The following is a 55,551-nucleotide window of genomic DNA, read 5'->3' as shown; positions in this document are numbered from 1 at the left end:
CGGCGCACGTGTCGAATCGTTTGAGCGGGTGTAATCAATGTCCAGTCAAGTAATCCACGGCGCTGCTCATGGTCACGACCATGGGCACGACGATCACCACCACGACTCGGGCCAGATGACCGTACTCGGTTTCTGGCTGTACCTGATGACCGACTGCATCCTGTTTGCGTCGCTCTTCGCTACCTACGCGGTGCTGTCCGGCAGTTTTGCCGGCGGCCCGTCGGGTCATGACATTTTCCAGCTCGACTTCGTAGCTGTTGAAACTGCCTTCCTGCTGCTGTCCTCGATCACCTTCGGCTTCGCCATGCTGAAGCTGTTCGATGGCAAGAAAGCAGGTGTACTGGGCTGGTTGGCCGTGACCTTCCTGTTCGGTGCCGGCTTCATCGCGATGGAAATCTACGAGTTCCATCACCTGATCGCTGAGGGCTTCGGCCCGCAGCGCAGTGGCTTCCTGTCGGCGTTCTTCGCGCTGGTCGGTACCCACGGTCTGCACGTGACTGCAGGTCTGATCTGGATGGCAATCCTGATGTATCAGATCAGCACCAAGGGCATTACCCCGACTGCCAAGACCCGCATGAGCTGCCTGAGCCTGTTCTGGCACTTCCTGGACGTGGTCTGGATCTGCGTATTCACCGTCGTCTACCTGCTGGGGGTTCTGTAATGGCTAACGCACACGACACTCATCACGAAGGTAATCACGGCAGCGTGAAGTCCTACATGATCGGCTTTGTACTGTCGATCATCCTGACCGCTATCCCGTTCGGCCTGGTGATGTACCCAAGCCTGCCGAAGAACCTGACCGTTCTGATCGTGGTCGCCATGGCTGTCATTCAGGTTGTAGTGCACCTCGTGTACTTCCTGCACATGGACCGCTCGAAAGAGCAGCGTTCCAACGTGTCGACGTTCCTGTTTACCACCATGGTAATTGCACTGCTGGTCGGCCTGTCGCTGTGGATCATGTTCAACATCCACATCGAAATGATGGCCAAGTGAGGTAAGACTGCATGTCCGTTAAGCACTTTATCCAAATCACCAAACCGGGGATCATTTTCGGTAACGTGCTTTCCGTGGCAGGCGGATTCTTCCTTGCCGCGAAGGGCCATGTAGACTTCGCCCTGTTCCTGGCGGTGGTGGTAGGTACTTCCCTGGTGGTGGCGTCCGGTTGCGTGTTCAACAACTGCATCGACCGCGACATCGACATCAAGATGGAACGTACCAAGAACCGCGTCATGGTCCAGGGCGGCATGTCGCTGCCCCTCGCGCTGATTTACGCCACCCTGCTTGGGGTGGCGGGTTTCAGCCTGCTGTATGTCCAGGCCAACCCACTGTCGGCGTTCTGTGCGCTGATCGGCTTCGTCGTCTACGTCGGTTTCTACAGCCTCTGGCTGAAGCGTAAATCGGTGCACGGCACCTTGGTCGGCAGCCTTTCGGGTGCCATGCCTCCGGTGATCGGCTACTGCGCCGTCAGCAACAGCTTCGACCTGGCTGCAGTGACCCTGCTGGTGATGTTCAGCCTGTGGCAGATGCCGCACAGCTTCGCGATCGCCATCTTCCGCTTCAAGGACTACAGCGCTGCCAACATTCCGGTTCTGCCGGTGGCTCGCGGTATTCTTGCTGCCAAGAAGCAGATCGTGCTGTACGTGCTGGCCTTTGTGCTCGCCACCCTGATGCTCACCCTCGGCGGTTACGCCGGCCTCAGCTACCTGGCCGTGGCAGCTGCCATGGGCCTGTATTGGCTGTACATGGCCTGGGGTGGCTACAAGGCCGAGGACGACAGCAAGTGGGCTCGCAAGGTGTTTGGCTTCTCTATCCTCACTGTCACTGCCCTGAGCGTGATGATGTCGGTGGACAGCCAGACCGCTGCGGACGTGCTGATGACCTACGCACGCTGATACCGCTGCCTGTTACACGAAAACCCCGGCCATGTGCCGGGGTTTTTTTATGGGTGTTCTGGGCAAGTCCCTATGCCCGTGTATAACCCTGTGGGAGCGGGCTTGCCCCGCGAAGAGGCCGGCCCTGAAAACACAAAATTCTAATTTTCAAAAAATACATCTGAAAAATTCTAATAAAACAGGAAATTGTCCTTTACAGATATCCTGTTTCGGCACTATCTTCTGATCCAGGCCGCCACATCGGCCAACGTCGCTCGGACGGTTCCGGGCGCTTACGTACTCAGAGGAAGCCATGGCCAACCCAGGTTCGCCGCGCCGCTTTGCGCGCATCGATCGTCTCCCCCCTTACGTCTTCAACATCACCGCCGAGCTCAAGATGGCCGCCCGCCGTCGTGGCGAAGACATCATCGACCTGAGCATGGGCAACCCCGATGGCGCGACCCCGCCGCACATCGTCGAGAAGCTGGTGCAGGTCGCCCAGCGTGAAGACACGCACGGCTACTCCACCTCCCGCGGCATCCCACGCCTGCGCCGGGCCATTTCCAACTGGTACAAGGAACGCTACGAGGTCGACATCGACCCGGAGAGCGAAGCCATCGTCACCATCGGTTCCAAGGAAGGCCTGGCCCACCTGATGCTCGCCACCCTCGACCAGGGCGACACGGTGCTGGTGCCCAACCCCAGCTACCCGATCCACATCTACGGTGCGGTGATCGCCGGCGCCCAGGTGCGTTCGGTGCCGCTGGTGCCGGGTGTGGACTTCTTCAATGAGCTTGAGCGGGCGATACGCGAATCGATCCCCAAGCCGAAGATGATGATTCTCGGCTTCCCGTCCAACCCTACCGCGCAGTGCGTGGAGCTGGACTTCTTCGAGCGCGTGGTGGCCCTGGCCAAGCAGTATGACGTGCTGGTGGTGCATGACCTGGCGTACGCCGACATCGTCTACGACGGTTGGAAAGCCCCGTCGATCATGCAGGTGCCGGGGGCCAAGGACATCGCGGTGGAGTTCTTCACGCTGTCCAAGAGCTACAACATGGCCGGCTGGCGTATCGGCTTCATGGTCGGTAACCCAGAGCTGGTCAACGCCCTGGCGCGCATCAAGAGCTACCACGACTACGGCACCTTCACGCCTTTGCAGGTGGCAGCCATTGCCGCGCTGGAAGGCGACCAACAGTGCGTGCGCGATATCGCCGAGCAGTACCGCCAGCGCCGCAACCTGTTGGTAAAGGGGTTGCACGAGCTGGGCTGGATGGTCGAGAACCCCAAGGCTTCGATGTACGTGTGGGCGAAGATTCCGCCGGAGTATGCGCACCTCGTCTCGCTGGAGTTTTCCAAGAAGCTGCTGGCTGAGGCCAAGGTGTGTGTATCGCCGGGCATCGGCTTTGGTGACTACGGTGACGATCACGTGCGCTTTGCCCTGATTGAGAACCAGGACCGTATTCGCCAGGCGATTCGCGGCATCCGCCAGATGTTCAGGGCGGATGGTTTGACCCGCAAGTAAACAGCGAGGGGCCGCGTGGCGGCCCCCGTTGTACCGTAGGGCGGCCTTCCGACTGCCTGCCGAATATTCACACCACTACCTTCAGCACTCATTTTCCTGTTCGGGTATTCAAATGAGTGTATTTACAGCGTATTTCTGCGGCACCGGTTCCCATCGCTTCGATGCTGCCAACCCCAATTTCTGGAACGGCGAGCTGGTCTCGACATTGGCCAGCAACGATCAGGGGCGCGAATTCGCCCACTGGATTGCGGTTGACGGGCCGGGTAGCGGCAACCTTCAGGATGACGAATTATTCGTTGAGCCAGGTGGCTACTTTAACTGGAGTGGTCAGTTGTTTGGCCGTGGTTGGGAAGAAAACGTGAGCCATGTGCTGAACGTGATCAAGGGTGAGAGCAGTTGGCAGCGCACCAAGCTCACTGAGGAAGCGTACACAAGTCTGAAAGACGCAGGCGTGCCGATCCCGGATGCGTCCGCCACGGCTTCCTGGTTCTGGCGCACTTATGACTACGGCGATCGCCACCCGACCCCGCAGGCGCTGCAGGAACAGATCATCAAGATATTCCGCGAACCGTGCTTGCCCACCCAGGTCAACCTGGTGGGCTGGAGCCGCGGCGGTATCAGTTGCCATATGCTGGCCAATGCGATGGCTGAAGATCCGGACTTGAAGGACATTCCGGTCAATATCTTTGCCATTGACCCCGTGCCCGGTGTCGGCAACGTGCAAGCCGAGCGGGTGAGCCTGGCGGGCAATGTCCGCGAATATGTCGGTTTCTATTCGCGTGACGAACGCTCCAGGGGCTTCGCCTGCGTGATCCCCGCCGTCGACCCCGGCACGCGCATGTGCATCTACCCGATGCCTGGCCGCCATGCCACCTTGGTGGGTAATGCATCGGCTGACGGGGCTGGCAGCGGCAAGGTGCTGGTCGAACCCGGCTTGATCGTGCGGCATTTCGCCGAAGTCTGTCTGACCCGTTGGGGTGTCGAACTGGACAAGCGCCTGGGGCTGGATGACAACCAACTGATGCAGCATCACTTGGCCATGGCGGCCGCCGATGAGCACTACCAGGCCATGCGCAGCCAGTCGTATACCGTCATCACCGAAGGCCAAAAAGACGACCGACTGGTGCACTGCGGCGAAACCCGCACACGCTTCAGCCAGGTGCGCAGCGACCGTTATGACCCTCGCGAAGGCCTTGGCCTGCAGCACTGGGATGCCAACACTTACAAGGCCCTGCGTTAGGCCGGGCAGGCGGGCAGCCGCTGTGCTGTTCGCCCGTTATTCGGGGGCGTGGGGTTAGCCGGATCAGCGGCAATTTTTTTTGCATTCCCCCTCTATCCAGCCGGCCCCGGTTGGAATGAAAATGGCGCCGCGGGCCCAGCCCCGATAACAACAACCTTCCCTCCGTGGCCTCATGTCCGAATATAACCCTTGCCTTGACTGCGGCGCCTGCTGCGGGTACTTCCGTGTGTCCTTCTTCTGGGGCGAATGCCAGTCTGCCGGGGGCGTTGTGCCTGACGACCTGGTGGTGCAGATCAACCCTACACGGGTCGCGATGATCGGCACCGATGCCAAGCCTTGCCGCTGCGTCAGCCTTGCCGGCGAGATCGGCAAAGAGGTGGCGTGCACCATCTACGCCAACCGCTCGAGCCCTTGCCGGGAGTTCGATGCGTCGTGGGAGGGCGGGGTGCACAACCCGAGCTGCGACGATGCACGCGCGGCCTATGGCTTGCCGCCTTTGACCCCGCCTGGGGCCAACGAGCCGCATTGGCCGGATGATGATGGGGCTGAGGTGGCCTGACCTTTTTGGGTCGCCTGTGCCGGCCCTTTCGCGGGGCAAGCCCGCTCCCACAGGACCGTTGCAAGACCTGTGGGCGAAGCAAGTCATCGATCCTGTGGGAGCGGGCTTGCCCCGCGAAAGGGCCATCAGCTGTAAGAAGATTCTGAACTTGAAACCAAATGCTTCAGGTTGGCGGGTCTTGGGAATTATCCTACGACCTCTGTCGGATGCCGTCTGATATGCGGGGGAATACCACAGCGGTAACGTCACGGTTCGCCTGAAATGGCGAGCGGCCGTGAGAAGCTGCAGTTACCCCTCAGTAATGGCTTTCTGTCATGGCGGCCGTGCGCGTGCAGACTTAGGTCTGGCCGCGGGAGCCTGAGGACGCGGTCTTCTCACCTCGCGTACGGCTGCCACCCAATCTGTGAGAAGGACGAGGTGGTTGCTAATCCGATAGCTTCCTCAGGAATATCTTTATGAAGAAGATCGTCCCAGACCCACCCACTTTCCCAATCCCTTACATCTCGATAATCGCCGACCTCTCCCATGCAGAGGCAAGGTCCCAGGCAGCCAAGCTCATGGGCAGCCTTTCCCAAACCATCGAGCTTTACCTCAAAGCCGAAGACAGCCTGCAACGCAGCGCCCTCCTCGAAAACATGTCCGCCCTGACCGAATTGCTTCATGCGCTGTTCGCCCACATAAAGGCGCAGGAGGCAGTGGAATGAGCAATCACCTGAAAACCCATACCACCGCTGGCGTGGAGACGTTTCTCGAATTGTTCCGCATCGAACCGGGCATCCCCCTTGATCACGCGTTCGACGAATTGTCTGTATTGCTGGGGTGCATACGCCACCTCAGCGAAGAGGCCGAGATGGAGGGCAACAAGGTTGCAGGCAGCGCTGCACGGATTCTCAGTGCCATGGCCAAGGCGCTGATCAACGACATGGAAATGGGGTTAAACCGGGGCGGTTGAGCCATTTTCAAACGCCTTACGCGGTGGCGAGTAACGGCTGATAGGCGCATGGCGAAAGGGCTGCAGCGTCCTTGAGATCGAGCGCCGCCCGCGCGGCGCTCGATTTGCGCCCCACCGCAAAACCCGAGCCATGCACCCAGTAGCCCTGACACAAGCCCAGCCCTAACCCCCAAAAAATCCCAAACACACGATAAAACCCAACGCATCCCCCAGCCGCCTCGCTTGACGTTAAACTGTCATCTCCCCAGCAATGGACAGGAGATCCGGCGTGACCCCACCCCGCAGTTTCCCCAGTGACCTCTGCCTCGACAGCCCCCGCCTACAATTGCGCCCGATGCGCCATGGCGATGCCGCGCAATGGCTGGCGATCATGGCCGACCCCGAGGTCATGCGTTATTGGCACCATGCACCCTGGCAAGACCTCGCCGAGGCCGAAAGCGCCCTGGCCGCCGACCGTGAAGCCTATGCCAGTGGCGACCAACTCAAGCTCGGCATGTACCGCCGTGACAACGGCGAACTCATCGGCATGGTCCAACTGTTCAACATCGATGACGTATCCCGCCGTGGCGAGATCGGCTATTGCCTGGCCAGCGCCGTACAGGGCAGGGGGTACATGGATGAGGCATTGACCTGCTTCATCGACTACCTCGCTCACACCCTGCACATGCGCCGCCTGGAGGGGGAGATCGACCCGCGCAACCAAGGCTCGGCACGCACGCTCGAACGCCAGGGCTTCGTGCTCGAAGGCACCCTGCGGGCACGCTGGTGCGTGGCCGGTGAGCTGTCCGACTCGGGCATCTATGGCCTGCTGCTGGAACCACCGGTTGCATAGTGTTATGGCTAACCTCGACTTTCATCGTCTGTTGTACATCACGCTACCGGTGGTGACCCTGCGCGGCACTTACTAAACGCCTGGAAGCGGGGCAGGGCCTGGGTTATGGTCGCAGCCTGTCCCGTTTCCCCAGGTGTGCCCCTTTGCCCGTTTTCTACCTGAGCATCAGCCTGTTCCTGTACCTGCTCGCGCTGTTTTTCGATGGCGTGCTGATGAGTGGCGACCGCCACATGCCCGCCCTGCAAATGTTGCTGTACGGGCCATGGGGCATGCCCTTCGGGTTGTATCAATGGTTTGCCAATCCGCTGCTGGCCGTGGCGATTCTTGCCCATCGACGTTTCCGTCGGTTGGCCTTGGCGTGCGGTGTGGCGGCGTTGTATCTGGCGGCCAGCAGTTTCGGAATCGACCGCCTGCCAGACAGCCAAAGCTACGCGTTTCATGACCGCACCGGTTTTGGTGCAGGCTTTTATCTATGGCTCATTGCGATGGTGGTGTTTTGCGCGGGCCAGGCCTGGCATTGCTGGAAGGCCCGCAGCGCCGACGACATGCCCGGATGGCGCTGGCTCGATGTGGCCTTGATAGCGGCGTTGGGTGTCGCGTTGTATGCCGCGACGCAGATGCCGTCGTTGCGTTTCGAGCCGAACAAGGTGCTGATGCCGCCGGAACAGCCACAGACATTTTGATATCCACAGGGGGAATATTCATGAACAGGTATCACCTGACGGGCCTGGCGCTGGCGTGTGTGCTGCCGCTGGCCATGGCCGAAGAAAATTCGCCGAGCTATGGCCAATGCATGGACAAGGCGTCCAGCACAGTGGCCATGAGCAGTTGCATCCAGGCCGAGACCCAGTTGCAGGACCAGCGCCTGAACCGGGTGTACAAACAGTTGATGGGCAAACTGGAGGCAGGGCAGCAGAAACGCCTGCGCGAGGTACAGCGCAAGTGGATCGCCTACCGTGATGACAACTGCACGTTCCACGTACAGGCCAGTGGCGGGACCCTGGCGCAGCTGGAAGGCGGCGTGTGCGTGATGGACATGACCCGGGACCGGGCGGCCGAGCTTGAGCGAGTACTCAGCCCGGGGCAGTGAGGTTGCCTGTTCCGGCCCAATCGCCGGCAAGCCGGCTCCCACAGATGCGGCGCTAGCCTTGGAGGCTACATAGTTCGGGTGGGAGCTGGCTTGCCGGCGATGGGGCGCGAAGCGGCCCCGGTTTTATTTGCGCGGTTCGCGCCGCGCGCGGGCCTTGAGGTATTCGCGCACCTCCACGGCATCCCCTGCAAACTCGATACGCTCAGCCTTGGCATCGCGCTGATAGGCATACATCGGGTCGTAATACTCCCTCAGCAACCCTTCGATCCAGCCCCGGTGCAGCTCCACCGCGCCGCTGCGCTGTTGCTCATCCAGGGCTTGTTGCAGGATGGCGGACAAGCGTTGGCAGCGTTCACCACCCAGGCGCTTGTGGATATTGGCCATGCTCGACAGCATGCGTTCGGCAAACAGTCGGCGGCCCTCTTCGTCGCCGTGCACATCGACGAACTCTGCGCTCAGGTTGACCACGTAATCGCGCAGGATACGTTCAACACGCTGCTCGAAACTGTCCTCCAGCCATACCAACGGGTACTGCTGCATGCCTTGGTACAACGCCAGCGGCACGGTGCAGCTGCCGACGATACGGCCTTCATCTTCGAGCACGAACTGCTCGATGCCACGCGCGCGCTTTTTCAGCACATCGATGGCCAGCTTGTTTTCGAAGCCGATTTGCGCGGGTTGCGCGGTGGCACGCTTGCCGAAGCTGGAGCCACGGTGGTTGGCATGGCCTTCAAGGTCCAGCCCATTGCTCAACTGGTGCAATACCTCCGTCTTGCCGGTGCCGGTGAGGCCGCCAATCAAAACGAAATCGCACTGCGCCACGGCCTGCTCAGTGGTGTCCAGCAGGAAGGTGCGCATCGCTTTGTAGCCGCCTTTGACCCGCGGGTAGTCGATGCCTGCTTCCTCGCGCAGCCACTGTTGAACGATCAACGAACGCAGGCCACCGCGGAAACAATACAGGTAGCCCTCAGGATGCGCCTTGGCGAAGCTGGCCCAGGCATGCAGGCGGTCGCGCTTGATCGCGCCACTGACCAGTTGGTGGCCAAGCGTGATGGCGGCGGCCTGGCCTTGCTGTTTGTAGCAGGTGCCGACCTTCTGCCGCTCCTGGTCGTTCATCAGCGGCAGGTTGACGACGCCCGGGAAGGCGCCTTTGGCGAATTCGATGGGCGCGCGCATGTCCATCATCGGCACGTCGTTCAAAAATAGCGGGCGAAAATCAGTACAGTCGGGACGCATCAGATCACCTCGACCGCGTTGCTCTGTCGCTCACCCAGCGTGCCGATGGGCGACAGTTGCAGGCCCAGTTCGGCCGCCACGGCCAGAAACTGCGCTTCACCCTCAGGGCTGACCGCCACCAGCAGGCCGCCGCTGGTCTGCGGGTCGCACAGCAGGTGCTTCTGCTCATCGCTCAGGGCGCCGATCTTGTGGCCGTAGCTTTCGTAATTGCGCAAGGTGCCGCCCGGGATGCAGCCCTCGGCCAGGTAGTGCTCGACACTTGGCAGGCGCGGTACTGCGGCGTAGTCCAGGTGCGCGGTGAGGCCGCTGCCTTCGGCCAGCTCCACCAGGTGGCCCAACAGGCCGAAGCCGGTGACGTCGGTCATCGCCCTCACACCTTCGAGCTTGCCGAAGCGGCTGCCGGGGGTGTTGAGGGTGCACATCCAGTCGCGCGCCAGGCCTTGGTCCTGCGCGCGCAGCTTGGCCTTTTTCTCGGCGGTGGTGAGGATGCCGATGCCCAGCGGTTTGGTCAGGTACAGGCGGCAACCGGCGGTGGCGGTGTCGTTGCGCTTGAGATGGCGCTTGCTGACCACGCCAGTGACGGCCAGGCCGAAGATCGGCTCCGGGGCGTCGATGGAGTGGCCGCCGGCCAGCGGGATGCCAGCTTCGGCGCAGACCGCACGCCCGCCGCGGATCACTTCGCGGGCGACTTCCGGCGGCAGCACGTTGACCGGCCAGCCGAGGATGGCGATGGCCATCAACGGGTCGCCGCCCATGGCGTAGATGTCACTGATGGCGTTGGTGGCGGCGATGCGGCCGAAGTCATACGGGTCATCGACGATCGGCATGAAGAAGTCGGTGGTCGAGACCACGCCGCGCTCTTCGTCCAGGGCGTACACGGCAGCGTCGTCGCGCGAAGCATTGCCGACCCAGAGGTTCGGGTCCAGGGCCTGGACGCCGCTTTCGGCAAGGATTACGTCCAGTACCTTGGGGGAGATCTTGCAGCCACAACCGGCACCATGGCTGTACTGGGTCAGGCGGATTGGCTCGCTCATACATACCTCAGCAGATCAAATTGTTGCGCGATTGTAGCAAAGCTGGCCATTGCGCCATGGGCACTTATACTTTTCACGGTCGGCACGGCTGCCGACCCTTTAGCTGCCAATGACCCGGAGATTGCCCATGCTCAAACGCCCTCTGGCGCTCGCCGCCGGCCTCGTGCTGTCCTGCTGTGCCGTTGTCGCCCAAGCTGCTGAAACCCTTCGGGTCAGTGCTATCCCCGACGAAGCGCCCACGGAACTACAGCGTAAATTCAAGCCGTTGGGGGAGTACCTGGCCAAGCAGCTGGGCATGGAGGTGAAGTTCGTGCCGGTCGCCGACTACCCGGCGGTGGTCGAGTCGCTGGCCTCCGACCGCCTCGACCTGGCGTGGCTGGGGGGGTTCACCTTTGTTCAGGTGCACTTGAAAGACCCGAACGCCACGCCGCTGGTGCAGCGTGAGCAGGACGCGCAATTCACGTCCAAGTTCATCACCGCCAACCCCAATGTGAAAAGCCTGGCCGACCTCAAGGGCAAGTCGTTCGCCTTCGGCTCCATCTCGTCCACCTCGGGCAGCCTGATGCCGCGTTACTTCATGCTCAAAGAAAACAACATCAAGCCTGAGGACTACTTCAGCCGTGTGGCCTACTCCGGCGCCCACGACGCCACCGCAGCCTGGGTGCAGGCCGGCAAGGTCGATGGCGGGGTGCTCAATGCCAGCGTCTGGCAAAAGTTGGTGGACGCCGGCAAGGTCGATACCAGCAAGGTGAAGGTGTTCGCCACTACCCCGACCTACTACGACTACAACTGGACCGTGCGCGGCAACATGGCGCCGGCACTCAAGGCGAAGATCAAACAGGCGTTCCTCGACTTGGACCCGGCCAACCCCGAGCACAAGGCGATCCTCGACCTGCAGGCTGCCAGCCGCTTTATCGAGACCAAGCCTGAGAACTACCAGGGCACCGAACAAGCCGCGCGTGAGGCCGGCCTGCTCAAGTGACGTCCGCTCCGGTGGCAATTCATCTGCACGATGCCAGCCTGCAGCATGGCCAGGTCCGCGCGCTCGACGCGATAAACCTGCGCGTGGAGCAGGGCGAGCGGGTCGCGATCATCGGCCCCTCTGGCGCTGGCAAGTCCAGCCTGCTGCACCTGATGGCCACTGCTATCCAGCCCAGTGCCGGGCGCCTGGCGCTGTTCGGTGAACAGCCCTGGCAGTTGTCTGGCAGGGCGCGTCAGCGCTTGCGGGCACGGGTGGGCTTGGTGCATCAGGCGCCGCCCTTGCCGCCGCGCCAGCGGGTTGTGACCGCAGTGCTGGCGGGGCGATTGGGGCAGTGGGGTATCGTGCGTGGCTTGTTCAATCTGCTGTACCCGACCGATGTGCCAGGCGTGCGCCAGGCATTGGCCGAGCTGGGGCTGGCTGACAAACTGTTCGTCCAGTGCGGGCAACTGTCTGGCGGCCAACTGCAACGGGTGGGCATTGCACGGGTGCTGTATCAACGCCCGGACTTGCTGCTGACCGATGAGCCCGTTTCGGCGATGGACCCGGTGCTGGCCGACCACAGCCTGGCATTGCTCAACCGCCACGCCCAGGCCAACGGTGTAACGCTGGTGGCCAGCCTGCATGCGGTCGAACTGGCGCTGGCGCACTTTCCACGGGTGATTGGCATTCGTGAAGGGCAGGTGGTGTTCGACAGCCCGGCCGAGGCGGTCAGCCCGCAAATGCTCGATGCACTCTATGCCAACGAACACTTGGCTTCGCCTCCCTTGCAGGGCCCTGCAGCAGTGCTGACGGTACAGATCCCGCGATGCTGAAGGCCCATGCCCGCGACCCGGCTGCCCTGCCACGGTTGCTGCTGACCCTGCTTGCTGTGGCGGTGTTATGGCCAGGCCTGCAGTTGAGCGAGCTGAACCCCGGCGTGCTGTGGCAGGCCGAGAACCGTCAGCAGATCGCCAGCTTCACCCAGGCATTCTGGCCGCCGGCGCACGATGCCGCCTTTTTGCAGTTGCTGTACGAAGCCACCTTGCAGACCCTCGCCGTGGCCACGGCCGGCATGACCCTGGCGCTGGTGCTGGCGGTACCTGCCAGCCTGCTGGCCAGCCGAGCCTTGTCGTTGCGCGCGGCCTCCCGAGGCGGGCGGGCCGGGTGGTGGTCGCGGGTGCTGCGGCTGCCGGTACGCGGGCTGCTGATCTTTCTGCGCAGCGTGCCAGAAATCGTCTGGGCCTTGCTGTTCGTGCGTGCCGTGGGGCTTGGGCCAACGGCGGGGGTGCTGGCCATCGCCATTACCTACAGCGGCATGCTCGGCAAGGTCTACGCCGAAATCTTCGAGTCGGTCGACCAACGCCCGGCCCATGCCCTATTGCAGGCCGGCAGTGGTCGGCTGATGGCCTTTTTCTACGGCATCCTGCCCAATGCGGTGTCGGAAGTGGTGTCGTACACGGTGTACCGCTGGGAATGCGCGGTGCGTGCTTCGGTAGTGATGGGGTTTGTCGGCGCTGGCGGGTTGGGGCAGCAGATCGACCTGTCGATGCGCATGTTTGCCGGCGCGGAGGTGGCGAGCATGCTACTGACGTTTCTGTTGCTGGTATCGCTGGCTGACCTGCTCAGCCGCTTTCTGCGAGGAAGGCTGGCATGAACCGGGCGATCAACCTGCTGGTGCTCGGCGTGATCATCGCAGCGGTGGTGGCCTCGTTCGCCTACCTGGAGCTGGGCCTGCACGCGCTGGTCGGTGATGGCGGGCTAGGGCAGATGGGCGAGTACGCGGGGCGATTCCTGCACCCGGACGTGACCGTCGAGCATTTGCGCGCGGTCTGGCATGGCGCCTTGGAGACCTTGGCGATGTCGGGCCTGGGGACTTTGCTGGCGGTGGTGCTGGGGATGCTGCTGGCGTTACCGGCGGCGGGCCGCTTCGGCTGGCCGCTACAGGCTGCGGCGCGTGTACTGCTCAATGCCTTGCGGGCCATCCCGGAATTAGTCTGGGCGGCGCTCACTGTGCTGGCCGCAGGGCTTGGCCCGAATGCTGGGACCCTGGCCTTGGCGTTACACACCGCCGGCGTGCTCGGCCGCTTGTTTGCCGAGGCACTGGAAAACGCGCCGGCAGAGCCTGCAGCAGCCATTCGCTTGCAGGGTGGCAGCCAGGTGGCGGCATTCTGCTTTGGTACCTTGCCTAACCTGTGGCCGCAGTTGCTGGCTTACAGCCTGTACCGCTGGGAGAACAACATCCGCATGGCCAGCGTGTTGGGGTTTGTTGGGGCAGGTGGGTTGGGGCAGATGCTCTACACCACCTTGAGCCTGTTCCAGGAGGCGCAAGCCAGCACAGTGATCATCGCCATGCTGGTGCTGGTGTTGCTGGTGGATGCCTTGAGTGATGTGCTGCGCCAGCGCTACGTGCGCGCCTGACTGGGGCTGCAGGGCAGCCCGCGCAAACATCAGGTGGTCAGTTCGCCATGCTGCGCTTCCCGTTGCATCGACTCCAGGTTGCGCTCGATCGTCTCGCAGATGGTGTCCATCTGGATCTGGTGCTCGCTGAAGCGGAAGGGGCTTTGCAGGTCGGTGCCGATCCGCTCGATGGCCAGCAACATGAACCCCACCACTGTCGACGCCAGCGGTGTGAACCACTCCAGCGACTCGACCAGCCCCACCGGCACGATCAGGCAGAACAGCGTGATGAACAGCCGCGGAAAATACACATAAGGGTAGGGCAGCGGCGTATTGGCGATCCGCTCCATGCCGCCCTGGGCATTGGACAGGTCCACCAAGGTCGACTCCAGCCGCGCCAGGCGAATGCTGTCCAGGCGCCCGGCTTGGTATTCCCGCGCCAGCAGGGCTGCCGAGCCACTGAGGATGTCGTTGGCGAAGTTGTTCGAGCGGTTGCGCCGCTCGAACTCCGCCTGCGGGATGAACGCTATCAGTTCATCCGGGCAGCGCTCGCCCTTGAGGTGCGCAGCCAGGCAGTTCACATAGGCGATATGCCGGCGCAGCAAGGTGGCCTTGATAGGGTTCAGCCCGTCATCCGGGTCATCGATCAGCGTCAGCGTCTGCCGGGCAAAACTGCGCGAACTGTTGACCAGCGCACCCCACAACGTGCGCGCCTCCCACCAGCGGTTGTAGGCGCTGCTGTTGCGAAAGCTCACCAGCACCACCAGCGCCGAACCCAGCAAGGTCAATGGAATCAACGGCAGGGTGAACTTGCTGTTGAAGAACAGCATGAAATCGATGGTGACCAGCACATCCCAGATCAGCAGCCAGAACAGCGACCAGCCGATGTAACCGATGGTCTTCACCACCAAGCGGTACTTGCGGGCGATGATCTCTTTCACACGGGGTACCTCGAAACGCGGGGGATGCAGGATCGGACGTCGAGGGATGGGTATGGTTCGGCAGCTGATGTTGCAAGACATTTTTTTGGACGTGTTTGAAAGAAAAAACTGACTGAGGTATCAGACGCTCCTGAGTTCTCTTCGCAAAGGTGAAACGGCAAGGTAGACCGCTTCCCTATCTCGCATGAATGTATCCAAAAGGATACTATTGGTGGCGCCTTGATGTATGCTGTTGAACAAACGGAGAGCTTTGCCCTTTGGCTAGCCACCTTGAAAGACTTGAGAGCCAAGCTTGCAGTCGGTCGTAGATTGGAGCGCGCAGAAAGTGGAAACCTTGGCGACTACAAAAGCGTTGGGGGCGGTGTAAGTGAGCTTCGCATCGACGTTTCTGCAGGTTATCGAGTCTATTTCACGCGTAAGGGAGCCAAAGTGATTTTTCTGCTGGTGGGCGGAGACAAATCTTCCCAGACCGCCGATATCCTCAAAGCGAGAAAGCTGGTGGAGGAAATGAAATGAGCGAAAAATTGATCCCTTTTGATATCGCCGACTTGCTTGACAGTGATGCAGCAATCAGCGAATACCTCAGCCAGGTGCTATCCGATGGCGATACAGATGAGATTATCCGGGCCATCGGTCATATCGCTCGGGCACGGGGAATGACACAAATCGCTGCACAGAGTGGGTTAGGTCGAGAAAGTCTCTATAAAGCACTTAGCCCAGGCGCTAAGCCCCGCTTTGATACAGTGCTTAAAGTCATACGTGCCCTAGGCGTGGAGCTTTTTGTTCAGCCCCATACGTCGTCGCATTAGATTTCGCAGGCTAGGCCAGTACCTGCCTCATTTGTACCAACGCCACTCGCTTCCCATCCGGCGCTTGGCGTTCTTCGATGCCGAACGGCACGAAACCGAGCTGTGGATAAAGCAGCAACCCCGCCGTGTTGTGATTGAAGCACGACACCCAAATCTCTCGCGCCGCAAACTGTTCGCGGGCCAGCTCGATCATGGCGGTTACCAGGTAGCTCGCCACCCCATGGCCGCGGGCAGCTGGCGCCACCACCACGTTGCCCAGGGCGCACACGCCGCCGTGCTCGGCTTTGTAGAAGTTGGCAAAGCCCAGCACCATGCCGCCGCCTTCCACCACCGTAGAGCCGTTGCGCTGGGCGATGGCGTCGGTCAATTGCGCGGGTGTCAGGGGGTAGGTGGCTTTGGGGAACATGTAGAACAGTTCGTCCGGGCCCTGGGGGAAGCAGCAGATGGCGGGGATGTCGCTGGGCTGAACAGGGCGGTGGCTGAGGTGCATGGCAGGTCCTTTTGCAGTGCGTTGGCTGGCCGTTTGCGGCCAAGCCACGCTCACAGGCTAGCACTGCCTCAGTGGCAGATCACCGCCGAGTGCTCACGGCTTGGCCACCACCGCCACAATCCCCTTGATCGCCGCAGGCGCATGAGGCTTGGCCTTGCGTGCCAGCAAGTACTGGAAGCGCCGCCATTCCTTGTCTATCTCGCTGTACGACATGAACACGCTGACACGCTCTTTATCGGCGAGGTCCGGGCGAGTGCGCGCATCGATCTCGTTCTTAGGGATGAACGCAATGTTGATACCCACCACCTGCCCATCATCGGCGAACACTGGCCCGCCCGACATGCCCTTGACCATCGGGCCGTCGTGCAGCGAGTAGAAGACACTGCCCGGCGTACCTTCAAGGCGCACCAGCGACGGCAACGCATGGCCCTTGCCCTGCACGGGAATCATCAGGCTGTTGAAGCCGACCGCCGTCACCGACTCACCCGGTACGTATTGCCGCCAATGCGGCACCTCGCTGGCCTTGTGCTTGAAGAACACCACATCGCCGAGGCCCTCATGGACCACGTTACGCAGGAAGGGGGTGTGTTTGGCGGTCACTGCGTAGTCTTCGTTCCACTGGATGGCGCTGGCCATCAGCAACAGCGGTAGCGGCGCACCTGAGGTGACCACGAAAGCCTGGTTGTAGACGGGATCGGAGACGTAGGACGTTGGCACTCCATTGCACCCACTCAGCAGCATCATTGCTGCCAGACAGGGCACGGTTGTTTTCATGTGTCACACAGTCGTGAAGAAATGGGGGGCGCAAATATGGCCAAGAGCCATCATGCTGGCAATACTTTGTGCATATATCCGACGAGTGACATCTTAAGTAGGGGGGAGGGTAATGGCCAATAGATTCCCGGCATGGCTGCAGGGCTGACAGTCAGGCGTGCGGCGTCAATTTGGTGGGTGGGCTGGAGGCTGTAGTTTTGGCGCGCTTTTCAGCTGGGGTGAGCTGCGATGAGCTCAATTGAGCTGTATTTGAGCTGTATTTGAGCTGCATTGAGCTATATTGAGCTCTATTGAGCTGTATTCGGAGTTCCGATGACTGTGCCAAACAAAATTCTGAGTGCGCTGGAAGGCGAGCAAGCCCTGAGTTCCCGTGAGATTGCCGAGCTTCTGGGGCTCAGCTGGTCAACCGTCAAACGCCACCTTGATGTATTGATGGAGGCGGGGAAGATTCAGCGTGAGAGAGAAGGACGTACCGCCCGATATCGGCTCATACGCGCATCTGCGCCCCGTCTCCAAAGCATGCCCGCACAAGCTATCGCTTCAGATCTGCCGTGGTCTTCCGAAAGCATTAACCTACGCAAATCCTTGCTTCTTCCACTGGCTATGCGTGAAGTCGTCACGTATCAGCGAGATCTGGTCGATAGCTATCAGCCTAATCAAACCACCTGGCTATCTCCTGATCTAGCGGAAACTCTGGAGGTTGAAGGCAGAATGAAGGGGCAGCAGCCTGCCGGCACCTATGCCCGGAAAGTGCTGGAGCCCCTGCTGATCGATCTCTCCTGGTCTTCATCGCGTCTTGAAGGCAACCGCTACTCGCTGCTCGACACTGAGCGGTTGTTCAAAAGCGGTATAACCGATGGCGATCTGGATGCGGTGATGCTGCTCAATCATAAGGCTGCCATCGAGTTCATGATCGATGCGGTACCGGAGTATGGCCTCAACTCAGCGGTGATTCGCAACTTGCATGCCTTACTGATGCAGGATCTGCTCGCCGATAGCACTGCGTTGGGCAGTATTCGCCAGACCGTGGTGAACATCAGCGGCACCACCTATTTCCCCACCCAGGTTCCCACATTGCTGGAGGAGATGTTCGAGCAGATTCTCGACAAGGCCAGGCAAATCAAGAGCCCTATTGAGGCAGCGTTTTTCTTGTGGGTGAACCTGGCTTATCTGCAACCGTTCGAGGATGGCAACAAACGCACCAGTCGACTGGCGGCGAATATCCCGTTGATGCTCTACAACTGCTCGCCATTATCGTTCCTGGATGTGACACCCCACGACTATGCACTCGCCATGATGGGGGTTTATGAACAGCGCGACATGGCTATGGCAGTTGATCTGTTCGTCTGGGTTTATCGTAGGTCCATCAAAAAGTATGGCGTCATGCTGGAAGCCATGGGTGTACCCGACCCCGTGCGTCTGCACTTTCGAGAGGTGCTGAACGAGGCAATCAATGCTGTGGTGCGCGACAGGCAGGCAGTAGGCGAAGTGGTTGCCGGGCTGTTGTTGTCGGAACACGAGAAGTTGCAGTTCGAACCGTTGTTGCAGGCTGAACTGGATAGTCTGGCGTTGCATAACTGCGCCCGGTACCGGCTGGGCATGAGGCAGGTGCAAGCTTGGATCGAGGCGGGGCGGCCACGTTGAGCGGGCATTGCCACCCATTGCTCGAGTCTGTTTTCAGATCAAAATTGAAAGGAGTCAATAAATGCTGAAACTAAATTCCCTTGTGCCCGAGCTTATCGTTTCCGACCTTACGCGAAGCCTTGCCTTCTACTGCGACATCCTTGGCTTCAGGGTCGAGTATGAGCGTCCAGAAGACCATTTCGCCTTCCTGTCCTTCGGCGGCAGTCAGCTGATGCTGGAGCAGGACTGGCACAGTGAATCGCCGTGGCGGGTAGGCCCACTTGAGCCGCCCTATGGGCGAGGAATTAACCTGTCTATCGAATGCCCAGACGCTTCAGCGCTGGTTACGGCACTGGAGGCGGGCGGGTATCCGCTTAGAAACCCAGTTGAAGAGCGTTGGTACCGCAGCGGTGAGTTTCTGTTCGGGCAGCGCAATTTTCTGGTGCTTGATCCTGATGGCTACTTGCTGCGGTTTGCAGAAGCTATTGGCAGCAAACCCTGCTGATTATTCTAGGCACTGTACAGTTGGCCCGATACACCTGTGAGCGAGACGTGGAGAACGGCGCGTGCTTGCCGCGACCTTGAGTAGTGGATTTGAGATCGAGCGCCGCCCGCGCGGCGCTCGTTCTTGAGAGCGCTGCAGATCTGAAGGCATGCACCTGTTAGCCACAGTGCAATACCATGGCGCGTACCTGATGCCGCCCCCAGCCAAAATCCAGGCGAAAAAAAACCGACCATAAGGTCGGTTTTTTCCGGATTTTGGTGCCCCGAGGGAGACTCGAACTCCCACTCCTTTCGAAAACGGATTTTGAATCCGCCGCGTCTACCAATTCCGCCATCAGGGCAGTGGCGCGCAGTATAGAGAGGTGCTTCTGGTCGGTCAATCGGGTTTCATGGTCAATTTTCACACATTGGGCTAAACTTCCCGGCCCTGCCGAACCGAACATCATCATGCGCGTCGCCGATTTTTCCTTCGAACTCCCCGATTCCCTGATCGCCCGCCACCCTTTGGCCGAGCGCCATGGCAGCCGTCTGCTGGTCCTCGATGGGCCGAGCGGCGCCTTGGTACATCAGCAATTCACCGACCTGCTCGACTATCTGCGCCCCGGCGACCTGATGGTGTTCAACAACACCCGGGTGATCCCGGCGCGGTTGTTCGGGCAGAAAGCCTCCGGCGGCAAGCTGGAAGTGCTGGTCGAACGTGTGCTCGACAGCCATCGGGTGCTGGCGCACGTACGCTCCAGCAAGGCACCCAAGGTCGGTGCGCAGATTCTCATCGATGGCGGTGGCGAGGCCGAAATGGCCGCGCGCCACGACACGCTGTTCGAGCTGCGCTTCACCGAAGAGGTGCTGCCACTGCTTGAACGCGTCGGGCACATGCCCCTGCCACCCTACATCGACCGCCCCGACGAAGGCGCTGACCGTGAGCGTTACCAGACCGTCTACGCCGAGCGTGCCGGTGCTGTAGCCGCACCCACGGCCGGCCTGCACTTCGACGAAGCGCTGCTGGAAAAGATCGCCGCCAAGGGCGTGGAGCGGGCCTTCGTGACCCTGCACGTCGGCGCGGGCACCTTCCAGCCGGTGCGGGTCGACAAGATCGAAGACCACCACATGCATAAAGAGTGGCTCGAAGTGAGCCAGGATGTGGTGGATGCTGTCCAAGCCTGCCGTGCCCGTGGCGGGCGCGTGGTTGCCGTGGGCACCACCAGCGTGCGTTCGCTGGAGAGCGCTGCGCGCGATGGCGTGCTCAAGGCCTTCAGCGGCGATACCGATATTTTCATCTACCCAGGCCGCCCGTTCCATGTGGTCGACGCCCTGGTCACCAATTTCCACCTGCCGGAGTCCACGCTGCTGATGCTGGTCTCGGCCTTCGCCGGCTACCCCGAAACCATGGCCGCCTATGCGGCGGCGGTTCAAGAAGGGTACCGCTTCTTCAGTTACGGTGATGCCATGTTCATCACCCGCAATCCGGCGCCACGCGGGCCCGAGGATCAAGCATGAGTCGCATCTGTCGAATGTCCTTCGAACTGCTGGCCACCGACGGCAAGGCCCGTCGTGGTCGCATCACCTTCCCCCGTGGCACCGTGGAAACCCCGGCGTTCATGCCGGTCGGCACCTATGGCACGGTCAAAGGCATGCTGCCGCGTGACATCGAGGCCATCGGCGCCGAGATGATCCTTGGCAACACCTTCCACCTGTGGCTGCGCCCGGGTACCGAGGTGATCAAGAAGCACAACGGCCTGCACGACTTCATGCAATGGAAAGGCCCGATTCTCACTGACTCCGGTGGCTTCCAGGTATTCAGCCTGGGCGCGATGCGCAAGATCAAAGAGGAAGGCGTGACCTTCGCCTCGCCTGTCGACGGCTCCAAGGTGTTCATGGGCCCTGAAGAGTCCATGCAGGTTCAGCGTGACCTGGGCTCGGACGTGGTGATGATTTTCGACGAGTGCACGCCATACCCGGCCGAGCACGATGTAGCGCGCACCTCCATGGAGCTGTCGCTGCGTTGGGCCCAGCGTTCGAAAAACGCCCATGCCGACAACACCGCGGCGCTGTTCGGCATCGTCCAGGGCGGCATGTACCAGGACCTGCGCATGCGCTCGCTGGAAGGCCTGGAAAACATCGGTTTCGACGGCCTGGCCATCGGCGGCCTGTCGGTGGGTGAGCCCAAGCACGAAATGATCAAGGTGCTGGATTACCTGCCAGATCAGATGCCCGCTGACAAACCTCGTTACCTTATGGGGGTAGGCAAACCGGAAGATCTCGTTGAGGGTGTGCGCCGCGGCGTCGACATGTTCGACTGCGTGATGCCGACGCGTAACGCGCGCAACGGCCATCTGTTCGTCGATACAGGGGTGATCAAGATCCGCAACGCGTTCCATCGCCACGATGAATCGCCGCTGGATCCGACCTGTGATTGCTACACCTGCACCAACTTCTCCCGCGCGTATCTCCACCACTTGGACAAATGCGGCGAAATGTTGAGCAGCATGCTGAATACCATCCACAACTTGCGCCATTACCAGCGCTTGATGGCCGGTTTACGCGAGGCTATTCAACAGGGTAAATTGGCCGCCTTTGTCGACGCCTTCTACGCCAAACGCGGGCTGCCTGTGCCGCCTTTGGGCTGACTGTCAGCACTAAAATATTAAAATTCAGTAATGGAGTGCCTCATGAGCTTTCTGATTCCCGCCGCTTACGCGGACGCAGCTGCACCAGCCGCCGGCCCAGCCGGTACCGGTTTTGAATGGATCTTCCTGGTCGGCTTCCTGGTCATCTTCTACCTGATGATCTGGCGTCCACAGGCCAAGCGCGCCAAAGAGCAGAAGAACCTGCTGGGCAACTTGCAGAAAGGTGACGAAGTTGTCACCAACGGCGGCATCGCCGGCAAAATCGTCAAAGTTACCGATGACTTCGTGGTGCTGGAAGTGTCCGACACCGTCGAGCTGAAGTTCCAGAAGGGCGCCATCGCCGCGACCCTGCCAAAAGGTACGCTCAAGGCTATCTGAGTTACCGGTTTTATTTTTCCAGTCGGGGCGCGCAACGCGCCCCGCGTCTTGAACGGGCGGCGTGATGCTGAACAAATACCCTCTGTGGAAATACGCACTGATCTTGCTGGTACTGGCGATCGGTTTTATTTATTCCGCTCCCAACCTCTACCCGGATGACCCGGCGGTGCAAGTCAGTGGTGCCAGTTCGGCGCTGCAGGTAAGCCAGGCCGACCTCGATCGCGTCACCAAGGCGCTGACCGATGCCGGTATCACCGTCAAGGGTGGTAGCCTGGGTGAGAAGGGCAGCGCGCTGATTCGCCTGACCAACCAGGAAGACCAGCTTCCAGCCAAGGATGTAGTGCGCAAGGCACTGGGCGATGATTACGTCGTGGCCCTGAACCTGGCACAGACCACTCCGCAATGGCTGCGCAACCTGGGTGCAAGCCCGATGAAACTGGGCCTGGACCTGTCCGGTGGTGTGCACTTCCTGTTGGAAGTGGACATGGACAAGGCCATGAGCGCCCGCATGAAGGTCTATGAAGGCGAGGTCAAAACCCTCCTGCGCAAAGAGCGCATCCGCTACCGCAGCCTGCCTCAGCAGGATGGCGGCATCATGCTGGGCTTCTCTGACGATGCAACCCGCGAGCAGGCACGTGCCCTGATCCGCAAGAATTTCAGTGATTTCGACCTGACCGCCACCGAGCGTAATGACCTCGCTGTGCTGCGTCTGGCGCTGACTCAGGCGAAAGTCGCCGAGATCCGCGAATACTCGATCAAGCAGAACCTGACCACCGTCCGCAACCGTGTCAACGAGCTGGGCGTGGCCGAGCCGCTGGTTCAGCGCCAAGGCGCCAACCGTATCGTGGTCGAGCTGCCAGGCGTGCAGGACACTGCCGAAGCCAAGCGTATCCTCGGCAAGACGGCCAACCTGGAGTTCCGCTTCGGTGCCGAGCCGGGTGCATCCAAGGCGACCACCGAGGTCTTCGAGTTCCGTGAGGGCGGCCGTTCCGCCCCGGTCGAGCGTGGCCTGATCATCACCGGTGACCAGGTCACCGACGCCCAGGCCAGCTTCGACGAGCATGGCCGTCCGCAAGTGAACATCCGCCTGGATGGCCACGGCGGCGAGCTGATGAGCCGCGCCACGCGCAGCAACGTCGGCCGCAGCATGGCGGTGATCTTCATCGAGCAGAAGCCCGTCACTCGCTACGTCAAGCAGACGGTCGACGGCGTCGAGAAGGAAGTGCCGGTACAGAGCTTCCAGGAAGAGAAAAAGATCATCAGCCTGGCGACCATCCAGTCGCCACTGGGCAGCCAGTTCCGTATCACCGGCCTGAACGGCCAGGGCGAATCGTCCGAGCTGGCGCTGCTGCTGCGTGCCGGTGGTCTGGCCGCGCCGATGTACTTCGCTGAAGAACGTACCATTGGCCCAAGCCTGGGTGCGGACAACATCACCAAGGGTATCGATGCGTCGTTGTGGGGCATGCTGTTCGTCTCGCTGTTCATCATCGCCATCTACCGCGGCTTCGGCGTGATCGCCACCGTCGCCCTGGCGGGTAACATGGTGCTGCTGCTGGCGCTGATGTCGCTGCTGGGTGCAACCCTGACCCTGCCGGGTATTGCCGGTATCGTGTTGACCATGGGTATGGCGGTAGACGCCAACGTGCTGATCTTCTCGCGCATCCGTGAGGAGCTCAAAGCCGGCATGTCGGTGCAGCGCGCCATTCACGAAGGTTTCAACCGCGCCTATACCGCGATCATCGACGCCAACCTGACCAGCCTGCTGGTCGGCGGCATCCTGTTCGCCATGGGTACTGGCCCGGTCAAGGGCTTTGCGGTCACCATGTCCCTCGGGATTTTCACCTCGATGTTCACCGCCGTCATGGTGACCCGCGCTATGGTCAACCTGACCTGTGGCGGGCGTGACATCAAGAAGCTGTGGGTTTGAGGGAGCTGCGATGAAAACCATCAACTTCATGGGCGTGCGCAATGTCGCGTTCGCCATCACTGTGCTCCTTACCGTCCTGGCGTTGTTCAGCTGGTGGCAGAAGGGCCTGAACTTCGGCTTGGACTTCACCGGCGGTACGCTGATCGAGCTGACCTACGAGCGCCCGGCCGACCTCAAGGCGGTACGTGCCGAGCTGGTCGAGTCCGGTTTCCACGAGGCTGTGGTGCAGAGCTTCGGCGCTACCACCGACCTGCTGGTGCGTATGCCGGGCGATGACCCGCAGCTGGGCAGCAAGGTTGCCGAGGCGCTGCAGAAGGCCGGCGGCGACAACCCAGCTACGCTCAAGCGCGTCGAGTTCGTTGGCCCGCAGGTGGGTGAAGAGCTGCGAGACCAGGGTGGCATGGGCATGCTCCTGGCCCTGGGCGGCATCCTTATCTACCTGGCCTTCCGCTTCCAGTGGAAATTCGCCGTGGGTGCGATTGTCTCGCTGATCCACGACGTGGTGGTGACGCTGGGTATTCTGTCGTTCTTCCAGATTACCTTCGACCTGACGGTATTGGCGGCGGTGCTGGCGATCATCGGTTACTCGCTCAACGACACCATCGTCGTATTCGACCGGGTGCGTGAGAACTTCCGCGTGATGCGCAAGGCGTCGCTGATCGAGAACATCAACGTCTCGACCACCCAGACCCTGCTGCGTACCATCGCCACCTCGGTGTCGACTTTGCTGGCCATCGCTGCGCTGCTGTTCTTTGGCGGTGACAACCTGTTCGGCTTCTCGCTGGCGCTGTTCATCGGTGTCTTGGCCGGTACCTACTCGTCGATCTACATCGCCAACGTGGTATTGATCTGGCTGAACCTGAACAGTGAAGACCTGATTCCGCCAGCCAAGGCTGAGGGTGTGGACGAGCGTCCGTAAGGGCTTTCCTACGCCGTTTGGCGAATCAAGAGGCGCGAGTATTGAACTCGCGCCTTTTTTTTTGCTCCAAGGCAGGGAGAAGGCGGGCCAAGTCCCGCGGGTATGATCAGGAGGTTCACGTGAATAAATCAATGCTGGTGGGTGCGGTGCTGGGTGCTGTCGGTGTAACTGCCGGAGGTGCTGTGGCGACCTACAGCTTGGTGAACAAAGGGCCTGAGTACGCCCAGGTCACCGACGTGCAGCCAATCAAGCAGCAGGTGAAAACGCCGCGTGAAGTCTGCAAGGACGTCACCGTGACGCGTCAGGCGCCGGTCAAAGACCAGCATCAGATCGCAGGTACGGTGGTGGGTGCGTTGGCCGGCGGCCTGCTGGGTAACCAGATCGGCGGCGGTACCGGCAAGAAGATCGCCACCGTAGCCGGTGCGGTCGGTGGTGGTTATGCCGGTAACAAGGTGCAGGAAGGCATGCAAGAGCGTGATACCTACACCACGACGCAAACCCGCTGCAACACAGTCCACGACATCAGCGACAAGGTCGTTGGGTACAACGTGAAGTACACCATTGGTGATCAGGTGGGGCAGGTGAAGATGGACCACGAGCCTGGCTCGACCATTCCCGTGGACAAGAATGGCAAGTTGATCCTCAGCGAGAATCAGGCCGGGCAGTGATCGCCATCTGCTGAAATCCGTTGTATCTGAAATCCCTTGTAGGAGCAGCCTTGTGCTGCGAAGAGGCCGGTGAAAACACCCTAGACCTACTGTGCTTTCACCGGCCTCTTCGCAGCACAAGGCTGCTCCTACAGTTGGTTTCTTCTTCGCAGCACAAGGCTGCTTCTACATCACTGGGTGAGCGGCTAGCAGCTTGCGAAGCCTGACGCGGTCCGGCTTGCCGGTGGGGGTCAAGGGTATTCGCTCGAGTACTGTGACGTTGGCATTGATCCCCAGTCGGTCCAGCCCCCCGCTCAGCTCATTCAACCGCTCCTGGGCGTCAGCGATGTTGGCTTGCACCACCACCTTGGCGCGTCGACGATCCTGCTCGTCGACCAGTATCACCACCCGTTCGAATTTCATGGCCTGTGCAATCTGCGCTTCGAGGGCCGGTGCGAATTGGGTACCTTGTTTCGTCAGCAGGGCATCGGTTGCACGCCCCATGGGCATCAGGCTGCCGTCGGCCAGGCGCCGGGCGATATCGCCGGTGGCGTAGGCTTGGTCCTCGCAGGGAATGGGGGGAGGTGGGAAGTACCCCGAGCCGCGGTGTGCGGAGCGCGCGATGATTTCGCCGACCTCCGGTTGCGCAGGATCCAACGCTTTCAATGTGACCTCGACATCACCCACCGGGCGCATGCCGCAACCCACTTGCAGCCCAGGCGCGAAGTTGGCCAGGACCATGCCAAATTCCGTCGAACCATAGATCCGCTTCAGGTGCACACCTAAGTGGCGTTCGCACTCCAGCACCACATGGTCATCCAGGTAGGCCCCACCACAGAACGGTTTGCTCAGTGCTGGCAGGCGAATGCCGCGGCTTTGCGCGGCCTGGGCCAACGCCAGGTACTGTGACGGCAACGCGCTCATCACGCTGATGCGTTGTTCGTGCAGGGTTTGCAGGGTGTTCTCGACCTGGGTGGCATCACCCAGGTACAGCGTGGCGCCGGTCAGCAAGGCCGGGAACACATGCAGGTCCACCGCATGCCCGCCATCGAGGGTGTGGATGCTCAGGTAACGGGCGCTGGCATCGAGGCCGGCGCTATCGACCCAGTGCATGATTTCCCGGTACAGCCTGTCCTGGCGCCACAGTGCAAGTTTGGGAGCACCGGTGCTGCCGGATGTTTCCTGCATGCGCATCAAACCGGCGCAGTCACGCCAGGCGGGTGTCTTGAGGTTGACGGGTGTCGGCGAGTGCAGGGTAAAGCCAGGGATGCCCAGGCCCGCCGGCACGATGCCGGCTTCGGTCACCAGCAGGGCGGCACCGACCTGGCCCAGGCGCATGGCGCGCTGGTGGATGCTGCTGGCCACGCTTACAGGGCAATGAATCAGCCCCAGGCTGGCCATGGCGAACAACAGAGCGACATAACCGCTACTGTTGCCCAGTTGGGTGGCAACCACGTCGCCTTCGCGCAGGCCTGCGGCGTGCAGCCTGGCGCGCAATTGATCGATGTCATGCAGCAGTTCGCCGTAGCTGCGGGTCTTGCCATGGCTGTCGACGATCGCCGGGTGGTCGCGATGGCGTGCAACCATGCTGAAGAACTGTTGCTGGAACATGCAGGGGTCTCCTTGAGGGGCAGCCGAACTACAGCTTCAGGTGTCTTCCCTTGCCGTCCATGTGCAAAGCGGTGCAGCCTGCCGGATGCAGGCTGGTGCCACGCTAGTTAATAGGCTGCGCGCGCCGCCTGGTACCTCCCAGAACAGGGAGGTTGTGGTGCGCCTGGCAGTTTTATTACTGTCTTCGACCGCCTGCGTCGGGTGGGTAACTCGTCGGCGGGCACAATTCGCACGTTGATTTCAAAGTGCCACGTAACTATCTTATCGACCCACCTGAATGAGGGAGTCGATATTCCCTCGCGTGTCGTCTCGCCATGAGACCACCGTCAAACGGTGCCTACGAGGAAGGGAATGGCCCTACTGGTAATGGATGAGCTGCTGAAACTCGGCGAAATGGAGCGCTTTGAGGACTGGCTGGCTCACCTGAAACTCCTGACCCGCAAGCTGGGTTACTCGAACTTTCTGATCGGCCTCAAACCTGCCCCCACGGACGCTTGTCAGCAGGTGCTGATCTACAGTGATTACCCCGATGCCTGGCGTACGCGTTACGACGCCGAGTCTTACGCGGCAGTCGACCCGGTCGTTCAGCATTGCCTGAACGCCAATCGGCCACTGCTGTGGAACCGCGAAAACTATCGGGGGCCCTCAGAGTCGGAGTTCTTCGAAGAAGCCGCTGCGCATGGGTTGCAGCAAGGGCTGGCGCTGCCCCTGCACGGCCCGCGGGGCGAGGCGGGCATGCTGTGCCTCAAGCCGGATGAGAGCGGCGAGCAGGCGACTGCTGCAATGATCCAGTCCTTGCCCATGGCAACCCTGCTGCGCGATTACGCGATGGAAGGGATGCTCAGGGCGCGCATTGAATGCTCGGAACCTGTGCACCTGACCAGCCGGGAGAAAGAGGTGCTGCAGTGGAGCGCGGCGGGCAAGACTACCTGGGAAATCTCGATGATCTTGTCGTGCACGACCTCGGCCATCGACTTCCACTTCAAGAACATCCGCCGCAAGTTCCAGGTCAGCTCACGCCAGATGGCGGTGCTCAAGGCCATCCAGCAGAAGTCGATCACGCCCTGAGTATCACTGTGGGCGTTGGGCCAGGTCGCTCTCCTCGAGCCGGCCGCTAAGGTACAGGCGCAGCAGAATGTACACCGGCGCAGGCACTTGGCTGGTGCATTCGATGCGGCTGGCACAGGCCTGGCTGATGCCAAAGCGCGACCAGAACTCGGTCTGGCTCTGTTTGAGGCCCAGGCGCAGGCTGATGGCTTGATGGGCGACCTCGCGTACGGCGGAGGTATTGAGTAGCTTCATCCGGAATCCATCCTGCAAAAGCCGAAAAATTAACAAGCCCGAGTAACGTCGGCCACCTCCCAAATTAGGTAGGATTTTATTTATTCAGTGTGAATATACCGTGGGCGGCAACTCCAACCCCTGCCGGTATTTGCCCCTATGCTTATCTCCATTGATCGCCGCACTAACATCGACCCACAAGCGCTGAATGCGATGCACAAACTTCGGGCGCGTATTTTCAAGGTTAAAAAGATGTGGGACATCCCACTGATCAATGACATGGAAATCGACGGGTATGATGCGCTCGACCCCTATTACATGATCATCAACCGCGATGACGAGGCGGGTTATGTGTGTGGCTGCTGGCGCATACTGCCGACGACCGGCCCTAACATGCTGGCGCACACTTTCCCAGAGCTGCTGCATGGGCACCCGGCGCCGTGCTCCGACGCGATCTGGGAGCTGAGCCGCTTCGCCATCGAGCTGCCGGACGGCAACCGGTTCGGCTTCTCCCAAGGCACCACGCAAGCGATTCATGCCATCGTCAACTACGCCATCAGTTGTGAGGTGAAGCAGTTCGTCACGGTGACCACGGTGGGCGTCGAGAAAATGTTGATTCGCCTGGGCCTGGATATCAGTCGTTTCGGGCCGGCATTGCAAATTGGCGTTGAACGCGCGGTGGCACTGCGCATTGAATTGAATGATAAAACCACGGCGGCCTTGGAAGCGGCAATCAATAGCAACTGCCATTGAATAGGCGCCGGGTGTATTCACGCTGACTTGCCATCAAGTTGTATGACCCTCGCCATGCACAGCACACTTATAGCGCCCATAAAAAAAGCACCCCGAGGGGTGCTTTTCTAATACAGCCAGCGCTTAGCGCTTCATGCTCTCTGGCAGGTGCGGCTGAATAGCCGTCAATACTGCTTTGAAGCACTTGATGTTGCCGGCGACGATGTGGCCCTTGTCGAGGAAGTCGTGGCCACCGTTGAAGTCGCTTACCAGGCCGCCTGCTTCTTGAATCAGCAGTACGCCTGCAGCCATGTCCCACTCGGCCAGGCCCGACTCCCAGAAGGCATCGAAGCGGCCGGCGGCGACGTAGGCCAGGTCCAGGCTGGCGGAACCTGCGCGGCGGATGCCGGCGGTCTGGCCAGTCAGGGCGCGGAACATGCCCAGGTAGTTGTCCAGGTCGGCCATTTGGTTGTCACGGAACGGGAAGCCGGTACCCAGCAGGGCGCCTTCCAGGCTGGTGCGCGAGCTGACGCGCAGGCGACGGCCATTGAGCTGGGCGCCACGGCCACGGCTGGCGGTGAATTCTTCCTGGCGAACCGGGTCGAGTACCACGGCGTGCTCGAGGCGACCACGGTATTTGCAGGCGATGCTGACGGCGAAGTGAGGGATGCCGCGCAGGAAGTTGGTGGTGCCGTCCAGCGGATCGATGATCCACAGGTAGTCCTTGCCTTCTTCGCCGGTGCCCGCGTGCATGCCGGTCTCTTCACCCTGGATGGAGTGGTTCGGGTAGGCTTTGCGCAGGGCGTCGACGATTTTCTGCTCGGCGGCGCGATCGACTTCGGAAACGTAGTCCTTGGCCTCTTTCTCATCGACCTTGATGCTATCCAGGCGTTCGATGGAGCGGAAAATCAGTTCACTGGCGCTGCGAGCGGCGCGCAGGGCGATATTCAGCATAGGCTGCATGGGCGGGTCACCTGGAGATGTTAAAGAAGAAAGCCGATCATTCTAGCAGAAATCTTTGACGGCAGAAGTGTCACATTTGCTTTCATGGCGTTACGTCCGTCGGTTCTGTAAGATCGAAGGCCCTGATATCAGCCTCTGAGAGCACAACACCGTGCTGCAAAATATTCGTGTTGTTCTGGTCAATACCAGCCACCCCGGCAACATCGGCGGCGCTGCACGTGCCATGAAAAACATGGGCTTGTCGCGCCTGGTGCTGGTGCAGCCGAAAGAGTTCCCTGCGGCCGAAGCCAGTGCACGTGCCTCCGGTGCCGACGATGTGCTGAGCAATGCCCAGGTCGTCGACAGCCTTGAGCAGGCGTTGGTCGGCTGTAACCTGGTCATGGGCACCAGTGCCCGCGAGCGCAGTATCCCTTGGCCGCTGATCGGCCCTCGCGAATGCGGGGCCAAGGCCGTGGAGCATGCGCTGGGCGGCGAGGAAATCGCCTTGGTGTTCGGGCGTGAACACGCCGGCCTGACCAACGAAGAACTGCAGCGATGTCACTTCCACGTGCACATTCCCTCGAACCCCGACTTCAGCTCGCTGAATCTGGCCGCCGCTGTCCAGGTGCTCTCTTATGAGGTGCGCATGGCTTGGCTGGCGGCTGAGGATGCACCGGCCAAAGTCGAGAAGGTCGACGCCAGCGAGCTGGCGACCATGGACGAGATGGAGCTGTTCTATGACCACCTGGAAAAGACCCTGGTGGACATCGGCTTCCTTGACCCCGAGAAACCCAAGCACCTGATGGCGCGCCTGCGCCGGTTGTATGGGCGAAGCTCGGTCGAGCGTCCGGAAATGAGCATTTTGCGCGGCATCCTCACCGAGACCCAGAAAGTGGCTCGGGGCGAACCGCATAAAAGGAAGGGCTGACAGATGTTCGAACGTCTGCGTGAAGATATTCAAAGCGTATTCCACCGTGACCCCGCCGCGCGCAATGCCTTCGAGGTACTGACCTGCTACCCAGGCATGCACGCCATCTGGCTGCACCGGTTGGGTAATGCCTTGTGGAAACGTGATTTCAAATGGCTGGCCCGGCTGGTGTCGAACTTCGGCCGGTGGATGACCGGGATCGAGATCCACCCCGGCGCCACCATCGGCCGCCGCTTCTTCATTGACCACGGCATGGGCATTGTCATCGGCGAGACCGCTGAGATTGGCGACGATGTCACCCTCTACCAGGGCGTCACTCTGGGCGGCACCAGCTGGAACAAAGGCAAGCGCCACCCAACCCTGGAAAACGGCGTGGTGGTAGGGGCGGGGGCCAAGGTACTGGGGCCGTTCACTGTCGGCGCCGGGGCCAAGATCGGCTCCAATGCGGTGGTGACCAAGGCTGTGCCGGCAGGGGCGACTGCCGTCGGTATCCCGGGGCGTATTATCGTCAAGAGCGAAGAGACCGAAGTCGAAGCCCGGCGCAAAGCCATGGCCGAGAAGATCGGCTTCGATGCCTACGGCGTCAGTGGCGACATGCCTGACCCGGTCGCGCGTGCCATCGGCCAGATGCTCGACCACCTGCAGGCGGTCGATGAGCGCCTGGAGGGCATGTGCGGTGCGCTGACCAAGATGGGTAGCGACTACTGCGCCAAGGAGTTGCCGGCGCTGCCGGAAGATGACTTCACCGAAGTTGCCCAGGTCGCCCAGCGCGACACTCAGTCGCATTGATCGCGCCGTGCTGAAATCATAGTGACATACGGGGCGTGTGCGCACGCCCCTCGTCTGCTACAATCGCGGCCGCCTCCCGATGCAAAACCCGACTAAAGCAGTAGGTCTTATAGTTGACTTAAATGCTCGGGAATCGCATACTCGCTCACATCCTGTAACTCCCGTGGTACCCAATAGCCATGCGACTGACTACCAAAGGCCGATACGCCGTGACAGCCATGCTTGACCTGGCGTTGCACGCGCAGCATGGGCCGGTGTCTTTGGCCGACATTTCCGAGCGCCAGGGCATTTCCCTCTCTTATCTGGAGCAGCTGTTCGCCAAGCTGCGCCGCAGCAGCCTGGTATCCAGTGTGCGCGGTCCAGGCGGTGGCTATCAGCTGTCGCGGGGCATGGAAACCATCCAGGTGGCCCAGGTCATCGACGCGGTCAACGAATCGGTCGATGCCACCCGTTGCCAAGGCCTTGGGGATTGCCATGCCGGTGACACCTGCCTGACCCACCACTTGTGGTGCGATCTCAGCCAGCAGATCCATGAATTCCTCAGCGGCATCAGCCTGGCCGACCTCGTCAAGCGCCGTGAGGTGCAGGAAGTCGCCCAGCGCCAGGACCTGCGTCGTGTCGCAGGCCGATCCGCCCAGTTGGACAAGATTGAGACGTCCGCCGTCGACTGACCGTTATGACAGCGACGAGCGACGCCACCGCCTGATAGGAGATATCCATGAAGTTGCCGATCTACCTCGATTACTCCGCGACCACCCCGGTCGATCCCCGCGTCGCCCAGAAGATGGCTGACTGCCTGCTGGTCGACGGGAACTTCGGTAACCCGGCTTCGCGCTCCCACGTATTCGGCTGGAAAGCCGAAGAAGCGGTCGAGAACGGTCGTCGCCAGGTCGCCGAGCTGATCAACGCCGATCCGCGCGAAATCGTCTGGACCAGCGGTGCCACCGAGTCCGACAACCTCGCACTCAAAGGTGTCGCGCACTTCTATCAGACCAAGGGCAAGCACATCATCACCTCCAAGATCGAGCACAAGGCGGTCCTGGATACCGCTCGCCAGCTCGAGCGTGAAGGTTTCGAAGTCACCTACCTCGAGCCAGGCGAAGACGGCATTGTCACCCCGGCCATGGTCGAAGCCGTGCTGCGCGACGACACCATTCTGGTCTCGCTGATGCACGTCAACAACGAAGTCGGCTCGATCAACGACATCGCCGCCATCGGTGAGCTGACCCGCGCCCGCGGCGTGCTGTTCCACGTCGATGCCGCCCAGTCGGCCGGCAAGGTCGAAATCGACCTGCAAAAGCTGAAGGTTGACCTGATGTCGTTCTCGGCGCACAAGGTCTACGGCCCTAAAGGTATCGGCGCGCTGTACGTCAGCCGCAAGCCGCGTGTGCGTCTGGAAGCGATCATCCACGGTGGCGGCCATGAGCGCGGCATGCGTTCGGGCACCTTGCCGACTCACCAGATCGTCGGCATGGGCGAAGCCTTCGCCATTGCCAAGCAGGAAATGGCCAGCGAGAACGCTCGCATCAAGGCCCTGAGCGACCGCTTCTTCAAGCAGGTCTCGGACCTTGAAGAGCTGTACGTCAACGGCAGCCAGACTGCCCGCGTACCGCACAACCTGAACCTGAGCTTCAACTACGTCGAAGGCGAGTCGCTGCTGATGTCCCTGAAAGACATCGCCGTATCGTCCGGTTCGGCCTGTACCTCCGCTTCGCTCGAGCCGTCGTATGTACTGCGCGCTCTGGGCCGTAACGACGAGCTGGCGCACAGCTCGATCCGCTTCTCCTTCGGCCGCTTCACCACCGAAGAAGAAGTCGACTACGCCGCGCAGAAAGTCTGCGAGGCCGTTAACAAACTGCGTGAGCTGTCGCCGCTGTGGGACATGTACAAAGACGGCGTTGACATCTCCAAGATCGAGTGGGCCGCCCACTAAGCAGTCGCCGGCAAGAGCGGCTCCCTGATGAGGAAGGAATTGCACCATGGCATACAGTGAAAAGGTCATCGACCACTACGAAAACCCGCGCAACGTCGGCAAGATGAATGCCGAAGACCCGGACGTCGGTACCGGCATGGTCGGCGCGCCGGCCTGCGGTGACGTGATGCGTCTGCAGATTAAGGTCAACGAGCAGGGCGTCATCGAAGACGCCAAGTTCAAGACCTACGGCTGCGGTTCGGCTATCGCTTCCAGCTCCCTCGCCACCGAGTGGATGAAGGGCAAGACCCTGGACGAAGCCGAAACCATCAAGAACACCCAGCTGGCTGAAGAACTGGCGTTGCCGCCGGTCAAGATCCACTGCTCGGTACTCGCCGAGGATGCCATCAAGGCAGCCGTTCGCGATTACAAGCAGAAGAAAGGCTTGATCTAAGTCGCCTGTTGCGAGGTAAGGAGTTCTGATGGCTATCAGCATGACAGAAGCCGCCGCCAACCACGTGCGGCGTTCCCTGGAAGGGCGCGGCAAGGGTGAAGGCATTCGCCTGGCCGTACGTACCACCGGCTGCTCGGGCCTGGCCTATGTGCTGGAGTTCGTCGACGAAGTGGCGGGCGAAGACCAGGTATTCGAGAACCATGGCGTGAAGGTCATCATCGACCCGAAAAGCCTGGTGTACCTCGATGGCACCGAGCTCGACTTCGTCAAGGAAGGGTTGAACGAAGGCTTCAAGTTCAACAACCCCAACGTGCGCGGTGAGTGTGGCTGCGGCGAAAGCTTCAACGTCTGAGGCTGGCTGTGGGTACTCCTTGTCATTACGCTCTGTTTGATCTCCAGCCGTGCTTCCGGCTGGACCTCGACAAGCTGGCCACTCGCTACCGCGAGCTGGCCCGCGAGGTCCATCCTGACCGTTTTGCCGACGCTTCCGAGCGCGAGCAGCGGGTAGCCCTGGAGAAGTCCGCGGCTCTCAACGACGCCTACCAGACGCTGCGCAGTGCGCCGCGCCGAGCCCGCTACTTGCTGGCAATCGGTGGCCACGAAGTGCCCCAGGAAGTCACGGTCCATGACCCCGACTTCCTGCTGCAGCAGATGCAGTGGCGCGAAGAGCTCGAAGAGCTGCAGGACGAAGCCGACCTCGATGGTGTTGCCGTGTTCAAGAAGCGCCTCAAGGGTGCGCAGGACACGCTGAACGAGGATTTCGCCGCCTGCTGGGATGTGCCTGCCGAGCGCGAGAAGGCCGAACGCCTGATGCGCCGCATGCAGTTCCTCGACAAGCTCGCCCAAGAAGTGCGCCAACTGGAAGAGCGCCTCGACGATTAACCCGGCGTTGCCCGTGATGACGCCTAAGGTATTCAGATAAGCATGGCCCTACTGCAGATCGCCGAACCCGGTCAAAGCCCTCAACCGCACCAGCGCCGCCTGGCGGTGGGTATCGACCTGGGTACCACCAATTCACTGGTCGCTGCCGTTCGCAGCGGTCGCAGCGAGCCCCTGCCTGATGTGCAGGGTAATGTCATTTTGCCGTCTGCGGTGCGCTACCTCGAAGGGCGCAGCGAAGTCGGGCAGGCTGCGCGCGATGCCGCTTCCAGCGACCCTTTGAACACCGTGCTGTCGGTAAAGCGCCTGATGGGGCGCGGCCTGGCCGACGTCAAGCAGTTGGGCGAGCAGCTGCCGTACCGCTTCATTGGCGGTGAGTCGCACATGCCGTTCATCGACACCGTCCAAGGGCCGAAAAGCCCGGTGGAGGTGTCGGCCGACATCCTCAAGGTGCTGCGCGAACGCGCCGAGCAAACCCTCGGTGGCGACTTGGTGGGGGCGGTGATTACCGTGCCAGCCTATTTCGACGACGCCCAGCGCCAAGCGACCAAGGATGCCGCGCGCCTGGCCGGCCTCAATGTGTTGCGCCTGCTCAACGAGCCGACCGCAGCGGCCGTGGCCTATGGCCTGGACCAGAACGCCGAAGGCGTGGTGGCCATCTATGACCTGGGTGGCGGCACGTTCGATATTTCCATCCTGCGCCTGACGGCCGGCGTCTTCGAAGTCCTGGCCACCGGTGGCGACACCGCCCTGGGCGGCGATGATTTCGACCACGCGATTGCCGGTTGGATCATTGAACAGGCTGGGCTGTCTTCCGACCTCGACCCGGGTACCCAGCGCCAGCTGCTGCAGGCCGCCTGCGCCGCCAAGGAAGCCCTGACCGACGCCGACGAGGTCAGCGTCAGCCACGGTGCCTGGCAGGGTGAGCTCAGCCGGGCCGCCTTCGATGCCATGATCGAGCCGCTGATCGCTCGCAGCCTCAAAGCCTGCCGCCGCGCCGTGCGCGACAGCGGTGTCGAGCTGGAAGAGGTGGGTGCAGTGGTCATGGTCGGTGGTTCGACCCGCGTTCCACGTGTGCGTGACGCTGTTGGCACACTGTTCGGCCGTACCCCGTTGACCTCGATCGACCCTGATCAGGTGGTGGCCATCGGTGCTGCCATTCAGGCCGACACCCTGGCTGGCAACCGCCGCGAAGGTGGCGAGTTGCTGCTGCTCGACGTCATCCCGCTGTCCCTGGGCCTTGAGACCATGGGCGGATTGATGGAGAAGGTGATCCCGCGCAACACCACCATTCCGGTGGCGCGTGCGCAAGAGTTCACCACCTATAAAGATGGCCAGTCGGCCATGATGATTCACGTCCTGCAAGGCGAGCGCGAGCTGATCAGCGACTGCCGCTCGCTGGCGCGCTTCGAGCTGCGCGGCATCCCGGCCATGGTCGCCGGTGCGGCGAAAATCCGCGTGACCTTCCAGGTCGATGCCGATGGCCTGCTCAGCGTCGCTGCCCGCGAACTGGGCTCGGGCGTCGAAGCCAGCATTCAGGTCAAGCCGTCCTACGGCCTGACCGACGGCGAGATCGCCCGCATGCTCAAAGATTCGTTCGAGCACGCAGGCAGCGACAAGCAGGCCCGTCAGTTGCGTGAACACCAGGTTGACGGTGAGCGCCTGCTCGAAGCGGTACAGGGCGCCCTGGACGCCGATGGCGAGCGCCTGCTCAGCAGCGAAGAACGCGAAGCCATCGAATTCCAGATGCAAGAACTACGTGATTTGCTGACCGGCACCGATGGCCCCGCCATCGAGCAACAGACCAAGCGTCTGTCGCAGGTGACCGATGCATTTGCCGCCCGTCGCCTTGATTCGACGGTCAAAGCCGCACTGGCCGGGCGCAACCTGAATGAGATCGAGGAGTAACCGATGCCGCTGGTGACATTCCTGCCGCACGAGAAGTTTTGCCCGGAAGGGCTGACCGTGGAGGTCGAGCCTGGGACCAACATCCTGGAGCTGGCCCACGAGCATCACATCGAAATGGAAAGCGCTTGCGGTGGGGTCAAGGCCTGCACCACCTGTCACTGTATTGTTCGCAAAGGTTTCGACTCGCTGGAAGAAGCGGACGAGCTGGAAGAGGACATGCTGGACAAGGCCTGGGGCCTGGAAGCCCAGTCGCGCCTCGGCTGCCAGGTGGTCGTCGCCGACCAGGACCTGACCATCGAGATCCCCAAGTATTCGCTCAACCACGCTGCCGAAGCGCCCCACTGAGGATTTTTGCATGAGTCTGAAATGGGTTGATGTACTTGAGATCGCCATCCAGCTTGCAGAAAGCAAGCCGGACGTCGATCCTCGTTATGTGAATTTCGTCGATCTGCACCGCTGGGTGCTGGCATTGCCAGAGTTCAGCGACGATCCGTCACGCGGCGGTGAGAAAGTGCTCGAGGCCATCCAGGCGGCCTGGATTGATGAAGCCGACTAAGCGCGTCGCTGCAGGTTAGGCAATCCCCTGAAACCCGCGTATAATTCGCGGGTTTAATTTTTCGCAACACTCATATTTCTGGAGTTTTCCATGGCTGTTCAACGTACTTTCTCGATCATCAAGCCTGACGCAGTTGCCAAAAACGTCATCGGCAAGATCACCACTCGCTTCGAAGAAGCTGGCCTGAAAATCGTTGCCTCGAAAATCAAGCAACTGTCCAAAGCCGAAGCCGAAGGCTTCTACGCTGAGCACAGCGAGCGCGGCTTCTTCGGCGACCTGGTTGCCTTCATGACTTCCGGCCCGGTTGTTGTTCAGGTTCTGGAAGGCGAAAACGCCATCGCTCTGAACCGTGAGCTGATGGGCGCTACCAACCCTAAAGAAGCTGCTGCCGGCACCATCCGTGCTGACTTCGCCGAGTCGATCGACGCCAACGCCGTTCACGGTTCGGACTCCGAAGCTGCTGCTGCTCGCGAAATCGCTTACTTCTTCGCTGCTACCGAGGTAACCACTCGCTAAGCGAAAGCTTACGGGTGAGGGTGAATCCATGACGACATCTACTGGCAAAATCAACCTGTTGGGCCTGACCCAGCCGGAAATGGAACAATTCTTCGACTCTATAGGGGAGAAGCGCTTCCGTGCCGGCCAGGTGATGAAATGGATTCACCATTTTGGCGTCGATGATTTCGCCGCCATGACGAACGTCGGCAAGGCCTTGCGCGAAAAGCTCGAGGCTGTTGCCGAAATTCGCCCACCGGAAGTGGTCAGTGAAGACATTTCCGCCGACGGCACCCGTAAATGGGTGATCCGCGTTGCCTCTGGCAGCTGCGTCGAGACCGTCTACATTCCTACCGACGACCGCGGCACGCTGTGCGTATCGTCGCAAGCCGGCTGCGCCCTGGACTGCAGTTTCTGCTCCACCGGCAAGCAAGGCTTCAACAGCAACCTCACCGCCGCCGAAGTGATTGGCCAGGTGTGGCTTGCCAACAAATCTTTCGGGACCGTCCCGGCTAAAGTCGACCGCGCGATTACCAACGTGGTCATGATGGGCATGGGCGAGCCTTTGCTGAACTTCGACAATGTCATCGCCGCCATGAAGATCATGATGGATGATCTGGGCTATGGCATTTCCAAGCGTCGCGTCACCTTGTCCACCTCGGGCGTGGTGCCGATGATTGACGAACTGGCCAAGCACATCGACGTGTCGCTGGCCCTGTCGCTGCACGCGCCGAACGACGAGCTGCGTAACCAGCTGGTGCCGATCAACAAGAAGTACCCGCTGAAGGTGCTGCTGGAGTCGTGCATGGGCTACATGGCCACCCTGGGTGGCAAGCGCGTGTTGACGGTCGAGTACACCCTGCTCAAGGACGTGAACGACCAGCCTGAACATGCCGCGCAGATGATCGAACTGCTGCGCGACGTACCCTGCAAGATCAACCTGATACCGTTCAACCCGTTCCCGCATTCCGGTTACGAGCGGCCGAGCAACAACGCCATCCGCCGCTTCCAGGACCTGCTCCACCACGGTGGTTTCAACGTCACCACCCGTACCACCCGTGGCGAAGACATCGACGCCGCCTGTGGTCAGCTGGTCGGCCAGGTCAACGACCGCACCCGCCGCAGTGAGCGCTACATCGCCGTGCGCCAGCTCTCTGCCGACGCCGAGCTGCAAGACAGCGCTGCGCGCCACTGACCGAGAACTCGCCATGACCCTGCGCGCCGCGCTGTCGATCCTTGCGCTTTTGCTGCTGGCCGGCTGCGTGTCGGGCGGCGCGGGTGACCCGCTGGCCAGCCGCCAAGGGCGGCAAGAGGCGGGCAGGGCGTATGTGCAGTTGGGGCTTGGTTATTTGCAACAAGGCTTGACCGAACAGGCCAAGGCCCCGCTGGGCAAGGCGCTTGCCCTGGACGCCAGCGATGCCGGCGCGCATGCGGCGCTGGCGCTGGTGTTTCAGGCTGAAGGTGAGCCGGCCCTGGCCGAGCAGCACTTTCAAAAAGCCCTGCAGGCACGCCCAGGCGATACGCGAATTCGCAACAACTACGGCAGTTTCCTTTATGCTCAGGGGCGATTTGCCGAGGCCAAGCAGATGTTTCGCCTGGCCAGTGCCGATACCCTGTATCCTGAACGCTCACGCGTGTACGAGAACCTTGGCTTGACCGCCCTGAAGCTCGAGCGTCTAGACCAGGCGCACGCCTATCTGCTCAAAGCGTTGCAACTCAACCCACGGCAACCCAAGGCGTTGCTGGAAATGGCTGAGTTGTCCTACGAAAACAGGCATTATGTGCCGTCCCTGGACTACTACGATCGTTTCAGCCAGTTGAGCGACCACGACGCCCGTAGCCTCCTGCTGGGCAGCCGCCTTGCCCGGGTGTTCGACGAGCAGGGCACATTGGCCAATTTGGGCCAGCAATTACAACGACTTTATCCCGGTACGCCGGAATATCAGCAATACCTGTCGGAGCAACGATGAACGCCGCGCATCCCGAAGTAGCCGTAGCGCCTGGCCAGAACCCCGGTGAGCTTTTGCGTCAGGCCCGTGAGAAGCGGGACTGGTCACAAGCCGAGGTGGCCCGCAAGCTCAACCTCACTGTCAGTTCGTTGAACCACGTTGAAACCGGCGCCTTCGACAAGTTGCCCGGGCACACGTTCGCCCGTGGCTATATCCGCGCCTACGCCAAACTGATGGACCTGGACCAAGCCACGCTGGTCGAGGCCTTCGACCGTTACACCGGCACCCACGCCAAAGGCAGCGAAGTGCATTCGCTGGGCCGCATCGAAGAGCCTGTACGCCTCTCGCATAACATCCTGCGCGGCGTCAGCCTGTTGCTGCTGGTGGCGGTAGTCGGTGGTGGCTTCGTCTGGTGGCAGGACCAAGGCAGCCTGCGTGGCAAGGACCTGGCCAAGATCGCCCTGGAGCACGTCGAAGTCGAGAGCGCCGACGGCACCACACAGATTCACCCGCTGGACGAGCCTGAAGACCAGGCCGTGAGCGCCGGCCAGCAACCCGAGAGCGCCCCGTTGCCGCTGGAGCAGCCCGCAGGTGAACAGTCGGCCGCCGCTGCCGAGCAAGCACCCGCCAGCGCTGCGCAGCCCCCTGCAGCAACCGTAATACCAACCCCCGCTCAGCAGCCCCAAGCGGCCGCCGCAGCCACTGCGCCAACGCCTGCGCCTGCTCCGGCAGCGCCAGCTGCAACCGCGCCCGTGGCTGCCGCGCCCGCTGCCACTGTGCCCGCCGCGCCCGTCGCAGTGCCGGCCGGTAGCGCCAGTGTCTCGATTCAGTTCAGCGCCAATTGCTGGACCCAAGTCAACGACGGTAATGGCAAGGTGCTGTTCAGCGGCGTCAAGCGCAAGGGTGACAACCTCGAGCTGACCGGCAAGCCGCCGTTCGCGGTACGCCTGGGCTTTGCCCGTGGCGCGCAGGTCAGCTACAACGGCCAGGCCGTCGATGTTGCTCCGTTTACAAGCGGCGAGACTGCTCGCCTGAAGTTGGGACAGTAAGTCATGCACGGCGAATCTCCGATCAAACGTCGCGAATCCCGCAAAATCTGGGTCGGCAATGTGCCGGTGGGTGGTGATGCGCCCATCGCGGTACAAAGCATGACCAACACCGACACCAACGATGTCGATGCCACCGTCGGGCAGATCCAGCGCCTGGTGGATGCCGGTGTCGACATCGTGCGTGTCTCGGTGCCAGACATGGACGCCGCCGAGGCCTTCGGCCGCATCAAGCAACGGGTCAGCGTTCCGCTGGTTGCTGACATTCACTTCGACTACAAGATCGCCTTGCGTGTGGCCGAACTGGGCGTCGACTGCCTGCGCATCAACCCGGGCAATATCGGCCGTGAAGACCGTGTGCGTGCCGTGGTCGATGCGGCCCGCGACCGCGGTATCCCGATCCGTATCGGCGTCAACGCAGGCTCCCTGGAAAAGGACCTGCAGAAGAAGTACGGCGAACCGACCCCAGCCGCGCTGGTCGAGTCGGCGCTGCGCCATGTCGAGCACCTGGACCGCCTGGACTTCCAGGACTTCAAAGTCAGCGTCAAGGCCTCCGACGTGTTCATGGCCGTCGAAGCCTACCGCTTGTTGGCCAAGCAGATCATCCAGCCCCTGCACCTGGGCATCACCGAAGCCGGTGGCCTGCGCTCGGGGACAGTGAAATCCGCCGTCGGCCTCGGTATGCTGCTGGCCGAAGGCATCGGCGATACCATTCGTATCTCGCTGGCTGCTGACCCGGTCGAGGAAGTGAAAGTCGGTTACGACATCCTCAAGTCGCTGCACCTGCGTTCGCGTGGCATCAACTTCATCGCCTGCCCAAGCTGCTCGCGGCAGAACTTCGATGTGGTCAAGACCATGAACGAGCTGGAAGGGCGCCTGGAAGACCTGTTGGTGCCGCTGGACGTCGCGGTGATCGGTTGCGTGGTCAACGGCCCGGGCGAAGCCAAGGAAGCCCACGTAGGGCTGACCGGCGGCACGCCGAACCTGATCTACATCGACGGCAAGCCGGCGCAGAAGCTGACCAATGACAACCTGGTCGATGAGCTCGAAAAGCTCATCCGCCAGAAAGCGGCCGAAAAGGTCGAAGCCGACGCGGCGCTGATCGCCCGTGGCTGACATACAGAATTCGTAAGGACTTTTCGTGAGCAAATCGCTGCAAGCCATCCGTGGCATGAACGACATCCTGCCTGAACAGTCGCCACTGTGGCGCTACTTCGAGGGCACCGTGGCCGGCCTGCTGGACACCTACGGGTACAGCCAGATCCGCACACCGATCGTCGAGTTCACCGAGCTGTTCAAGCGCTCCATCGGTGAAGTGACCGACATCGTCGAAAAAGAGATGTACACCTTCGAGGACCGCAACGGCGATTCGCTCACCCTGCGCCCCGAAGGCACTGCCGCCTGTGTGCGTGCCGTGCTGGAACATGGCATCACCGGCAACGGCCAGGTGCAGAAACTGTGGTACATCGGCCAGATGTTCCGCCACGAGCGCCCGCAAAAGGGCCGCTACCGCCAGTTCCACCAGATCGGCGTGGAAGTGTTCAACCTTGACGGGCCGGACATCGACGCCGAGCTGATCATGCTGACCTGGCGCCTGTGGGGCCTGCTGGGCATCCAGGACGCGGTCAAGCTCGAGCTCAACAGCCTGGGTACCAGCGAAGCCCGTGCCCGCTACCGTGATGCGCTGGTCGAGTTCCTCTCGGCACGCCTCGAGCAGCTGGACGAAGACAGCCAGCGCCGCCTGAAGAGCAACCCGCTGCGCATCCTCGACAGCAAGGACCAGAACACCCAGGCGGTGCTGGTTGGCGCGCCGAAGCTCGAAGATTACCTGGACGAAGAATCCCGCGTGCACTTCGAGGGCCTCAAGGCCCGTCTGGATGCTGCCGGTATTCCGTTCGTGATCAACACCAAGCTGGTGCGTGGCCTGGACTACTACAGCAAGACCGTGTTCGAGTGGGTCACCGACAAACTCGGCGCCCAGGGCACTGTCTGCGCCGGTGGCCGCTACGACGGCCTGGTCGAGCAGATGGGCGGCAAGCCGACCACCGGCGTTGGTTTCGCCATGGGTATCGAGCGCCTGATTCTGCTGCTGGAGACCCTGGGCAAGGTGCCCGAGTCGATCAGCCGTCAGGTCGACGTCTACCTCTGCGCCTTCGGCGAACAGGCCGAGCTGGCTGGCCTGCGCCTGTCCGAACGCCTGCGTGATCGTCTGCCAGGCCTGCGCCTGGTGGTCAACGCCGGGGGTGGCAGCTTCAAGAGCCAGTTCAAGAAAGCCGACAAGAGCGGCGCGCTGTTCGCCCTGATTCTTGGCGACGACGAGCTGGCCCAGCAAGCGATCGGCTTCAAGCCCCTGCGTGGTCAGGGCGAACAACAGAACATTGCCTGGGATGCTCTGGCTGAGCACCTGGAAACCGCGGTCGCACAGGCGTAACGCGGTCCAACAAGCGAATAGGCGAAAAGGAGTATTGGGGTGTCGAGTACCGATGATGATGACCTGGCAGGGGTCAAGGACTGGTGGAACCGCAACGGCAAGCCGCTGCTGACGGGCGCGTTGCTGGCCGGTGTGGTGGTACTGGGCTGGAATACCTGGCACAAGTACCAGAACAACCAGTCGCAAGGTGCCTCGCAGCTGTACCAGGCTTTGCTTGAAACCAGCCTGACGCCGAGTGGCCAGCCTGACGCAACCAAGGTCGCGGAACTGGCCGGCAAGCTCAAGAGCGAGTTCGGTGGTACCGCCTACGCCCAGTACGGCAGCCTGTTCGTGGCCAAGGTCGCGGTCGAGAGCGGCAAGCTCGACGACGCTGCTGCCGAGCTCAAAGCTGTGTTGGACAAGCCAGCCGATGCCACCCTGGGCGAGATCTCGCGCCAGCGCCTGGCCCGTGTACTGGCTGCCCAGGACAAGGCCGAAGAGGCACTCAAGCTGCTCGACGGCGACGCCGACAAGGCGTTCCTGGCCAGCCGCGAAGAATTGAAGGGTGACCTGCTGGTGCAGCTGGGTCGCGCCGACGATGCTCACAGCGCTTATGAGAAAGCCAAGGCCTCGCTGTCGGATGAAGCAGCGGTCGGTGGCCTGCAACTGAAGCTGGATGACTTGGCCAAAGGGGACGCGTGACGTGATCGGTTGGAAACAAGCAGCAGTGCTGACCCTGGCCGTACTGGCCGCGGGTTGCAGCAGCAACAGCAAGAAGGAACTGCCCCCGGCCGAGCTGACCAAGTTCACCGAGGAAGTGGTACTGAAGAAGCAGTGGAGCCGCTCGATCGGTGACGGCCAGGGCGAGACGTACAACACCCTGGTACCGGCCATCGAAAACGACCGTATCTACGCCTCCGACGTCAACGGCGAAGTCTTCGCCCTCGACCGTATCACCGGCGACGTGGTGTGGAAAAAAGACCTGGACCTGCAAGTGTCGGGCGCTGTCGGCGTGGGTTACGGGCTGGTCATGCTCGGCACCCTCAAAGGCGAAGTCATCGCGCTGGACTCCAGCACCGGTGAAGAGCGCTGGCGTTCGCGCGTGACCAGTGAAGTGCTGGCACCGCCCGCCAACAACGGCGACGTGGTGGTAGTGCAGACCCAGGACGACCGCCTGATCGGCCTCGATGCCGCGACCGGCGACCGCCGCTGGATCTACGAAAACACCCCGGCCGTACTGACCCTGCGCGGCACTGGTGCACCGATCGCGACCAACCGCCTGGCGGTTGCCGGCCTGTCTACCGGTAAAGTGATCGCGGTGGATATCAACAACGGCGTGCCAGTGTGGGAGAGCCGTGTGGCCATCCCGCAGGGGCGTTCCGAGTTGGACCGCGTGGTAGATATCGACGGCGGCTTGCTGCTGTCCGGTGGTACCCTGTACGTCAGCACCTACCAGGGCCGCGTAGCGGGCCTGGACCTGGAAAGCGGCCGCGTGCTGTGGCAGCGTGATGCGTCCAGCTACGTGGGTGTCGCCCAGGGTTACGGTAACGTCTATGTCAGCGAAGCCTCGGGTACCGTTGAAAGCGTCGACGAGCGCTCTTCCAGCGCCCTGTGGACCAACGATTCCATGGCTCGCCGTCAGCTGTCGGCACCGGAAGTGTTCTCCAGCTACGTGGCTGTCGGGGACTTCGAGGGTTACCTGCACCTGCTCAGCCAGGTCGATGGTCGCTTCGTCGGCCGTGAACGAATCGACAGCGATGGCCTGCGCGCCCGGCCCCTGGTGGTCGGCGACACCATCTACGTCTTCGGCAACAGCGGCAAGCTCGAGGCACTGACCGTCCGCTGAAGCTAAGCTCAAGACCGCCAACGGTCTTGAGCCGCGGTGTAGGAAACGCCGCACAAACTCCGGCCGCTGCCTTGCAGCGGCCTTTGCATTTTCAAGAATTCAAGAGTGGAGAGCCGCATGGTTCCCGTAATCGCCCTGGTGGGACGGCCGAACGTCGGCAAATCCACCATGTTCAACCGCCTGACCAAGACCCGCGATGCCATCGTCGGTGACCTGTCGGGCCTGACCCGTGACCGCCAGTATGGTGATGCCTCCTGGCAGGGTCGTTCTTTCATCCTGATCGACACCGGTGGTATCACCGGTGACGAAGTGGGCATGGACGAGAAAATGGCCGAGCAGTCGCTCATGGCCATCGAAGAAGCCGACTATGTGCTGTTCCTGGTCGATGCCCGTGCGGGCATGACCGCAGCCGACCAGATGATTGCCGAGCACCTGCGCAAGCGGAACAAGTCGGCGATTCTGGTTGCCAACAAGATCGACAACATCGACCCCGACGTTGCGCGCGCCGAGTTCTCGCCGATGGGCATGGGCAACGCCATTCCGGTGGCGGGCTCCCAGGGCCGTGGTATCAACGCCCTGATGGAAGCCGTGCTCGGGCACCTGCCGCGTGATGCCGAGGACGAAGCCCTCGACCAGGACGTCGCCGAAGGCGAGGAAGCCGCGCGCATTCCAGGCCCAAGCGAAAAAGATGGCATCAAGATTGCCATCATCGGCCGCCCGAACGTCGGCAAGTCGACCCTGGTCAACCGCATGCTCGGCGAAGAGCGCGTGGTGGTCTACGACGAGCCGGGCACCACCCGAGACAGTATCTACATCCCGTTCGAGCGCGATGGCGACAAGTACACCTTCATCGACACCGCCGGGGTGCGCAAGCGCGGCAAGATCCACGAGGAAGTCGAGAAGTTCTCGGTGGTCAAGACGCTGCAGGCGATCAAAGACGCCAACGTGGTCATCTTCGTCATGGATGCCCGCGAAGGTGTGGTCGACCACGACCTGAACCTGCTGGGCTTTGCCCTCGAAGCCGGCCGCGCCATCGTCATCGCCCTGAACAAGTGGGATGGCATGGAGCCGGGTGAGCGCGCCTACGTGAAGACCGAGCTGGAACGCCGGCTGTTCTTCGTCGATTTCGCCGACATCCACTTCATTTCCGCGCTTCACGGCACGGGCGTGGGCAACCTGTACAAGTCGGTACAGGCCGCGTTCACGTCGGCGGTCACCCGTTGGCCAACCAGCCGCCTGACGCAGATCCTCGAAGATGCGGTCAGCGAGCACCAGCCGCCGTTGGTCAATGGCCGCCGCATCAAGCTGCGTTATGCCCACCTGGGCGGCGCCAACCCGCCGTTGATCGTGATCCACGGCAACCAGACCGAGAGCATTCCCAAGTCGTACTCGCGTTACCTGGAAAACACCTACCGCCGCGTACTGAAACTGGTCGGTACGCCGATCCGCATCGAGTACAAAGGCGGTGAGAACCCGTACGAGGGCAAGAAAAACACCCTCACCGATCGCCAGGTCAACAAGAAGCGCCGCTTGATGTCGCACCACAAGAAGGCCGAGAAGAAGCGCCGCGACAAGCGCTGATCAACTCCATGTGGGAGCGGGCTTGCCCCGCGAAGCAGGCAACGCGATGGATGGCACGGGCTTTGCCCGTGTTCGCGGGGCCAGCCCGCTCCCACAGGGTCTCTTGATCCAACGCAATCCCCTATTGTTTCAACCTTTTTCCTGACTGCTCGATCCGCTATGCTCGGACTCCACCCCGTGCCGGATAAACCCCAGGAAAGAGGGCTCCATGATCCGCAGCAAACTGCCGAATGTCGGCACGACCATCTTCACCACCATGTCCCAGCTCGCCGTGCAGACCGGTGCGCTTAACCTTTCCCAAGGCTTCCCCGACTTCAACGGCCCGCAGGCGTTGCTCGATGCAGTGGGCCGGCATGTGGCCGCCGGGCATAACCAGTACGCGCCAATGACTGGCCTGCCGGCCCTGCGCCAGCAGGTAGCGGCCAAGGTCGCACGGTTGTATGGCGCACAGGTCGATGCCGATCACGAAGTGACCATCACCCCAGGTGCCACCGAGGCAATCTTTTGCGCCATTCAGGCGGTGATCCAGGCCGGTGACGAAGTCATCGTCTTCGACCCGTGCTATGACAGCTACGAGCCGTCGGTGGAGCTGGCCGGTGGCCGTTGTGTGCATGTGCAACTGAGCGACGGCGACTTCCGCATCGACTGGCAGCGGTTCAGCGATGCCCTCAGCCCGCGTACACGCATGGTCATTCTCAACTCGCCGCACAACCCCAGCGGCGCACTGATTACCCGTGAAGACCTGGACCAGCTGGCGCAGCTGATCGCTGATCGCGATATCTACCTGATCAGCGACGAAGTCTACGAGCACCTGGTGTATGACGGCGTACGCCACGCCAGCGTGCTGGCCCATGCCGAGCTCTATAACCGTGCCTTCGTGGTCAGTTCGTTCGGCAAGACCTACCATGTGACCGGTTGGAAAACCGGCTACGTGATCGCGCCACCGGCCCTGAGCGCCGAGCTGCGCAAGGTGCACCAGTACGTCAATTTCTGCGGCGTCACGCCGTTGCAGTGCGCGCTGGCCGACTTCATGGCCGAGCACCCCGAGCACCTCGATGAACTGCCAGGCTTCTACCAGGCCAAGCGCGACCTGTTCTGCGATTTGCTCGAAGGTTCGCGCTTCAGTTTCCGCCGCACGGCCGGCACGTATTTCCAGCTGGTGGACTATTCGCAGATCCGCCCGGACCTGAACGATGTCGAGATGTCGTTGTGGCTGACCCGTGAGCACGGCGTGGCGACCATTCCGGTGTCGGTGTTCTACCAGCAACCCATCCCCGAGCAACGCCTGGTGCGCCTGTGCTTTGCCAAACGTGAGGAGACGCTGCGTCAGGCGGCGGAAAAACTATGCGCGATCTGAGTACACTGCCCGACCTGAAAATCGCCTTGGTGCAGACCACCCTGGCCTGGCACGACCGCGAGGCCAATTATGCGCACTTCGAGGAACTGCTGAAGCAAGTGGGTGAGGTGGACCTGGTGATCCTGCCAGAGATGTTCACCACCGGCTTCTCGATGCAGTCCGAAAGCCTGGCCGAGCCCGAGAACGGCCCGACCTACAAATGGCTCAAGGCCCAGGCGAAGAAGTACAACGCGGTGATCACCGGCAGCGTGATCATCCAGGCCGCCGATGGCAGCCACCGTAATCGCCTGCTGTGGGCGCGCCCGGACGGTGAGATCTTGCACTACGACAAGCGCCACTTGTTCCGCATGGCGGGCGAGCACAAGCATTACACCCCCGGCGAGCGTCAGGTGCAGTTCGAGATCAAGGGCTGGCGGGTGCGCCCGTTGATCTGCTACGACCTGCGCTTCCCGGTGTGGAGCCGTGATGCCCAGGACACCGACCTGTTGCTGTACACCGCCAACTGGCCGGCGGCGCGCCGCCAGCACTGGAACCGACTGCTGCCGGCGCGGGGCATCGAGAACCTGTGCTTTGTCGCGGCGGTGAACCGCGTGGGCACCGATGGCAAAGGCTTCGCCTATTCCGGTGACAGCCAGGTGCTGGACTTCCAGGGCGAGAGCCTGCTCAGTGCTGGCGAAGCGGACGGGGTGTTCACGGTGGTGTTGAGAGCGGCGGAGCTGGCCGCGTACCGGGCCAAGTTCCCGGCGAACCTGGATGCCGATACCTTCGAGTTGCACTAACAGCCTGCACTGGCCCTTTCGCAGCACAAGGCTGCTCCTACACGTTATGCGCTACACCTGTAGGAGCAGCCTTGTGCTGCGAAAGGGCCAGATGCCTTTACATCAATATCTGATCAGTACACATCCCGCCGATACCGCCCATCCTCGATCAGTTGCTGTACAACGACTTCTCCAAGCATGCCCTTGAGCGCCGCATCCACCCCGGCCGCCATGCCCTGCAAGCTGCCGCAGACATACACACAGGCGCCATCCGCCACCCAGCGTTTGAACGCTTCAGCCTGCTGCAGCAACACATCCTGCACATACACCTTCTCGGCCTGATCCCGCGAAAACGCCAGGTCCAGGCGTGCCAGGTCGCCGCTGTCGAGCCAGCCTTGCAGTTCGTTGCCGCACAGCAGGTCATGCGCGCGGTTACGTTCACCGAACAGCAGCCAATTGCGTTGTTCGCCCGCGTTGACCCGCGCGCGCAGCAGGCTGCGCAGGCCAGCCAGGCCAGTACCGTTGCCGATCAGAATCATCGGCACCGGTGACTCGGGCAGGTGGAAGCCACTGTTGCGGCGCAGGCGCACGCTCAGCAGGCCATTCACCGGCAGGTACTCGGTCAGCCAACCAGACCCCAGCCCGAGATTGCCATCCGGGTGACGTTCCTGGCGCACGATCAATTCCAATACACCGTCACTGGCGATCGACGCGATGGAGTATTCACGCGTGCCGATTGGTACCAGCGCATCGACCAGCGCCTGTGCGTGCAAGCCCACTAGCTGATCGCGCCGGCTGGGCAACTGACGGCTGGCCAGCGCCTGGCCCAAGGTTTCGCTCAGGCCGTCGAGCTGCACAGTTGCGTTGGCATCCAGGCCCAGGCCGTCGAGGAAGGCGTCGACCCGCGGCTGACCATTGCGCGGCAGGATTTCCACCAGGTCGCCGGCCTGCCAGCTTGCAGGCTCCTCGGGGCGCAGGCCGATCAGGTAGACCGGCAAGCCCTGGCTGCCCGGGTTCATCAACTCACGTTGCACCAGCGTCCAGTTGCCGAAACTCGGCGGCTGCCAGGCCGTGACCGGCTGGGCCCCCGTCAGCTGCGCCAGTGCCTGTTGCCATTGCTGCAGCGCTGCCTGGTCGGCGTTGTCCACCTCCACCGGGCTGAACGCCGTGCTGGCACCGCGTTCACCCAACCAGGCCTGCAGGCGACGGGCAAAGCCGCAGAAGTGCGGGTACTGGCGGTCGCCCAGCGCGAGCACGGCATAGTGCAGGTTGTTCAGCGCCCAGGGTTGGCCAAGCACCTTGCGCTCGAACGCGCGGGCGCTATCTGGCGCTTCGCCATCGCCGAAGGTACTGACCACGAACAAGGCACGACGGGCCTGGCGCAGGTCATCCTCGCCCAGCTCGGCCAAGGCGCGGACTTGCACCGGCAGGCCAGCCGCTTGCAATTGCCCGGCACTTTGCCAGGCCAGCTGTTCGGCGAAGCCGCTCTGGCTGGCAAAGCCGATCAGCCAGCTGTCGCTGCCAGCCTGGGTGCTGTCGACGCCGCCTCGGGCAGCGCGAACCTGGCGTTTCTTGCGGCGGCGGTCAAGGTACAGCAGCCAGCCGGTGACGAAGAACAGCGGCATGGTCAGGCTGGCGAGGGTGACGATGATTCGGCCCGGCAAGCCGAAGTATTCGCCCACGTGCAGGGCGTAAACGCTCTGCAGCAACTGCGCCTTGAAGGATTTGTCGGTGTAGCGGTCGTGGCTTTTCACCTGGCCGGTGGCCGGGTCGAGTACTAGCGTGTTGAACGCGCGCGGGTGCGCGGCATCGTCCAGCAGGTAGAACAGGTTGGCCGGCTGGCCACCCGCCGGTGGCAGGCGAAGGTTGTACATGGCCAGGCCCGGGCCTGCGGCCTCCTTGAGGTTGGCCCAGATGGCGTCGTAGTCGACCACCAGCGGCGGTGCGTTCTTGTCGACCTTCTGTGGCCCGTGGCGGCCACGGCCTTCGCCGCGTTTTTGCTGCTGGCCCGCTGCCGGCGCATCGGCCAGCAGCTTGTTCAGGCCTTCGCGATACCATTCATAGGACCAGAACAGGCCGGTGAGGGCGAACAGCAGGTAGAACAGCAGGCACCAGGTACCGGCCACGGCGTGCAGGTCCCAGTTGAAGGCGCGGCCTTTCTTGGCCCACTCGAAGGTCAGCCAGACCCGCCAGTTGAGCGCCTTGCGCGGCCAGCGCAGGTACAGGCCGGAGAGGCAGAAGAAGATCAGCATCAGGGTGCAGGCACCGGTGATCTGCCGGCCGCTGTCGCCCATGGCCAGGAACCGGTGCAGGTTGAGCATCAGGTTGAAGAAGTCCTGCCCGGCCACTTCACCCTTGAGCTCGCCGGTGTACGGGTCGGCATAACGCAGCTCGCCACGGCGCTGGCCCGGCGGCGGGGTGAAGAAGATCCGCGCAGCATTGCCTTCGTGCAGGTCCACCCACAGCATCGCGACCTTGTCGCCTCGCGCGGCCTCGACCCGCTGCACCAGTTCGGCGGGCGGCAACACGCCCTCGGGGCGTACTTCGACCTTCAGCACATCGGCATTGAAGGCCCGCAGCAGTTCTTCCTGAAACGACCAGATCGCCCCGGTGATGCCCATCAAGGCCAGCACCAGGCCAGCGGTGATGCCAAAGAACCAGTGCAATTGGAACAGCGTCTTCTTCACCACATCGATCACCTTGTGTAGCTGCCGCAGCCTGCGCGGTGTGCATTATGCCTTGGTACGCAAAAGCCCCGCTCACTGGAATGAACGGGGCTCCGGGGTGTTGCTTTAGAAGTGAACGCTGGTGGTCAGCAGCGCCGTCCGCCCAGCCGCCTGGTTGGCGAAGTGGGTAGAGAACGCCTTGTCGTAGTACACCTCGTTGGTCAGGTTCTGCACGTTCAACTGCAGGTCGACGTTCTTGGTCAGCTTGTAGGCGGCCATGGCGTCGTAGCGCACGTAGCTGTCAACCATGGTGGTGTTGGCCACGCTGCCGTACACGTCATCCACATAGAACGCGCCACCCCCGACGGTCAGCTTCGGCGTGATCGAATACGTGGTCCACAGGCTGGCGCTGTTGTTCGGTGTGTTCGGCAGCTGGTTGCCATCGTTAACCTTGCCCAGGGCGCCGCCATCGATCTGGCGCGCCTGCATGTAGGTGTAGCCGGCAAAGACCTGCCACTTGTCAGTGAGCTTGCCGCTGGCCGACAGCTCGATACCCTGCACGCGGGTTTCGCCGACGTTTTCGTAGGTGGTGGTGTCCACCTGAACGCGGGCGTTTTCCTTCTCGGTGCGGAACAGCGCGGCGGCCAGGGACAGGCGCTGGTCGAGCAGGTCCCACTTGGTGCCGATCTCGTAGTTGGTGGTTTCTTCCGGCTCCATGTCGCTGCTCAGCAGGTTGCCGGCGCGGTCGCTGGTGTTGCCCAGAGGGTTGCCTTCGGTGCCCTCGCCGAGCATCGCGCCGGGTGGCGTCGCGGAGGTGGCGTAGGAGACATAGATGCTGCCGTTTTCGGCCGGCTTCCAGACCAGGCCCAGTTGGCCGGTGACGAACTCGCTGGTATCACGGCCCTTGGAGGCCACGCCCTTGGCGTTGACCACGGTGGCGCCAGCGGCATCGTAGGTGCGGTACTGGGTGTCGAAGTGGTCGTAGCGCAGGCCCATGTTCAGCAGCCAGTCAGGCGTCAGCTCCAAGGTGTCGAAGACGTACAGGGCGCGGGTGTTGCTCTTGGTGTCGGTGCCGGCGTAGTTGCGCGAGATCGCGCCATTCCACGGATCATCCGGGTTCGGATTGCTCAACGAGGTGCAGTTGTAGCCGCTGTTGGCGCCGATCAGGCTTGGGTTGCACGTCGAGGTAGTGGAGCCCCCCGTGTTGGTATCAACGGTGTACGACGAACGCTTGCTCTCTTCCCGGCTCAGCTCGATGCCGGTGGAGAAGCTGTTCTTCATCCCACCCACATAGAACTCACCAAACAGGTCGGTCTGGTTAGTGGTGGTGGCGGTGTTGCCAACGCGGCTGTTGGCGCGGCGCCAGACGCTGCCGTTGTTGACGTTGCCCTTGCTGTCGTCAGGCTGGGTCAGGATGTAATCCTGCATGCTGTTGCCGTGACGCAGGGTGTTCTTGATGGTCAGCGCGTCGGTCAGGTCGTGCTCGATCGCGAAGGTGGCGATGTCGACGCGGCTCTTGCGGAAGTCGCGGCCGGTGAGGCCATAGAAGTTATCGCTGTCACCGCCATCGTACGGTTTGCTCGGGTGCGCCGAGGTACGGGCGCCGCTACCACCGGTAGGAATGGTGTACGGGATGCCGGAATCCGGCAGGTCGTCGCTTTCCAGGTGGTAGTAGTCGAGGTTGACGCGGGTCGGGGTGCCCAGGCCGAAAGCCAGGGACGGGGCGATGCCCCAGCGGTCGTAGTTGACCTTGTCGCGGCCGGCGACGTTGCTCTCGTGGGTCATCAGGTTGAGACGACCGGCCACTGTGTCGCTGAACTGGTAGTTGCCATCGAAGGTGTAGCGTTGGGTCTGGTCACTGCCCCAAGTCCAGGCGCCATCCAGCGAGTTGCCCAGGTGCGCGCGCTTGCTTACCAGGTTGATGGTGCCGCCCGCAGCGCCACGGCCGCCGATGGCCGAGTTCGGGCCCTTGGCCACTTCCACCGACTCGATGGCGAAGATCTCGCGGGTTTGCGCACCGGTATCGCGTACGCCGTCCAGGTAGGTGTCGCCCTGGGCATCGAAGCCGCGGATGAACGGCCGGTCACCTTGCGGGTTGCCGCCTTCACCGGCACCAAAGGTGATGCCAGGTACCGTGCGCAGGGCGTCCTGCAGGCTGAGGGCGTTGGTGTCCTTGATGACCTGCTGCGGGATCACCGTGACCGAGCGTGGGGTGTCTACCAGCGGCGCGGTGTACTTCTGCGATGAGGCCTTCTCGACCTTGTAGTCGGTGCTGGCTTGTTCGGCCTTGCCGTTGACGCTGGTGGCATCAAGGGTGACAGCGTTGTTGGCGGCAGGCTCGGCAGCGTAGGCGGTCGAAGCAGTGATGGCGACGCCGATGGCGGTCACGATCAGGCGTGGTGAACTCACAGCAGATGGCACGTAGTGACGCATTGGTAAGGACCTTCCCCAAGGTGATAAGGCGGCGGATCTTAATGTAAGCAATTGTGACTAACAATTGAGAGTAGTTACCATTCGTGAAGAATTTACAATCTTTACAGTTTGCCCTTACGGTTTTCAGTGGCTGAAACGTCTTAAGCGGCGAATGGGGCTTGTGGTATGTAAAAGGGAATCAATATCATTGACGCCTTTACATTTGCCCAGGTGCCGCCGCCATGCTGCTTCACATTCCCGGCCTGTTCGATGCCGACGAACTCACGCGTATCCGCGAGGCGCTGGAGCAGGCTGATTGGGCCGATGGTAAGGTCACTGCCGGGTATCAATCGGCCAAGGCCAAGCACAACCTGCAGTTGCCTGAAGGCCACCCGCTGGCCAAGGAACTGGGCAGCGCGCTGATCGACCGCCTGTGGAACACGCCGCGCTTCATGTCGGCAGCGCTGCCGCACAAGGTGTTTCCACCGCTGATCAACTGCTACCGCGAAGGCGGCAACTTCGGCTTCCACATCGACAATGCATTGCGCCAGCCCAAGGGCAGCCCGGAGCGCGTGCGTACCGACCTGTCCTCGACGCTGTTCCTCAGCGACCCGGACAGCTACGACGGCGGCGAACTGGTGATTCAGGACACTTACGGCGTGCAGCAGGTCAAGTTGGCAGCTGGCGACCTGGTGCTGTACCCCGGCACCAGCCTGCACAAGGTCAACCCGGTGACCCGCGGCCAGCGTTATGCGGCGTTTTTCTGGACGCAGAGCCTGGTACGCGAGGACAGCCAGCGTGCGCTGCTGTTCGAGATGGACAATGCCATCCAGCAACTCACCGCCGATGTGCCCGATCACCCATCGCTGCTGCAGTTGACGGGGACTTACCACAACCTGCTGCGCCGCTGGGCTGAGGTCTGAACCGTGTCATACCCGTTGCGTCGTGAAGAAGTGGTGGATGTTGCAGGGCTCAAGGCCATGCTCGAAGACAGCCCCGGCAAGGCGGCCCAGGCGATCCTGGCGGCAGCGGGGGAGGGGGTGGTCGAGGCGCAGTTGCTGCTGGGGCAGATTCTGCTGGATGGGCGCGGTATCGAGCAGGATGTAGACCTGGCCCGGCGCTGGTTCGCCATTGCCACGGAGGGAGGCAGTGTCATGGCCTGCAACATGCTGGGGCGTTGCCTGGAGCATGGCTGGGGCGGTGAAGCCAGCCTGACGCAGGCGGCCATTCACTATGCCCGGGCGGCAGACGCTGGGCTGGACTGGGGCCTATACAATTTGGGCAACCTGCTGGCCACCGGGCGCGGGGTGCCGGCCAACCAGGCCCAGGCGTTGGTCTGTTACGAGAAGGCCGCGCAGTTGGGGCATGCCAAGTCGATGAACCTGTACGGGCGTTACCTGGAGCAGGGCATTGCCACGGCGGCAAGCCCGGCGCGGGCGGTGCGCTGGTATCGGCGTTCAGCCGAGGCGGGGGACTTTCGCGGGATGTTCAGTTTGGCGATGGTGCTGGTCGAGCGGGGGCAACTGACTGAAGCCGGGCCTTGGCTGGAACGGGCGCGGGTTGAGGGGAATGTGAATTTCTTGCGCAGTGCGGTGGCTACATTGCACGGGGCTGGGCCGTTGCTGGCGGGGTATGCAGCAGGGTATGCCGAGGAACTCGAACAGCGCGGCGAATGATGTCTAGACTGCTGGCCTCTTCGCGGGGCA

At 61.8% G+C, this 55,551-nt stretch carries 61 protein-coding genes and 1 tRNA gene (1 of these 62 only partly in view); 51 read left to right on the top strand and 11 right to left on the bottom strand.

Annotation, left to right across the window (positions count from 1 at the left end; genetic code table 11):
* The 12 genes from cyoB to MFF34_RS04340 all read left to right on the top strand — a co-directional run.
* Positions 1–34: the final stretch of a cytochrome o ubiquinol oxidase subunit I gene (cyoB, locus tag MFF34_RS04395; protein WP_027595505.1), read on the top strand. 1,985 nt of this gene lie to the left of the window's left edge; 34 of the gene's 2,019 nt are visible here — the last part of the coding sequence; the start codon falls outside the window, past its left edge; its stop codon occupies positions 32–34.
* Between the two features lie 3 nt (positions 35–37).
* Entirely contained in the window at positions 38–661 is a 624-nt protein-coding gene (gene cyoC, locus MFF34_RS04390) for a cytochrome o ubiquinol oxidase subunit III (RefSeq protein WP_027595506.1), read from the top strand.
* Complete coding sequence (cyoD, locus tag MFF34_RS04385; RefSeq protein WP_027595507.1) at positions 661–993, top strand: cytochrome o ubiquinol oxidase subunit IV; 333 nt, start codon at positions 661–663, stop codon at positions 991–993. Before cyoC ends, cyoD begins: the two co-directional genes overlap by 1 nt.
* 11 nt (positions 994–1,004) lie before the next feature.
* Positions 1,005–1,892: a heme o synthase gene (gene cyoE / locus MFF34_RS04380; RefSeq protein WP_027595508.1), complete on the top strand. Its 888-nt coding sequence runs from the start codon at positions 1,005–1,007 to the stop codon at positions 1,890–1,892.
* A 292-nt stretch (positions 1,893–2,184) separates the two neighbouring features.
* Positions 2,185–3,393, top strand: a complete 1,209-nt coding sequence (alaC, locus tag MFF34_RS04375) for an alanine transaminase (protein WP_238210499.1) — start codon at positions 2,185–2,187, stop codon at positions 3,391–3,393.
* Positions 3,394–3,505: 112 nt separating this feature from the next.
* Positions 3,506–4,633 carry a hypothetical protein gene (locus MFF34_RS04370; RefSeq protein WP_238210496.1) on the top strand — a complete coding sequence of 376 codons (1,128 nt, stop codon included), beginning with the start codon at positions 3,506–3,508 and terminating at the stop codon, positions 4,631–4,633.
* Positions 4,634–4,805: 172 nt separating this feature from the next.
* Entirely contained in the window at positions 4,806–5,192 is a 387-nt protein-coding gene (locus MFF34_RS04365) for a YkgJ family cysteine cluster protein (RefSeq protein WP_027595511.1), read from the top strand.
* A gap of 455 nt (positions 5,193–5,647) precedes the next feature.
* A complete protein-coding gene (locus MFF34_RS04360) occupies positions 5,648–5,896 on the top strand; it encodes a hypothetical protein (protein ID WP_238210494.1) in 249 nt (82 codons plus the stop codon).
* On the top strand, positions 5,893–6,144 hold the full coding sequence (locus MFF34_RS04355; RefSeq protein WP_238210492.1) for a DUF3077 domain-containing protein: 252 nt from the start codon (positions 5,893–5,895) through the stop codon (positions 6,142–6,144). The genes MFF34_RS04360 and MFF34_RS04355 overlap by 4 nt, the downstream gene beginning before the upstream one ends.
* 268 nt (positions 6,145–6,412) lie before the next feature.
* Entirely contained in the window at positions 6,413–6,976 is a 564-nt protein-coding gene (locus MFF34_RS04350) for a GNAT family N-acetyltransferase (protein WP_238210490.1), read from the top strand.
* A gap of 143 nt (positions 6,977–7,119) precedes the next feature.
* On the top strand, positions 7,120–7,659 hold the full coding sequence (locus tag MFF34_RS04345) for a hypothetical protein (protein WP_027595515.1): 540 nt from the start codon (positions 7,120–7,122) through the stop codon (positions 7,657–7,659).
* Positions 7,660–7,679: 20 nt separating this feature from the next.
* Positions 7,680–8,066 carry a lysozyme inhibitor LprI family protein gene (locus MFF34_RS04340; protein ID WP_027595516.1) on the top strand — a complete coding sequence of 129 codons (387 nt, stop codon included), beginning with the start codon at positions 7,680–7,682 and terminating at the stop codon, positions 8,064–8,066.
* 123 nt (positions 8,067–8,189) lie between these two features.
* Here the strand turns inward: MFF34_RS04340 and mnmH are convergent, their stop codons facing one another.
* Positions 8,190–9,302 carry a tRNA 2-selenouridine(34) synthase MnmH gene (mnmH, locus tag MFF34_RS04335; protein ID WP_238210483.1) on the bottom strand — a complete coding sequence of 371 codons (1,113 nt, stop codon included), beginning with the start codon at positions 9,300–9,302 and terminating at the stop codon, positions 8,190–8,192.
* The gene (selD, locus tag MFF34_RS04330) at positions 9,302–10,336 is read right to left on the bottom strand and encodes a selenide, water dikinase SelD (RefSeq protein ID WP_238210481.1); all 1,035 of its coding nucleotides are present in this window, start codon (positions 10,334–10,336) and stop codon (positions 9,302–9,304) included. The genes mnmH and selD overlap by 1 nt, the downstream gene beginning before the upstream one ends.
* Before the next feature lie 127 nt (positions 10,337–10,463).
* Here selD and MFF34_RS04325 point away from each other — a divergent pair, with 127 nt between their 5' ends.
* The 4 genes from MFF34_RS04325 to phnE are packed head-to-tail and all read left to right on the top strand — an operon-like array spanning position 10,464 to position 13,715.
* Entirely contained in the window at positions 10,464–11,318 is an 855-nt protein-coding gene (locus MFF34_RS04325; protein ID WP_027595519.1) for a putative selenate ABC transporter substrate-binding protein, read from the top strand.
* Between the two features lie 11 nt (positions 11,319–11,329).
* The gene (locus MFF34_RS04320) at positions 11,330–12,130 is read left to right on the top strand and encodes a phosphonate ABC transporter ATP-binding protein (RefSeq protein WP_374707378.1); all 801 of its coding nucleotides are present in this window, start codon (positions 11,330–11,332) and stop codon (positions 12,128–12,130) included.
* Positions 12,124–12,951 (top strand): ABC transporter permease, encoded by an 828-nt coding sequence (locus MFF34_RS04315; protein WP_099428361.1) that lies wholly within the window; start codon positions 12,124–12,126, stop codon positions 12,949–12,951. The genes MFF34_RS04320 and MFF34_RS04315 overlap by 7 nt, the downstream gene beginning before the upstream one ends.
* Positions 12,948–13,715 carry a phosphonate ABC transporter, permease protein PhnE gene (gene phnE, locus MFF34_RS04310; protein ID WP_238210477.1) on the top strand — a complete coding sequence of 256 codons (768 nt, stop codon included), beginning with the start codon at positions 12,948–12,950 and terminating at the stop codon, positions 13,713–13,715. The genes MFF34_RS04315 and phnE overlap by 4 nt, the downstream gene beginning before the upstream one ends.
* A 29-nt stretch (positions 13,716–13,744) precedes the next feature.
* Here the strand turns inward: phnE and MFF34_RS04305 are convergent, their stop codons facing one another.
* A complete protein-coding gene (locus MFF34_RS04305) occupies positions 13,745–14,635 on the bottom strand; it encodes a bestrophin family protein (RefSeq protein ID WP_099428363.1) in 891 nt (296 codons plus the stop codon).
* Between the two features lie 222 nt (positions 14,636–14,857).
* Between MFF34_RS04305 and MFF34_RS04300 the strand changes: the two genes are divergently transcribed.
* Together MFF34_RS04300 and MFF34_RS04295 are read left to right on the top strand one after the other, a co-directional pair.
* Entirely contained in the window at positions 14,858–15,151 is a 294-nt protein-coding gene (locus tag MFF34_RS04300) for a type II toxin-antitoxin system RelE/ParE family toxin (RefSeq protein WP_238210475.1), read from the top strand.
* Positions 15,148–15,444: an addiction module antidote protein gene (locus MFF34_RS04295; protein WP_027595525.1), complete on the top strand. Its 297-nt coding sequence runs from the start codon at positions 15,148–15,150 to the stop codon at positions 15,442–15,444. Before MFF34_RS04300 ends, MFF34_RS04295 begins: the two co-directional genes overlap by 4 nt.
* A gap of 10 nt (positions 15,445–15,454) precedes the next feature.
* On the opposite strand, the gene MFF34_RS04290 is transcribed toward MFF34_RS04295, so the two are convergent.
* A complete protein-coding gene (locus tag MFF34_RS04290; RefSeq protein WP_238210474.1) occupies positions 15,455–15,934 on the bottom strand; it encodes a GNAT family N-acetyltransferase in 480 nt (159 codons plus the stop codon).
* Between the two features lie 93 nt (positions 15,935–16,027).
* The gene (locus MFF34_RS04285; protein WP_099455787.1) at positions 16,028–16,675 is read right to left on the bottom strand and encodes a serine protease; all 648 of its coding nucleotides are present in this window, start codon (positions 16,673–16,675) and stop codon (positions 16,028–16,030) included.
* A gap of 345 nt (positions 16,676–17,020) precedes the next feature.
* On the opposite strand from MFF34_RS04285, the gene MFF34_RS04280 reads away from it, so the two are divergent.
* Both MFF34_RS04280 and MFF34_RS04275 read left to right on the top strand, forming a co-directional pair.
* Positions 17,021–18,352 (top strand): Fic family protein, encoded by a 1,332-nt coding sequence (locus MFF34_RS04280; RefSeq protein WP_238210472.1) that lies wholly within the window; start codon positions 17,021–17,023, stop codon positions 18,350–18,352.
* A gap of 61 nt (positions 18,353–18,413) precedes the next feature.
* On the top strand, positions 18,414–18,836 hold the full coding sequence (locus MFF34_RS04275) for a VOC family protein (protein WP_186675535.1): 423 nt from the start codon (positions 18,414–18,416) through the stop codon (positions 18,834–18,836).
* A gap of 255 nt (positions 18,837–19,091) precedes the next feature.
* Here the strand turns inward: MFF34_RS04275 and MFF34_RS04270 are convergent.
* Positions 19,092–19,176 (bottom strand) — tRNA-Leu (locus MFF34_RS04270).
* A 106-nt stretch (positions 19,177–19,282) separates the two neighbouring features.
* Between MFF34_RS04270 and queA the strand changes: the two genes are divergently transcribed.
* From queA to MFF34_RS04240, 6 genes are all read left to right on the top strand, one after another.
* Positions 19,283–20,332 carry a tRNA preQ1(34) S-adenosylmethionine ribosyltransferase-isomerase QueA gene (queA, locus tag MFF34_RS04265; protein WP_085272637.1) on the top strand — a complete coding sequence of 350 codons (1,050 nt, stop codon included), beginning with the start codon at positions 19,283–19,285 and terminating at the stop codon, positions 20,330–20,332.
* Between the two features lie 14 nt (positions 20,333–20,346).
* A complete protein-coding gene (gene tgt, locus MFF34_RS04260; RefSeq protein ID WP_077068621.1) occupies positions 20,347–21,462 on the top strand; it encodes a tRNA guanosine(34) transglycosylase Tgt in 1,116 nt (371 codons plus the stop codon).
* Between the two features lie 42 nt (positions 21,463–21,504).
* Positions 21,505–21,840 carry a preprotein translocase subunit YajC gene (gene yajC, locus MFF34_RS04255; RefSeq protein WP_027595530.1) on the top strand — a complete coding sequence of 112 codons (336 nt, stop codon included), beginning with the start codon at positions 21,505–21,507 and terminating at the stop codon, positions 21,838–21,840.
* Positions 21,841–21,904: 64 nt separating this feature from the next.
* Positions 21,905–23,767, top strand: a complete 1,863-nt coding sequence (gene secD, locus MFF34_RS04250; protein WP_027595531.1) for a protein translocase subunit SecD — start codon at positions 21,905–21,907, stop codon at positions 23,765–23,767.
* Positions 23,768–23,777: 10 nt separating this feature from the next.
* Entirely contained in the window at positions 23,778–24,686 is a 909-nt protein-coding gene (gene secF / locus MFF34_RS04245; protein WP_238210462.1) for a protein translocase subunit SecF, read from the top strand.
* A gap of 119 nt (positions 24,687–24,805) precedes the next feature.
* Positions 24,806–25,354: a glycine zipper 2TM domain-containing protein gene (locus MFF34_RS04240; protein WP_027595533.1), complete on the top strand. Its 549-nt coding sequence runs from the start codon at positions 24,806–24,808 to the stop codon at positions 25,352–25,354.
* Between the two features lie 165 nt (positions 25,355–25,519).
* Here MFF34_RS04240 and MFF34_RS04235 read toward each other — a convergent pair whose 3' ends face one another.
* Positions 25,520–26,944: a class I adenylate-forming enzyme family protein gene (locus MFF34_RS04235; protein WP_238210460.1), complete on the bottom strand. Its 1,425-nt coding sequence runs from the start codon at positions 26,942–26,944 to the stop codon at positions 25,520–25,522.
* A gap of 351 nt (positions 26,945–27,295) precedes the next feature.
* On the opposite strand from MFF34_RS04235, the gene MFF34_RS04230 reads away from it, so the two are divergent.
* Positions 27,296–28,012, top strand: a complete 717-nt coding sequence (locus MFF34_RS04230) for a LuxR family transcriptional regulator (RefSeq protein ID WP_099452959.1) — start codon at positions 27,296–27,298, stop codon at positions 28,010–28,012.
* 3 nt (positions 28,013–28,015) lie between these two features.
* Here MFF34_RS04230 and MFF34_RS04225 read toward each other — a convergent pair whose 3' ends face one another.
* Positions 28,016–28,246 carry a hypothetical protein gene (locus tag MFF34_RS04225; protein ID WP_027595536.1) on the bottom strand — a complete coding sequence of 77 codons (231 nt, stop codon included), beginning with the start codon at positions 28,244–28,246 and terminating at the stop codon, positions 28,016–28,018.
* A gap of 138 nt (positions 28,247–28,384) precedes the next feature.
* Between MFF34_RS04225 and MFF34_RS04220 the strand changes: the two genes are divergently transcribed.
* A complete protein-coding gene (locus tag MFF34_RS04220) occupies positions 28,385–28,978 on the top strand; it encodes an acyl-homoserine-lactone synthase (protein ID WP_099428370.1) in 594 nt (197 codons plus the stop codon).
* A 123-nt stretch (positions 28,979–29,101) separates the two neighbouring features.
* On the opposite strand, the gene suhB is transcribed toward MFF34_RS04220, so the two are convergent.
* The gene (gene suhB / locus MFF34_RS04215) at positions 29,102–29,920 is read right to left on the bottom strand and encodes an inositol-phosphate phosphatase (RefSeq protein ID WP_027595538.1); all 819 of its coding nucleotides are present in this window, start codon (positions 29,918–29,920) and stop codon (positions 29,102–29,104) included.
* A 151-nt stretch (positions 29,921–30,071) separates the two neighbouring features.
* Between suhB and trmJ the strand changes: the two genes are divergently transcribed.
* The 21 genes from trmJ (at position 30,072) to MFF34_RS04110 (ending at position 48,788) form a co-directional block, all read left to right on the top strand.
* Positions 30,072–30,827 carry a tRNA (cytosine(32)/uridine(32)-2'-O)-methyltransferase TrmJ gene (gene trmJ / locus MFF34_RS04210; RefSeq protein ID WP_027595539.1) on the top strand — a complete coding sequence of 252 codons (756 nt, stop codon included), beginning with the start codon at positions 30,072–30,074 and terminating at the stop codon, positions 30,825–30,827.
* Between the two features lie 3 nt (positions 30,828–30,830).
* Positions 30,831–31,616, top strand: a complete 786-nt coding sequence (cysE, locus tag MFF34_RS04205; protein ID WP_027595540.1) for a serine O-acetyltransferase — start codon at positions 30,831–30,833, stop codon at positions 31,614–31,616.
* A gap of 179 nt (positions 31,617–31,795) precedes the next feature.
* Positions 31,796–32,287, top strand: coding sequence for a Fe-S cluster assembly transcriptional regulator IscR (gene iscR, locus MFF34_RS04200; protein ID WP_027595541.1), 492 nt, complete (start codon positions 31,796–31,798; stop codon positions 32,285–32,287).
* Positions 32,288–32,334: 47 nt separating this feature from the next.
* Positions 32,335–33,549, top strand: coding sequence for an IscS subfamily cysteine desulfurase (locus tag MFF34_RS04195; protein ID WP_027595542.1), 1,215 nt, complete (start codon positions 32,335–32,337; stop codon positions 33,547–33,549).
* A gap of 46 nt (positions 33,550–33,595) precedes the next feature.
* A complete protein-coding gene (iscU, locus tag MFF34_RS04190) occupies positions 33,596–33,982 on the top strand; it encodes a Fe-S cluster assembly scaffold IscU (protein ID WP_003248539.1) in 387 nt (128 codons plus the stop codon).
* A 28-nt stretch (positions 33,983–34,010) separates the two neighbouring features.
* Positions 34,011–34,334 carry an iron-sulfur cluster assembly protein IscA gene (iscA, locus tag MFF34_RS04185; RefSeq protein WP_027595543.1) on the top strand — a complete coding sequence of 108 codons (324 nt, stop codon included), beginning with the start codon at positions 34,011–34,013 and terminating at the stop codon, positions 34,332–34,334.
* A gap of 8 nt (positions 34,335–34,342) precedes the next feature.
* Positions 34,343–34,864 (top strand): co-chaperone HscB, encoded by a 522-nt coding sequence (gene hscB, locus MFF34_RS04180; RefSeq protein WP_027595544.1) that lies wholly within the window; start codon positions 34,343–34,345, stop codon positions 34,862–34,864.
* A gap of 42 nt (positions 34,865–34,906) precedes the next feature.
* Entirely contained in the window at positions 34,907–36,769 is a 1,863-nt protein-coding gene (gene hscA / locus MFF34_RS04175) for a Fe-S protein assembly chaperone HscA (protein ID WP_238210458.1), read from the top strand.
* 3 nt (positions 36,770–36,772) lie between these two features.
* Positions 36,773–37,114, top strand: a complete 342-nt coding sequence (fdx, locus tag MFF34_RS04170; protein WP_027595546.1) for an ISC system 2Fe-2S type ferredoxin — start codon at positions 36,773–36,775, stop codon at positions 37,112–37,114.
* Between the two features lie 10 nt (positions 37,115–37,124).
* A complete protein-coding gene (gene iscX, locus MFF34_RS04165) occupies positions 37,125–37,325 on the top strand; it encodes a Fe-S cluster assembly protein IscX (RefSeq protein ID WP_024762959.1) in 201 nt (66 codons plus the stop codon).
* Between the two features lie 90 nt (positions 37,326–37,415).
* The gene (gene ndk / locus MFF34_RS04160) at positions 37,416–37,841 is read left to right on the top strand and encodes a nucleoside-diphosphate kinase (protein WP_012316140.1); all 426 of its coding nucleotides are present in this window, start codon (positions 37,416–37,418) and stop codon (positions 37,839–37,841) included.
* 28 nt (positions 37,842–37,869) lie between these two features.
* The gene (gene rlmN, locus MFF34_RS04155; RefSeq protein ID WP_027595547.1) at positions 37,870–39,015 is read left to right on the top strand and encodes a 23S rRNA (adenine(2503)-C(2))-methyltransferase RlmN; all 1,146 of its coding nucleotides are present in this window, start codon (positions 37,870–37,872) and stop codon (positions 39,013–39,015) included.
* A gap of 13 nt (positions 39,016–39,028) precedes the next feature.
* Positions 39,029–39,790 (top strand): type IV pilus biogenesis/stability protein PilW, encoded by a 762-nt coding sequence (gene pilW, locus MFF34_RS04150; RefSeq protein ID WP_238210456.1) that lies wholly within the window; start codon positions 39,029–39,031, stop codon positions 39,788–39,790.
* Entirely contained in the window at positions 39,787–40,818 is a 1,032-nt protein-coding gene (locus tag MFF34_RS04145) for a RodZ domain-containing protein (protein WP_238210443.1), read from the top strand. The genes pilW and MFF34_RS04145 overlap by 4 nt, the downstream gene beginning before the upstream one ends.
* Positions 40,819–40,821: 3 nt before the next feature.
* Positions 40,822–41,931, top strand: coding sequence for a flavodoxin-dependent (E)-4-hydroxy-3-methylbut-2-enyl-diphosphate synthase (ispG, locus tag MFF34_RS04140; protein WP_027595550.1), 1,110 nt, complete (start codon positions 40,822–40,824; stop codon positions 41,929–41,931).
* Between the two features lie 25 nt (positions 41,932–41,956).
* Positions 41,957–43,246, top strand: a complete 1,290-nt coding sequence (hisS, locus tag MFF34_RS04135; protein ID WP_238210441.1) for a histidine--tRNA ligase — start codon at positions 41,957–41,959, stop codon at positions 43,244–43,246.
* A 39-nt stretch (positions 43,247–43,285) separates the two neighbouring features.
* Positions 43,286–43,927 (top strand): tetratricopeptide repeat protein, encoded by a 642-nt coding sequence (locus MFF34_RS04130; RefSeq protein WP_027595552.1) that lies wholly within the window; start codon positions 43,286–43,288, stop codon positions 43,925–43,927.
* A gap of 1 nt (position 43,928) precedes the next feature.
* Entirely contained in the window at positions 43,929–45,071 is a 1,143-nt protein-coding gene (gene bamB / locus MFF34_RS04125) for an outer membrane protein assembly factor BamB (protein WP_027595553.1), read from the top strand.
* Positions 45,072–45,188: 117 nt separating this feature from the next.
* Positions 45,189–46,652 (top strand): ribosome biogenesis GTPase Der, encoded by a 1,464-nt coding sequence (gene der, locus MFF34_RS04120; protein ID WP_186675552.1) that lies wholly within the window; start codon positions 45,189–45,191, stop codon positions 46,650–46,652.
* A gap of 208 nt (positions 46,653–46,860) precedes the next feature.
* Positions 46,861–48,009 (top strand): pyridoxal phosphate-dependent aminotransferase, encoded by a 1,149-nt coding sequence (locus MFF34_RS04115; RefSeq protein WP_238210439.1) that lies wholly within the window; start codon positions 46,861–46,863, stop codon positions 48,007–48,009.
* Positions 47,997–48,788, top strand: a complete 792-nt coding sequence (locus MFF34_RS04110; protein WP_027595556.1) for an amidohydrolase — start codon at positions 47,997–47,999, stop codon at positions 48,786–48,788. Before MFF34_RS04115 ends, MFF34_RS04110 begins: the two co-directional genes overlap by 13 nt.
* Before the next feature lie 113 nt (positions 48,789–48,901).
* On the opposite strand, the gene MFF34_RS04105 is transcribed toward MFF34_RS04110, so the two are convergent.
* On the bottom strand, positions 48,902–51,457 hold the full coding sequence (locus tag MFF34_RS04105) for a sulfite reductase flavoprotein subunit alpha (protein ID WP_238210437.1): 2,556 nt from the start codon (positions 51,455–51,457) through the stop codon (positions 48,902–48,904).
* 102 nt (positions 51,458–51,559) lie between these two features.
* Positions 51,560–53,866 carry a TonB-dependent siderophore receptor gene (locus MFF34_RS04100; protein WP_238210429.1) on the bottom strand — a complete coding sequence of 769 codons (2,307 nt, stop codon included), beginning with the start codon at positions 53,864–53,866 and terminating at the stop codon, positions 51,560–51,562.
* A gap of 221 nt (positions 53,867–54,087) precedes the next feature.
* Between MFF34_RS04100 and MFF34_RS04095 the strand changes: the two genes are divergently transcribed.
* On the top strand, positions 54,088–54,768 hold the full coding sequence (locus MFF34_RS04095; protein ID WP_027595559.1) for a Fe2+-dependent dioxygenase: 681 nt from the start codon (positions 54,088–54,090) through the stop codon (positions 54,766–54,768).
* 3 nt (positions 54,769–54,771) lie between these two features.
* Positions 54,772–55,521, top strand: a complete 750-nt coding sequence (locus MFF34_RS04090; RefSeq protein ID WP_238210427.1) for a tetratricopeptide repeat protein — start codon at positions 54,772–54,774, stop codon at positions 55,519–55,521.
* The last annotated feature ends 30 nt before the right edge of the window (positions 55,522–55,551 follow it).

This window comes from Pseudomonas sp. PAGU 2196, from assembly GCF_022179005.1.
GTDB classification, from domain to species: domain Bacteria; phylum Pseudomonadota; class Gammaproteobacteria; order Pseudomonadales; family Pseudomonadaceae; genus Aquipseudomonas; species Aquipseudomonas kermanshahensis.
The sequence above is the reverse complement of the archived record's forward strand: the minus strand, read 5'-3'. Positions and strand labels throughout refer to the sequence as shown.

Bases quoted from the DNA above. Each gene is read 5' to 3' on its own strand.
- cyoC (WP_027595506.1), top strand. From the start codon at position 38: ATGTCCAGTCAAGTAATCCACGGCGCTGCTCATGGTCACGACCATGGG.
- cyoD (WP_027595507.1), top strand. From the start codon at position 661: ATGGCTAACGCACACGACACTCATCACGAAGGTAATCACGGCAGCGTG.
- cyoE (WP_027595508.1), top strand. From the start codon at position 1,005: ATGTCCGTTAAGCACTTTATCCAAATCACCAAACCGGGGATCATTTTC.
- alaC (WP_238210499.1), top strand. From the start codon at position 2,185: ATGGCCAACCCAGGTTCGCCGCGCCGCTTTGCGCGCATCGATCGTCTC.
- MFF34_RS04370 (WP_238210496.1), top strand. From the start codon at position 3,506: ATGAGTGTATTTACAGCGTATTTCTGCGGCACCGGTTCCCATCGCTTC.
- MFF34_RS04365 (WP_027595511.1), top strand. From the start codon at position 4,806: ATGTCCGAATATAACCCTTGCCTTGACTGCGGCGCCTGCTGCGGGTAC.
- MFF34_RS04360 (WP_238210494.1), top strand. From the start codon at position 5,648: ATGAAGAAGATCGTCCCAGACCCACCCACTTTCCCAATCCCTTACATC.
- MFF34_RS04355 (WP_238210492.1), top strand. From the start codon at position 5,893: ATGAGCAATCACCTGAAAACCCATACCACCGCTGGCGTGGAGACGTTT.
- MFF34_RS04340 (WP_027595516.1), top strand. From the start codon at position 7,680: ATGAACAGGTATCACCTGACGGGCCTGGCGCTGGCGTGTGTGCTGCCG.
- mnmH (WP_238210483.1), bottom strand. From the start codon at position 9,302: ATGCGTCCCGACTGTACTGATTTTCGCCCGCTATTTTTGAACGACGTG.
- selD (WP_238210481.1), bottom strand. From the start codon at position 10,336: ATGAGCGAGCCAATCCGCCTGACCCAGTACAGCCATGGTGCCGGTTGT.
- MFF34_RS04325 (WP_027595519.1), top strand. From the start codon at position 10,464: ATGCTCAAACGCCCTCTGGCGCTCGCCGCCGGCCTCGTGCTGTCCTGC.
- MFF34_RS04315 (WP_099428361.1), top strand. From the start codon at position 12,124: ATGCTGAAGGCCCATGCCCGCGACCCGGCTGCCCTGCCACGGTTGCTG.
- phnE (WP_238210477.1), top strand. From the start codon at position 12,948: ATGAACCGGGCGATCAACCTGCTGGTGCTCGGCGTGATCATCGCAGCG.
- MFF34_RS04300 (WP_238210475.1), top strand. From the start codon at position 14,858: ATGTATGCTGTTGAACAAACGGAGAGCTTTGCCCTTTGGCTAGCCACC.
- MFF34_RS04295 (WP_027595525.1), top strand. From the start codon at position 15,148: ATGAGCGAAAAATTGATCCCTTTTGATATCGCCGACTTGCTTGACAGT.
- MFF34_RS04290 (WP_238210474.1), bottom strand. From the start codon at position 15,934: ATGCACCTCAGCCACCGCCCTGTTCAGCCCAGCGACATCCCCGCCATC.
- MFF34_RS04285 (WP_099455787.1), bottom strand. From the start codon at position 16,675: ATGCTGCTGAGTGGGTGCAATGGAGTGCCAACGTCCTACGTCTCCGAT.
- MFF34_RS04280 (WP_238210472.1), top strand. From the start codon at position 17,021: ATGACTGTGCCAAACAAAATTCTGAGTGCGCTGGAAGGCGAGCAAGCC.
- MFF34_RS04275 (WP_186675535.1), top strand. From the start codon at position 18,414: ATGCTGAAACTAAATTCCCTTGTGCCCGAGCTTATCGTTTCCGACCTT.
- queA (WP_085272637.1), top strand. From the start codon at position 19,283: ATGCGCGTCGCCGATTTTTCCTTCGAACTCCCCGATTCCCTGATCGCC.
- tgt (WP_077068621.1), top strand. From the start codon at position 20,347: ATGTCCTTCGAACTGCTGGCCACCGACGGCAAGGCCCGTCGTGGTCGC.
- yajC (WP_027595530.1), top strand. From the start codon at position 21,505: ATGAGCTTTCTGATTCCCGCCGCTTACGCGGACGCAGCTGCACCAGCC.
- secD (WP_027595531.1), top strand. From the start codon at position 21,905: ATGCTGAACAAATACCCTCTGTGGAAATACGCACTGATCTTGCTGGTA.
- secF (WP_238210462.1), top strand. From the start codon at position 23,778: ATGAAAACCATCAACTTCATGGGCGTGCGCAATGTCGCGTTCGCCATC.
- MFF34_RS04235 (WP_238210460.1), bottom strand. From the start codon at position 26,944: ATGTTCCAGCAACAGTTCTTCAGCATGGTTGCACGCCATCGCGACCAC.
- MFF34_RS04230 (WP_099452959.1), top strand. From the start codon at position 27,296: ATGGCCCTACTGGTAATGGATGAGCTGCTGAAACTCGGCGAAATGGAG.
- MFF34_RS04225 (WP_027595536.1), bottom strand. From the start codon at position 28,246: ATGAAGCTACTCAATACCTCCGCCGTACGCGAGGTCGCCCATCAAGCC.
- MFF34_RS04220 (WP_099428370.1), top strand. From the start codon at position 28,385: ATGCTTATCTCCATTGATCGCCGCACTAACATCGACCCACAAGCGCTG.
- suhB (WP_027595538.1), bottom strand. From the start codon at position 29,920: ATGCAGCCTATGCTGAATATCGCCCTGCGCGCCGCTCGCAGCGCCAGT.
- cysE (WP_027595540.1), top strand. From the start codon at position 30,831: ATGTTCGAACGTCTGCGTGAAGATATTCAAAGCGTATTCCACCGTGAC.
- iscR (WP_027595541.1), top strand. From the start codon at position 31,796: ATGCGACTGACTACCAAAGGCCGATACGCCGTGACAGCCATGCTTGAC.
- MFF34_RS04195 (WP_027595542.1), top strand. From the start codon at position 32,335: ATGAAGTTGCCGATCTACCTCGATTACTCCGCGACCACCCCGGTCGAT.
- iscU (WP_003248539.1), top strand. From the start codon at position 33,596: ATGGCATACAGTGAAAAGGTCATCGACCACTACGAAAACCCGCGCAAC.
- iscA (WP_027595543.1), top strand. From the start codon at position 34,011: ATGGCTATCAGCATGACAGAAGCCGCCGCCAACCACGTGCGGCGTTCC.
- hscA (WP_238210458.1), top strand. From the start codon at position 34,907: ATGGCCCTACTGCAGATCGCCGAACCCGGTCAAAGCCCTCAACCGCAC.
- fdx (WP_027595546.1), top strand. From the start codon at position 36,773: ATGCCGCTGGTGACATTCCTGCCGCACGAGAAGTTTTGCCCGGAAGGG.
- iscX (WP_024762959.1), top strand. From the start codon at position 37,125: ATGAGTCTGAAATGGGTTGATGTACTTGAGATCGCCATCCAGCTTGCA.
- ndk (WP_012316140.1), top strand. From the start codon at position 37,416: ATGGCTGTTCAACGTACTTTCTCGATCATCAAGCCTGACGCAGTTGCC.
- rlmN (WP_027595547.1), top strand. From the start codon at position 37,870: ATGACGACATCTACTGGCAAAATCAACCTGTTGGGCCTGACCCAGCCG.
- pilW (WP_238210456.1), top strand. From the start codon at position 39,029: ATGACCCTGCGCGCCGCGCTGTCGATCCTTGCGCTTTTGCTGCTGGCC.
- MFF34_RS04145 (WP_238210443.1), top strand. From the start codon at position 39,787: ATGAACGCCGCGCATCCCGAAGTAGCCGTAGCGCCTGGCCAGAACCCC.
- ispG (WP_027595550.1), top strand. From the start codon at position 40,822: ATGCACGGCGAATCTCCGATCAAACGTCGCGAATCCCGCAAAATCTGG.
- der (WP_186675552.1), top strand. From the start codon at position 45,189: ATGGTTCCCGTAATCGCCCTGGTGGGACGGCCGAACGTCGGCAAATCC.
- MFF34_RS04115 (WP_238210439.1), top strand. From the start codon at position 46,861: ATGATCCGCAGCAAACTGCCGAATGTCGGCACGACCATCTTCACCACC.
- MFF34_RS04110 (WP_027595556.1), top strand. From the start codon at position 47,997: ATGCGCGATCTGAGTACACTGCCCGACCTGAAAATCGCCTTGGTGCAG.
- MFF34_RS04100 (WP_238210429.1), bottom strand. From the start codon at position 53,866: ATGCGTCACTACGTGCCATCTGCTGTGAGTTCACCACGCCTGATCGTG.
- MFF34_RS04095 (WP_027595559.1), top strand. From the start codon at position 54,088: ATGCTGCTTCACATTCCCGGCCTGTTCGATGCCGACGAACTCACGCGT.